The sequence below is a fragment of the Methanoregula boonei 6A8 genome (assembly GCF_000017625.1).
GTDB classification, from domain to species: domain Archaea; phylum Halobacteriota; class Methanomicrobia; order Methanomicrobiales; family Methanospirillaceae; genus Methanoregula; species Methanoregula boonei.
In genome coordinates this window covers 55,387-110,270 of sequence record NC_009712.1, presented here as the reverse complement: position 1 = coordinate 110,270, position 54,884 = coordinate 55,387, and the positions used below count along the sequence as shown (strand labels likewise).

Annotated in this window: 62 protein-coding genes and 1 tRNA gene (2 of these 63 only partly in view); 29 read left to right on the top strand and 34 right to left on the bottom strand. The window is 56.5% G+C overall.

The window, feature by feature from the left end:
- The 3 genes from MBOO_RS00615 to MBOO_RS00605 form a co-directional block, all read right to left on the bottom strand.
- Positions 1-209: the 5' end (the start) of a hypothetical protein gene (locus MBOO_RS00615; RefSeq protein WP_011991132.1), read on the bottom strand. 244 nt of this gene lie to the left of the window's left edge; only the first 209 of its 453 coding nucleotides appear in the window; its start codon is at positions 207-209; the stop codon falls past the left edge of the window.
- 14 nt (positions 210-223) lie between these two features.
- On the bottom strand, positions 224-712 hold the full coding sequence (locus tag MBOO_RS00610; protein ID WP_011991131.1) for a hypothetical protein: 489 nt from the start codon (positions 710-712) through the stop codon (positions 224-226).
- A 72-nt stretch (positions 713-784) separates the two neighbouring features.
- Positions 785-1,990: an HD domain-containing protein gene (locus MBOO_RS00605; protein ID WP_011991130.1), complete on the bottom strand. Its 1,206-nt coding sequence runs from the start codon at positions 1,988-1,990 to the stop codon at positions 785-787.
- A 42-nt stretch (positions 1,991-2,032) separates the two neighbouring features.
- On the opposite strand from MBOO_RS00605, the gene cofD reads away from it, so the two are divergent.
- The 4 genes from cofD to MBOO_RS00585 all read left to right on the top strand — a co-directional run bounded on the left by cofD (position 2,033) and on the right by MBOO_RS00585 (position 6,202).
- A complete protein-coding gene (gene cofD / locus MBOO_RS00600; protein WP_011991129.1) occupies positions 2,033-2,941 on the top strand; it encodes a 2-phospho-L-lactate transferase in 909 nt (302 codons plus the stop codon).
- Between the two features lie 115 nt (positions 2,942-3,056).
- Positions 3,057-3,989 carry a PEGA domain-containing protein gene (locus tag MBOO_RS00595; protein ID WP_011991128.1) on the top strand — a complete coding sequence of 311 codons (933 nt, stop codon included), beginning with the start codon at positions 3,057-3,059 and terminating at the stop codon, positions 3,987-3,989.
- A 148-nt stretch (positions 3,990-4,137) separates the two neighbouring features.
- Complete coding sequence (locus MBOO_RS00590) at positions 4,138-5,325, top strand: HEAT repeat domain-containing protein (protein WP_011991127.1); 1,188 nt, start codon at positions 4,138-4,140, stop codon at positions 5,323-5,325.
- Positions 5,326-5,542: 217 nt separating this feature from the next.
- Entirely contained in the window at positions 5,543-6,202 is a 660-nt protein-coding gene (locus tag MBOO_RS00585) for a TMEM175 family protein (protein ID WP_011991126.1), read from the top strand.
- Positions 6,203-6,262: 60 nt separating this feature from the next.
- On the opposite strand, the gene ruvB is transcribed toward MBOO_RS00585, so the two are convergent.
- From ruvB to ruvC, 3 genes are read right to left on the bottom strand one after another with little or no spacing between them, the layout of a single operon-like run.
- A complete protein-coding gene (gene ruvB / locus MBOO_RS00580) occupies positions 6,263-7,270 on the bottom strand; it encodes a Holliday junction branch migration DNA helicase RuvB (RefSeq protein WP_011991125.1) in 1,008 nt (335 codons plus the stop codon).
- Positions 7,267-7,872, bottom strand: a complete 606-nt coding sequence (ruvA, locus tag MBOO_RS00575; RefSeq protein ID WP_011991124.1) for a Holliday junction branch migration protein RuvA — start codon at positions 7,870-7,872, stop codon at positions 7,267-7,269. Before ruvA ends, ruvB begins: the two co-directional genes overlap by 4 nt.
- A 4-nt stretch (positions 7,873-7,876) precedes the next feature.
- Positions 7,877-8,347, bottom strand: a complete 471-nt coding sequence (gene ruvC / locus MBOO_RS00570) for a crossover junction endodeoxyribonuclease RuvC (protein ID WP_011991123.1) — start codon at positions 8,345-8,347, stop codon at positions 7,877-7,879.
- A 136-nt stretch (positions 8,348-8,483) separates the two neighbouring features.
- Here ruvC and MBOO_RS00565 point away from each other — a divergent pair, with 136 nt between their 5' ends.
- The 3 genes from MBOO_RS00565 (at position 8,484) to MBOO_RS00555 (ending at position 11,238) form a co-directional block, all read left to right on the top strand.
- On the top strand, positions 8,484-9,077 hold the full coding sequence (locus MBOO_RS00565; protein WP_011991122.1) for a hypothetical protein: 594 nt from the start codon (positions 8,484-8,486) through the stop codon (positions 9,075-9,077).
- 48 nt (positions 9,078-9,125) lie between these two features.
- The gene (locus tag MBOO_RS00560) at positions 9,126-10,040 is read left to right on the top strand and encodes a polyphosphate kinase 2 family protein (protein ID WP_011991121.1); all 915 of its coding nucleotides are present in this window, start codon (positions 9,126-9,128) and stop codon (positions 10,038-10,040) included.
- 127 nt (positions 10,041-10,167) lie between these two features.
- Positions 10,168-11,238, top strand: coding sequence for a cobalamin B12-binding domain-containing protein (locus MBOO_RS00555; RefSeq protein WP_011991120.1), 1,071 nt, complete (start codon positions 10,168-10,170; stop codon positions 11,236-11,238).
- Position 11,239: 1 nt separating this feature from the next.
- Here MBOO_RS00555 and ftsA read toward each other — a convergent pair whose 3' ends face one another.
- Together ftsA and MBOO_RS00545 are read right to left on the bottom strand one after the other, a co-directional pair.
- Positions 11,240-12,595: a coenzyme F390 synthetase gene (ftsA, locus tag MBOO_RS00550; protein WP_011991119.1), complete on the bottom strand. Its 1,356-nt coding sequence runs from the start codon at positions 12,593-12,595 to the stop codon at positions 11,240-11,242.
- 109 nt (positions 12,596-12,704) lie between these two features.
- Positions 12,705-13,214, bottom strand: a complete 510-nt coding sequence (locus MBOO_RS00545; RefSeq protein WP_011991118.1) for a hypothetical protein — start codon at positions 13,212-13,214, stop codon at positions 12,705-12,707.
- A 179-nt stretch (positions 13,215-13,393) separates the two neighbouring features.
- Between MBOO_RS00545 and aspS the strand changes: the two genes are divergently transcribed.
- Entirely contained in the window at positions 13,394-14,686 is a 1,293-nt protein-coding gene (aspS, locus tag MBOO_RS00540) for an aspartate--tRNA(Asn) ligase (RefSeq protein ID WP_011991117.1), read from the top strand.
- Positions 14,683-15,585, top strand: coding sequence for a methionine synthase (locus tag MBOO_RS00535; protein WP_011991116.1), 903 nt, complete (start codon positions 14,683-14,685; stop codon positions 15,583-15,585). Before aspS ends, MBOO_RS00535 begins: the two co-directional genes overlap by 4 nt.
- A 143-nt stretch (positions 15,586-15,728) precedes the next feature.
- On the opposite strand, the gene MBOO_RS14030 is transcribed toward MBOO_RS00535, so the two are convergent.
- From MBOO_RS14030 to MBOO_RS00510, 5 genes are all read right to left on the bottom strand, one after another.
- The gene (locus tag MBOO_RS14030) at positions 15,729-15,992 is read right to left on the bottom strand and encodes a hypothetical protein (RefSeq protein WP_048068173.1); all 264 of its coding nucleotides are present in this window, start codon (positions 15,990-15,992) and stop codon (positions 15,729-15,731) included.
- A complete protein-coding gene (locus tag MBOO_RS00525; protein ID WP_011991115.1) occupies positions 15,952-16,236 on the bottom strand; it encodes a hypothetical protein in 285 nt (94 codons plus the stop codon). Before MBOO_RS00525 ends, MBOO_RS14030 begins: the two co-directional genes overlap by 41 nt.
- Before the next feature lie 1,308 nt (positions 16,237-17,544).
- On the bottom strand, positions 17,545-17,829 hold the full coding sequence (locus MBOO_RS13685) for a hypothetical protein (RefSeq protein ID WP_011991114.1): 285 nt from the start codon (positions 17,827-17,829) through the stop codon (positions 17,545-17,547).
- Positions 17,830-18,910: 1,081 nt separating this feature from the next.
- On the bottom strand, positions 18,911-19,531 hold the full coding sequence (locus tag MBOO_RS00515) for an RAD55 family ATPase (RefSeq protein WP_011991113.1): 621 nt from the start codon (positions 19,529-19,531) through the stop codon (positions 18,911-18,913).
- Between the two features lie 97 nt (positions 19,532-19,628).
- A complete protein-coding gene (locus MBOO_RS00510; protein WP_011991112.1) occupies positions 19,629-21,188 on the bottom strand; it encodes a class I adenylate-forming enzyme family protein in 1,560 nt (519 codons plus the stop codon).
- Positions 21,189-21,312: 124 nt separating this feature from the next.
- On the opposite strand from MBOO_RS00510, the gene MBOO_RS00505 reads away from it, so the two are divergent.
- Positions 21,313-21,876: a hypothetical protein gene (locus MBOO_RS00505; RefSeq protein WP_011991111.1), complete on the top strand. Its 564-nt coding sequence runs from the start codon at positions 21,313-21,315 to the stop codon at positions 21,874-21,876.
- 87 nt (positions 21,877-21,963) lie between these two features.
- Entirely contained in the window at positions 21,964-22,263 is a 300-nt protein-coding gene (locus tag MBOO_RS00500; RefSeq protein WP_011991110.1) for a hypothetical protein, read from the top strand.
- A gap of 60 nt (positions 22,264-22,323) precedes the next feature.
- Here the strand turns inward: MBOO_RS00500 and trxA are convergent, their stop codons facing one another.
- Positions 22,324-22,725: a thioredoxin gene (gene trxA, locus MBOO_RS00495; RefSeq protein WP_048068170.1), complete on the bottom strand. Its 402-nt coding sequence runs from the start codon at positions 22,723-22,725 to the stop codon at positions 22,324-22,326.
- Positions 22,726-22,844: 119 nt separating this feature from the next.
- Here trxA and MBOO_RS00490 point away from each other — a divergent pair.
- A tRNA-Met gene (locus tag MBOO_RS00490) sits at positions 22,845-22,919 on the top strand.
- A gap of 239 nt (positions 22,920-23,158) precedes the next feature.
- Here the strand turns inward: MBOO_RS00490 and MBOO_RS00485 are convergent.
- The 4 genes from MBOO_RS00485 to MBOO_RS00470 all read right to left on the bottom strand — a co-directional run bounded on the left by MBOO_RS00485 (position 23,159) and on the right by MBOO_RS00470 (position 25,801).
- A complete protein-coding gene (locus MBOO_RS00485) occupies positions 23,159-23,836 on the bottom strand; it encodes a class I SAM-dependent methyltransferase (RefSeq protein WP_011991108.1) in 678 nt (225 codons plus the stop codon).
- Positions 23,837-23,935: 99 nt separating this feature from the next.
- Positions 23,936-25,366 (bottom strand): amidophosphoribosyltransferase, encoded by a 1,431-nt coding sequence (gene purF, locus MBOO_RS00480; RefSeq protein WP_011991107.1) that lies wholly within the window; start codon positions 25,364-25,366, stop codon positions 23,936-23,938.
- A 10-nt stretch (positions 25,367-25,376) separates the two neighbouring features.
- Positions 25,377-25,559, bottom strand: coding sequence for a 50S ribosomal protein L37e (locus MBOO_RS00475; RefSeq protein ID WP_011991106.1), 183 nt, complete (start codon positions 25,557-25,559; stop codon positions 25,377-25,379).
- An 11-nt stretch (positions 25,560-25,570) separates the two neighbouring features.
- Complete coding sequence (locus MBOO_RS00470) at positions 25,571-25,801, bottom strand: LSM domain-containing protein (RefSeq protein WP_011991105.1); 231 nt, start codon at positions 25,799-25,801, stop codon at positions 25,571-25,573.
- Between the two features lie 170 nt (positions 25,802-25,971).
- On the opposite strand from MBOO_RS00470, the gene MBOO_RS00465 reads away from it, so the two are divergent.
- From MBOO_RS00465 to MBOO_RS00455, 3 genes are all read left to right on the top strand, one after another.
- Positions 25,972-26,469: an RNA-binding protein gene (locus MBOO_RS00465; protein WP_048068500.1), complete on the top strand. Its 498-nt coding sequence runs from the start codon at positions 25,972-25,974 to the stop codon at positions 26,467-26,469.
- Positions 26,470-26,561: 92 nt separating this feature from the next.
- Positions 26,562-26,930, top strand: coding sequence for a cell division protein SepF (locus MBOO_RS00460; RefSeq protein ID WP_011991103.1), 369 nt, complete (start codon positions 26,562-26,564; stop codon positions 26,928-26,930).
- 4 nt (positions 26,931-26,934) lie between these two features.
- Positions 26,935-27,474, top strand: a complete 540-nt coding sequence (locus MBOO_RS00455) for a ZPR1 zinc finger domain-containing protein (protein WP_011991102.1) — start codon at positions 26,935-26,937, stop codon at positions 27,472-27,474.
- Between the two features lie 41 nt (positions 27,475-27,515).
- Here the strand turns inward: MBOO_RS00455 and MBOO_RS00450 are convergent, their stop codons facing one another.
- Genes MBOO_RS00450 through MBOO_RS00440 form a run of 3 tightly spaced genes read right to left on the bottom strand, consistent with a single transcriptional unit; the run spans position 27,516 to position 30,377 of the window.
- A complete protein-coding gene (locus tag MBOO_RS00450; RefSeq protein ID WP_011991101.1) occupies positions 27,516-27,941 on the bottom strand; it encodes a hypothetical protein in 426 nt (141 codons plus the stop codon).
- A gap of 49 nt (positions 27,942-27,990) precedes the next feature.
- Positions 27,991-28,983, bottom strand: coding sequence for a phosphoribosylformylglycinamidine cyclo-ligase (purM, locus tag MBOO_RS00445; protein WP_011991100.1), 993 nt, complete (start codon positions 28,981-28,983; stop codon positions 27,991-27,993).
- Positions 28,980-30,377, bottom strand: coding sequence for an aspartate kinase (locus MBOO_RS00440; protein ID WP_011991099.1), 1,398 nt, complete (start codon positions 30,375-30,377; stop codon positions 28,980-28,982). Before MBOO_RS00440 ends, purM begins: the two co-directional genes overlap by 4 nt.
- 61 nt (positions 30,378-30,438) lie before the next feature.
- On the opposite strand from MBOO_RS00440, the gene tfrA reads away from it, so the two are divergent.
- A complete protein-coding gene (gene tfrA, locus MBOO_RS00435) occupies positions 30,439-32,067 on the top strand; it encodes a fumarate reductase (CoM/CoB) subunit TfrA (RefSeq protein WP_011991098.1) in 1,629 nt (542 codons plus the stop codon).
- Positions 32,064-33,533 (top strand): fumarate reductase (CoM/CoB) subunit TfrB, encoded by a 1,470-nt coding sequence (gene tfrB, locus MBOO_RS00430; protein ID WP_011991097.1) that lies wholly within the window; start codon positions 32,064-32,066, stop codon positions 33,531-33,533. The genes tfrA and tfrB overlap by 4 nt, the downstream gene beginning before the upstream one ends.
- 561 nt (positions 33,534-34,094) lie before the next feature.
- Here the strand turns inward: tfrB and MBOO_RS00425 are convergent.
- A complete protein-coding gene (locus tag MBOO_RS00425; protein WP_011991096.1) occupies positions 34,095-35,249 on the bottom strand; it encodes an FAD-dependent oxidoreductase in 1,155 nt (384 codons plus the stop codon).
- A gap of 114 nt (positions 35,250-35,363) precedes the next feature.
- On the opposite strand from MBOO_RS00425, the gene MBOO_RS00420 reads away from it, so the two are divergent.
- Entirely contained in the window at positions 35,364-36,656 is a 1,293-nt protein-coding gene (locus MBOO_RS00420) for a LamG domain-containing protein (RefSeq protein WP_011991095.1), read from the top strand.
- Between the two features lie 67 nt (positions 36,657-36,723).
- On the opposite strand, the gene MBOO_RS00415 is transcribed toward MBOO_RS00420, so the two are convergent.
- Positions 36,724-37,227: a rubrerythrin family protein gene (locus MBOO_RS00415; RefSeq protein ID WP_011991094.1), complete on the bottom strand. Its 504-nt coding sequence runs from the start codon at positions 37,225-37,227 to the stop codon at positions 36,724-36,726.
- A gap of 184 nt (positions 37,228-37,411) precedes the next feature.
- Here MBOO_RS00415 and radC point away from each other — a divergent pair, with 184 nt between their 5' ends.
- Positions 37,412-38,074, top strand: coding sequence for a RadC family protein (radC, locus tag MBOO_RS00410; protein WP_011991093.1), 663 nt, complete (start codon positions 37,412-37,414; stop codon positions 38,072-38,074).
- Between the two features lie 22 nt (positions 38,075-38,096).
- Here radC and MBOO_RS00405 read toward each other — a convergent pair whose 3' ends face one another.
- A complete protein-coding gene (locus MBOO_RS00405; protein ID WP_011991092.1) occupies positions 38,097-38,702 on the bottom strand; it encodes a flavodoxin family protein in 606 nt (201 codons plus the stop codon).
- Positions 38,703-38,835: 133 nt separating this feature from the next.
- On the opposite strand from MBOO_RS00405, the gene MBOO_RS00400 reads away from it, so the two are divergent.
- The 5 genes from MBOO_RS00400 to MBOO_RS00380 all read left to right on the top strand — a co-directional run bounded on the left by MBOO_RS00400 (position 38,836) and on the right by MBOO_RS00380 (position 41,126).
- The gene (locus MBOO_RS00400) at positions 38,836-39,075 is read left to right on the top strand and encodes a zinc ribbon-containing protein (protein ID WP_048068169.1); all 240 of its coding nucleotides are present in this window, start codon (positions 38,836-38,838) and stop codon (positions 39,073-39,075) included.
- 116 nt (positions 39,076-39,191) lie between these two features.
- Complete coding sequence (locus MBOO_RS00395) at positions 39,192-39,320, top strand: desulfoferrodoxin FeS4 iron-binding domain-containing protein (protein ID WP_011991091.1); 129 nt, start codon at positions 39,192-39,194, stop codon at positions 39,318-39,320.
- On the top strand, positions 39,317-39,724 hold the full coding sequence (locus MBOO_RS00390; protein ID WP_011991090.1) for a carboxymuconolactone decarboxylase family protein: 408 nt from the start codon (positions 39,317-39,319) through the stop codon (positions 39,722-39,724). The genes MBOO_RS00395 and MBOO_RS00390 overlap by 4 nt, the downstream gene beginning before the upstream one ends.
- A gap of 170 nt (positions 39,725-39,894) precedes the next feature.
- Positions 39,895-40,521 carry a flavodoxin family protein gene (locus MBOO_RS00385; RefSeq protein ID WP_011991089.1) on the top strand — a complete coding sequence of 209 codons (627 nt, stop codon included), beginning with the start codon at positions 39,895-39,897 and terminating at the stop codon, positions 40,519-40,521.
- Entirely contained in the window at positions 40,518-41,126 is a 609-nt protein-coding gene (locus MBOO_RS00380; RefSeq protein WP_011991088.1) for a flavodoxin family protein, read from the top strand. The genes MBOO_RS00385 and MBOO_RS00380 overlap by 4 nt, the downstream gene beginning before the upstream one ends.
- 28 nt (positions 41,127-41,154) lie before the next feature.
- Here the strand turns inward: MBOO_RS00380 and MBOO_RS00375 are convergent, their stop codons facing one another.
- Complete coding sequence (locus MBOO_RS00375) at positions 41,155-41,793, bottom strand: zinc metalloprotease (protein ID WP_011991087.1); 639 nt, start codon at positions 41,791-41,793, stop codon at positions 41,155-41,157.
- 112 nt (positions 41,794-41,905) lie between these two features.
- Here MBOO_RS00375 and MBOO_RS13680 point away from each other — a divergent pair, with 112 nt between their 5' ends.
- Entirely contained in the window at positions 41,906-42,205 is a 300-nt protein-coding gene (locus MBOO_RS13680) for a chorismate mutase (protein ID WP_048068167.1), read from the top strand.
- A 73-nt stretch (positions 42,206-42,278) separates the two neighbouring features.
- On the opposite strand, the gene MBOO_RS00365 is transcribed toward MBOO_RS13680, so the two are convergent.
- The 7 genes from MBOO_RS00365 to MBOO_RS00335 form a co-directional block, all read right to left on the bottom strand.
- Entirely contained in the window at positions 42,279-43,178 is a 900-nt protein-coding gene (locus tag MBOO_RS00365) for a cytochrome c biogenesis CcdA family protein (RefSeq protein ID WP_048068166.1), read from the bottom strand.
- 182 nt (positions 43,179-43,360) lie between these two features.
- A complete protein-coding gene (locus MBOO_RS00360; RefSeq protein ID WP_011991084.1) occupies positions 43,361-43,765 on the bottom strand; it encodes a thioredoxin family protein in 405 nt (134 codons plus the stop codon).
- Between the two features lie 74 nt (positions 43,766-43,839).
- The gene (gene argB / locus MBOO_RS00355) at positions 43,840-44,712 is read right to left on the bottom strand and encodes an acetylglutamate kinase (protein WP_048068497.1); all 873 of its coding nucleotides are present in this window, start codon (positions 44,710-44,712) and stop codon (positions 43,840-43,842) included.
- A complete protein-coding gene (gene argJ, locus MBOO_RS00350; protein ID WP_011991082.1) occupies positions 44,712-45,869 on the bottom strand; it encodes a bifunctional ornithine acetyltransferase/N-acetylglutamate synthase in 1,158 nt (385 codons plus the stop codon). Before argJ ends, argB begins: the two co-directional genes overlap by 1 nt.
- Positions 45,870-45,911: 42 nt before the next feature.
- Complete coding sequence (locus MBOO_RS00345) at positions 45,912-46,388, bottom strand: CBS domain-containing protein (RefSeq protein ID WP_011991081.1); 477 nt, start codon at positions 46,386-46,388, stop codon at positions 45,912-45,914.
- A gap of 17 nt (positions 46,389-46,405) precedes the next feature.
- Positions 46,406-47,392, bottom strand: coding sequence for an N-acetyl-gamma-glutamyl-phosphate reductase (gene argC / locus MBOO_RS00340; RefSeq protein WP_011991080.1), 987 nt, complete (start codon positions 47,390-47,392; stop codon positions 46,406-46,408).
- A gap of 108 nt (positions 47,393-47,500) precedes the next feature.
- A complete protein-coding gene (locus MBOO_RS00335) occupies positions 47,501-48,412 on the bottom strand; it encodes an ADP-ribosylglycohydrolase family protein (RefSeq protein ID WP_048068165.1) in 912 nt (303 codons plus the stop codon).
- Between the two features lie 216 nt (positions 48,413-48,628).
- Between MBOO_RS00335 and acs the strand changes: the two genes are divergently transcribed.
- Together acs and MBOO_RS00325 are read left to right on the top strand one after the other, a co-directional pair.
- Positions 48,629-50,527, top strand: coding sequence for an acetate--CoA ligase (gene acs / locus MBOO_RS00330; RefSeq protein WP_011991078.1), 1,899 nt, complete (start codon positions 48,629-48,631; stop codon positions 50,525-50,527).
- Between the two features lie 67 nt (positions 50,528-50,594).
- A complete protein-coding gene (locus MBOO_RS00325; protein ID WP_011991077.1) occupies positions 50,595-51,185 on the top strand; it encodes an acetate uptake transporter in 591 nt (196 codons plus the stop codon).
- A 35-nt stretch (positions 51,186-51,220) separates the two neighbouring features.
- On the opposite strand, the gene MBOO_RS00320 is transcribed toward MBOO_RS00325, so the two are convergent.
- A complete protein-coding gene (locus MBOO_RS00320; RefSeq protein WP_011991076.1) occupies positions 51,221-52,318 on the bottom strand; it encodes an ATP-NAD kinase family protein in 1,098 nt (365 codons plus the stop codon).
- Positions 52,319-52,334: 16 nt separating this feature from the next.
- Positions 52,335-53,693, bottom strand: a complete 1,359-nt coding sequence (locus MBOO_RS00315) for a TrpB-like pyridoxal phosphate-dependent enzyme (RefSeq protein WP_011991075.1) — start codon at positions 53,691-53,693, stop codon at positions 52,335-52,337.
- 268 nt (positions 53,694-53,961) lie between these two features.
- On the opposite strand from MBOO_RS00315, the gene MBOO_RS00310 reads away from it, so the two are divergent.
- Both MBOO_RS00310 and MBOO_RS00305 read left to right on the top strand, forming a co-directional pair.
- Positions 53,962-54,630, top strand: coding sequence for a YIP1 family protein (locus MBOO_RS00310; protein WP_011991074.1), 669 nt, complete (start codon positions 53,962-53,964; stop codon positions 54,628-54,630).
- Positions 54,631-54,884 carry the beginning of a COG1361 family protein gene (locus MBOO_RS00305; protein WP_011991073.1) on the top strand. 907 nt of this gene lie beyond the right edge of the window, so the window shows 254 of its 1,161 coding nt (coding positions 1-254); its start codon is at positions 54,631-54,633; its stop codon lies off the right edge, out of view. It abuts the gene before it with no gap.

Below are 54,884 nucleotides of genomic sequence, written 5' to 3'. Positions count from 1 at the left end.
TTTGCGATATCCAGCTTGTAGCTGTCATTACCGGCAAGGTTGATGTCGGTCACGGCATTGAGCAGGTCGGTATAGGTCCTGAGTTTGTAGCTGCTCTCATGCATCCTCCGCTCCGCAGTGCGGAGCCGCAGGAAGGTAATCGCCACGATAATAATTACGAGAATAAACCCGCCCGTTATAACCAGCGTGTCTCCTGTGATATCTGCCATGGTTCGTGTCCACCCTAGGGAAGCCGTTGTGCCACTGTCAGGTCTACCTTGACCAGGGAGCCGGTCAGGGCAAACTTGTAGAGTCCCGGCGTATACATGGGGTATTGCTGGAATGAGTCATTAAGATATGTCCAGGTGTAGGTCTGGGAGTTCATGCTGTCGAGGTTGGTTACCTTGATCGCGAACTGGCAGTCCTGGGAAGTGTTGGTGAGTTCGGTGACCTTATACGAGATCGCCCACGAAGGATCGGCAATCCTGATCTGCTCGGAGTACGTATTATTCAAACCGGAGAATGCATACGAGCGGGACAGGTACTGATTACCCAGCGAAAGCGTCGGCAGGGTCGTAATGGCTGACGGGGAAACGCTCGGCACCGCCGTGGTGAGAGGCAGTGGTGTTGGTGTTGCAGTTATCCCCGTTCCCTGGGATCCGGTTTCTGTACACCCTGCACAGAAGAGAGCAAAGATCACAAGGATCATGCTGGGGATCAGGTAACGATTCATCTGCGATAGTGTTGGAAAAAACGACTATTTGAGAGTATTCATTTTTCGGCCCGGGCAGTTGGTGCAGAGAAATCAGAAAAGGGTACCCTGACGGGTGGGTTTTTTCACATGCAGGATCTCTGTGGCGGCATCGGCCACTGCCGCCCGGTGCTCCGGAAGGGTATACACCCCCAGCCGCCACTGCTCCCGCCGGGTCTCATTGAGCATCTGCAGGCGGGGAGAGAACTCTGCAAACCCGGTGGTGGTATCCCGGTTCTTTACCTGTACCTCAAGCGTCATCTCCCCCGGAGGCGGCGGGATATCCACCAGCACATCGTTTTCACGGCAACCGGCCGTTTCGGCAATCTCCCTTGCCACATCGCGGGCCCGATCCAGGGTCCAGCCGGTCTGGAATGCAGCCGCGTTCACCTGGTCCTGCCCGGCATACACGGCCCGTTTGTAAAGCCGTCGTTCGTACAGCCTGCCGGCAATCTCCCGGGCAAGGGTGCTTTGCGATCGCCGAAGGTCAAGCATACATTCCCCATCGTCAAGGGCGCAGATACGTTCAAAGCCTCCGGCCGGATCGGTCGCCATATGACTGAGCAAGGCCAGCTGGAACATGCATTCACCGATACGGCTGACATGATGGTAGTATACTGTCGGGCGCATCAGGGTCCGGGCAATGAGCAGGGATTCTGCGGCATTGATACCATTTTCATCAAGTACGACACCGTCAGGTGTCAGGTGCAGGTTCATAATGAGACGGTGGGCATCCACCGTGCCGTACGGTGCACCGGTATAGTACGCATCGCGGAGCAGGTAATCCATCCGGTCTACATCGAGATCCCCGTGGATGATCCCCGAAAGCCGGTGGCGGCCCCTGACCACATCTCCGATCTCGCCCGGGCTGATCCCGAGAGGTTCAAGGAGCGAGCCGAACTGCACTTCCACGATCCCGGCAATATCATCGTGGGTGCGTCCGAGCCATGCTTCCATGAGAGGTTCGCTTGCATGGGAGAAGGGGCCGTGTCCCACATCATGGAGGAGGGCGGCGGCCACCACCAGCCGGCGCTCGTCGTCTGCAAGATCGAATTCCCGGCAGGCAATTCCGGCCAGGTGCATGGTGCCTACCGAATGCTCAAAGCGCGTGTGGGTGGCGCCGGGATACACAAGGTACGAAAAGCCGAGCTGCCGGATATAGCGCAGGCGCTGGATGCCGGGGGCGTCGAGGAGAGGGAGGATATCCTCGTCCACCTCCACATAGCCATGAACCGGGTCCTTGATGATCTTGGGACTCACTCTAAAGAATCTTCATATACATCGCATAAAAGTATTCTAGTAATGATTACGTTCCTTTCCGGGGGCACCGGTACCCCCAAGCTGCTCCGCGGGATGCAGAAAGTGACGGACCGGCACGAGATCTCGGTCGTGGTCAATACCGCAGAGGACATCTGGATCTCCGGCAACCACATATCCCCCGATGTCGACACGGTCATGTACCTGTTTGCCGGGGTTCTCAATACCGATACCTGGTGGGGGATCAGAAACGACACTTTTGTCACCCACGAGGAGATCCTGCACCTGGGCCTGGGGGAGTACATCGCAATTGGCGACAGGGACCGGGCGGTGCATATTGCACGCGGGAACATGCTCCGTGAGGGAATGCGGCTCACGAATGCCACCCGGACCCTCTGCGAGCGGTTCGGTGTCCGGGAGAACGTACTCCCCATGTCGGATACCGAAGTGACTACCCGGGTAAAGACCGAGCTTGGTCTTATCCATTACCAGGAGTACTGGATCCGGTCCCGGGGCCAGATCCGGATCGAGGATGTGGTGCGCTGCTCAAAAGTCCCCCCAGAGAGCTCCGAAGAGGTGATCCAGGCAGTCGAAGCAAGCGATGTGGTGGTTATCGGTCCCTCCAACCCCATCACGAGCATCACCCCCATCCTCGAATGCAAAGGGATCCGGGAGGCCATGGAGGACAAGTACGTCATCGCCGTGAGCCCGTTTATCGGGAATGTCCCGGTCAGCGGCCCGGCTGCGGCCCTGATGCAGGCATCGGGTTTTGAACCGACCTCGGCAGGCACCGCAGCATGTTACAAGGATCTCGTCGATCTTTTTATCCACGACATCCGCGACCCGGTGGAGATGCGAGAGGCGATCCGGCTGGATACGCTGATGACCGGGGAAGAGAAAAGTATCGGGCTCGCAGAGCAGATCCTTGCCCTTGCAAAGAGGGCAAAAGCGTAATTTCTGTAAATCCGCTCTCTTTTTTAGTATACCTCTTTGTCATCCAGCCCGGGTCCGTTTACATAAGTATTTTAATCGATCATCATGATAACCTCTCCAGTGTAAAGGAGAAGAAATGAAGCGGCTTCTCATCGTTTTGGCCCTGATTGCCTGTATTCTTATTGCAGGATGCACCTCGATCCCGGCCCCTGCCCAGGAAAAAGGTACTCTGCAGTTTTCGAGCTCTCCTGCGGGAGCACAGATCTACCTTGATAACCAGTACCAGGGTACAACGCCCAGCACCCTCACCGGGGTTGCCACGGGATCCCATATACTTGAGTTCCGCGACGCCGGCTACCAGAGTTATATCACCAATATTACGGTCGCTTCAGGCACATCGAACTATTATGCAGCCCTTACTCTGCTCGCATCACAGACGGTCCAGCCGACATCGGCTGTGACAGGAGGATCAGTTTCCCAGGGTTCCACAAGCGGGATCCAGCCAACTTTAACGATCCAGGCAGGACAAAAAACAATGACCATTGGCACTGCCCAGGCATTCACCGGTACCTGCACAGGGAGCGATACCGTTCTTCTTTATCTCTCCGGCCCGGGCGCATATACCAACGGAGTACTACTTGCGCAGGTTCCTGTCAGTGTGGTTAATACCTGGAATTACACATGGAACCCGGGATACAGGATAATATCCGGCTCGTACACCCTCGTTGCCCTGGACAAGAATAAGACCGTTTCGGCTACCGCACCGTTCTCTGTTGTCGGGGGAGGCAGTGTCAGTGTCATTGCGACCCCCATCACAACAAGCCCCGGTGGGACCGTGACACTTACGGGCCTGTGTACTACAGGATCAAGCGGGATAACCCTGACGTTATACGGCCCGGGACAGCTGGCAAGCGGCATACAGCTGGCAACCCTGACCCTGAACCCGGACAATACGTATTCCTACAGTTACACGTTTGATATCTCCCGCCCGGCCGGCACGTATACAATGACCGTAAGCGATCTGCAGCACACTGCATCAGCGTCAACAAATATCCAGCTGAACAATTAGCACCGTTTTATCCGGGTCTCCCACATTTTTGAAGCAGTCAGAGAAGGAGGGGATTTTTCCATTTGGCTGGCTTTTTAAGACATTCCATGGACATCCGATACCTATTTGAGGGATTTTATACAAACACTGAACCCGAGGCAGAAGATCCATGGCGATCATTAAAAAAATACTCAACATCTTTAAATCCGGGAACCGTGAGGAAGAGGAGGCCCGGCTGCGTGCCCAGAAGGAGCGCTATGAAAACTTCCTCAGGGCACTGACCAGTGGCGATCTGGACACCCGCTGGAATGCAGTGCGCTCCGTTGGCGATCTCGGGGAACCGTTCATCGAACCGCTCATTGGCGGGCTTAAGGACGAGTTCTGGATCATCCGGCGGGGTTCTGCGGATACCCTGGGCAAGATCGGGGCACCCGCTGTCGTGCCTCTGATCGGGGCGCTTGCCGAGCCGGGCGACGATGTCCGGCAGGAAACGATCCGGGCACTCCAGCTGATCGGAGAACCGGCGGTCACTCCTCTTATCCAGGCTCTTAAGCATAACCACCCGTTCATCCGGCGCGGGGCGGTCCAGGCCCTCGGGGTCATGGGAGAAACCCGTGCGGTGCCCAACATCGTTGAGACCCTCAGGGATGCTGACCCGTGGGTCCGGCATGAAGCCGCAGTGGCCCTGGGGAGGATCGGGGATCCGCGTGCCGTCACCCCCCTGATCGAGGCCTTGAACGACCCGCTTGAGCATGTGCGGATGGCTGCAATGGCAACGCTCTGCTCGCTTGGCCAGGTATCGATCGAGCCCCTGATCCAGGCGCTGGTGGACAAGAACGAGGATGTGTCCCGCCGTGCAGCCCTGGCACTTACCACCATCGGAGAATCCGCGGTCGAGCCGCTGATAGCCGCACTGGCCAGCCAGAATGCGGGGATCCGCAAGGAGGCAGCAGGTATCCTTGGCCAGATCGGGAACACCACGGCCATCCCCGCACTCATCGAGAAACTCTCCGATCCCGAACGCCAGGTAAGAATCGAGGTTGTCAGGGCGCTTGCTGCGCTTGGCGTGCCTGCGATCGCCCCGCTCATGCAGGTCTTCCGGGAAGGGGATGTGCGGATGCGCACGGGTGCAATGGAAGCGCTCTGGATGCTTGGCCAGCCGGCAACCACACCGCTCATTATGGTTCTCAAGGACGACCAGAGCGATGTGCGCAAACGTGCGGCCCTCCTCCTCGGAGAGATCGGCGATGCCAAGGCCGCAGACCACTTAAACGGCCTGCTCTCCGATGAGAATGTCTCTGTCCGGCGCGAGGCGTTCGAAGCGCTGGAAATGATCAAGAAACGAAATAATCCATAACTTTTTTTTTAAGATACCCCGGGGCAGCCCGGCACATCGGGAACCCGGACAACAGAGACCGGGTCGTTCTCTGCATCTTTTCGCTGAAAATAGCCGGCGGATGACGAGGTGCTTGGCAGGAGCAGCGCGCCCCGGCAGCAAGAGAGGACCGGAAACCGGGGAACAAAGGGAAATACCTAAAAAAAGAAAAGATCCATTCCGGAGTGGAAGGAATCACATGGAATCAGAAGAGATCCTGAGCGATACCCTCATCTCGAAGAACCGGCTCGAGGCACTGGTGGACGGGGTTTTTGCCTTTGCCATGACCCTGCTTGTGGTTGGCTTAAGCGTTCCCACCATCCCCAAGGCCGAGGCTGCAACCGAACTGCCCGCGTACGTGGCCTCCATGTTCCCGCAGTTCCTCAGCTTCCTGATCGCCTTTTTTATCCTCGCCAGCCTCTGGATCGTCCACCACGAACACTTCCATTTTCTCCGGTCGGTTGACAAGATCGTGCTCTGGCTCAATATCCTGATCCTGATCTTCGTGGTACTGGTGCCGTTCTCCACCAACCTTTCCGGGGATTATCCGCATGTCCCAATCGCGCCCCTCATCTTCCATGCAAACATGCTGATACTCAGCACCCTTTTCCTTATCCACTGGCAGTATATCATCCGGCAGCCGGCCCTTCTCACCGGACCTATCCATCCCGACCGGATCCTGGATGCGGTCATGGACCGGGTCCCGATCATTGTTGCCGCCCTGGTCGGTATGGCCGTTGTCCTTGCAAACGGACCGATCTCTTCCATGTACATGTACCTGATCTTCCCGCTCCTGATGAGGATCGTGATGTGGTATATCCATTCCCGGCGGGCCGCAAAAAGGGCGTCCCCGGCCTGATACCCGCCATTTTCGCGGGCATGGAAGCCCGTAATTTAAAAAAAAAGCCATAGGTTTTTTTTAAAAAAGGGTCTTCTGCGAGTGATTCAGTTTGAGGTGTGCAAGGGCCGCCGGTGTTGTCTCGCGGCCCTGCGGGGTGCGCTTCACAAACCCTATCTGGATGAGGTAGGGTTCGTACACCTCCTCGATGGTCCGGACCTCTTCACCCACCGAGATCGCGATCGTCTTTGCGCCCACCGGCCCGCCGCCAAAATCCCCGGCAATCACCGAGAGGATGCGCCGGTCTATATCGTCAAGGCCCAGCTCGTCGATCTGGAGCAGGGCAAGGCCGGCCCCTGCAATCTCCGCGGTGATCGTCCCGTCCCCTTCCACCACGGCATAGTCCCGGACCCGGCGGAGAAGGCGGTTTGCGATCCGTGGAGTGCCCCGGCTCCGGGACGCGATCACCGCTGCTCCCTTCGGGGTGATCGGGATCCGGAGGATCTCTGCACTCCGCGTTACGATCTTCTCCAGGTCCTCCGGGGAATACAGGTTTAAGCGTATTAACAGCCCGAACCGGTCCCGGAACGGTGAGGAGAGAAGGCCCTGCCGGGTTGTGGCCCCGATCAGCGTGAAACGTTCAAGGGTAAGCTTGATCGAGCGGGCACTGGGCCCCTCGCCGATCATCACATCGATAAAGAAATCCTCCATGGCCGGGTACAGGATCTCTTCGACCACCGGGTTCATCCGGTGGATCTCGTCGATAAAGAGCACGTCGCCGTTCTGGAGCGCGGTAGCAATGGCAGCCATGTCACCGGTTTTTTCGAGCACCGGGCCGGTCGTGGTCCGGATCGCTGCCCCCATTTCCCGTGCTATGATATGGGCGAGCGTGGTCTTCCCGAGTCCCGGCGGACCGGCAAAGAGGATATGATCAATGGGTTCGCCACGCTTCCGGGCCGCCGCGATCGCGATCCGGAGCGCATTCTTTGCCGGCTCCTGCCCGACAAAAGCCTCGAGCGTGGAGGGGCGGAGCGTGATCTCGTCGGCATCATCCGGGACCGGCTCCGGGGAGATGACCCGTTCGCTCACCGGTGCTCTCCCTCCTTGAGGAGCCGGAGCGCGGCCTTTACGATCTCCTGGACCGTGGGCGCAGCCAGTCCCCGTGCGGCAGAGGCAACCGCATCGTACGAGGCCGCTTCGGCAAACCCGAGTGAGACAAGAGCACTTGCCGCATCGCGAAGGGTTGCATCCTGGCGGCCGGCGGGTGTATGGGTCATTGCGTCCTGCACCTTCTTCATCTTGTCCCGGAGTTCGAGGATCAGCCGCTTTGCACCTTTCGGCCCGATGCCGGAGATTCGGGTAAGGCTCTTCTCATCGCCAGAAAGAATGGCAAGCACGAAATCCTCAAGGGAGATCTGGGAAAGGATGTTGAGCGCGATCTGCGGGCCGATCCCCGAGACGCCGATAATGACCGTAAAGAGTTCGAGTTCGCTCTCGTGCAGGAACCCGTAGAGAGTAATCGCGTCCTCGCGCACTGCCATGTATGTGTGGAGTTTTACCTTTGTGCCCGCACCCGCGATCTCACGGACCTCAGGTTCCGGCACATGGACCCGGTACCCGATACCATTGACATCCAGCACGACCCACCGGTCGCCGGTCGCGGCCGGTGTCCCCTCCAGGTACGCGATCATTGTACTATCTCATGACGTGGATATGACATAAGGCAATCGAAAGGGCGTCCGCCGCATCGTCCGGCTGCGGTACCTCGTGGAGGCGGAGGAGGCGGGTGATCATCTGCTGCACCTGCGCCTTGTCCGCCCGGCCCGATCCGGTCACTGCCTGCTTGACCTGGTTTGGCGTATATTCGGTGACCGGGATCCCCCGTTCCTCAGCGGCGAGGAGGACAATCCCCCGGACCTCGCTTACCCCCATTGCGGAGGTGACGTTCTTTGAAAAAAAGAGTTTCTCCACTGCAAGGGCATCAGGAGGATAGCGTTCGAACAGGGAGGCAAGGCCGCGGGAAATCTCCAGCAGGCGTTCGCCCGGCCGGGCCCCGGCCCGGGTCTCCAGGCAGCCGTAGCAGAGGGGGACGGCAGTGCCCCGCTCCGCCCGGATCACCCCGTAGCCGAGCCGCGCAAGCCCCGGATCAATGCCAATGACCATCATGCCCGAAAAAGTCCCCGGATCCTATCTACTGTTACGATACCTGCCCATAAAATCCTCTGTTTTTTAAAATAATCCACGGGACGCGGGGGATAAGTTCTATGTAGGCGGGATGATAATAAGGGTGTAGTGGTTATCCATGAAGAATGTCAGTCGTCCGACGTACTCGTACCTCATCCTTGTGATCGGGCTCATTGTCATCGACACGCTGCTGGCATGGGTCTCTGCCGGGATATCGCATCTCATCAGCCCCACCCTTCCCGCCGGCGTTGCCGTGATCGCGCTTGCCGCCGCGTTCATGGTGATCTTCACGCTCTGGTTTGGCATGTACGGTGCAATAGCCGCATACGTGGGGGGCCTGTTTGGCGCCAGTATCTTCGGCGGAATGTCCGGTTCGGTTGCGCTCTACCTCTCGCTTGCAAATCTCTGGATGGTGCTGGTTCCGCTTGCCGCATTCCGCATCTTTGAGGCAAACGCGGCCATTGAATCCCGGCGCGATCTCTTCCACCTTGTCCTCTTTGGGGCAATCCTCAACAACATCATCGCGGCCGCATGGGGTTCGATCTCGCTTGCGGTGGGCGGCGTAATTGGCTGGAACGGTATTATGGCCGCGTTCGTACCGTGGTTTGCAGGAAATGCGATCTTTACCATCATCATTGCCCCGCTGGTGCTCAGCCGGTACACACCCCGGGCTGAAAAATCAAAGGTCTTTGTGAGGAACTTCTGGTTCTGACCGGTTCTTCCGGGCTGATCAGAGGTACAGCGACAAAGGGAGGCAGTCATGGACGTCAGCGGACCGAGGGTCAGGAAATATCTCAGGCAGTTTGTTGCAGATCCCACAAAAAAGATCCGGCTTAAGAAGTACGATACTGCAAGGGTGCCAAGAAAGGAACTCAGCGCAGAAAGCGATGATGAGGCAAAGGCGCTGCTCAAGGACCTTCTGGACAAAAACCGCCAGGAACTGGCACGGGCGCAGGATCTCCTGGCCGCATCCGCCCAGTACAGCATCCTGATCGTGCTCCAGGGAATGGACACCTCGGGAAAAGACGGTACGATCCGGCACGTGATGTCAGGGATCAATCCCCAGGGCTGTGCAGTCCACTCGTTCAAGGTGCCCGGTGCTGAAGAGCACGCACACGATTTTCTCTGGCGGTACGAGAAAGTGCTGCCCGAACGCGGGATGATCGGCATCTTCAACCGCTCGTACTACGAGGACGTGCTCGTTGTCCATGTGCATCCCGACCGGATGGAATCGCTCCCCGCGGCAATCGGGCCGGAAAATGCCGGGTTCTGGGAGGGGAGATACAAGGACATCAATGCCTTTGAGAAGCACCTGGTCCGTAACGGCACGGTTGTTTTGAAATTCTTCCTTCACATCTCCAGAGACGAACAGAAGCGCCGGCTGCTGGACCGGCTCAGCCACCAGGAAAAATTCTGGAAGTTCTCCTTTACCGATATTGCAGAACGGCAGTACTGGGACCAGTACCAGGTGGCGTACGAAGAGATGCTCTCGGCAACCTCAACCGAATATGCCCCGTGGTTTATCGTTCCTGCGGACCACAAGTGGGTGGCCCGGACCGTGGTTGCCGAAGTGATCGCCTCGGCGATTGAGGGGCTCCACCTTTGCTACCCGGTCTTTCCCGATGAAAAAATCCGGCAGCTCGAAAAAGCAAAGGCGGCCCTGGAGCGGGAATAACCGGACCTGCTATTTTTTCCTCCCTGCCCTATGCCAAACGCGCGGGGGGCTATTTTGCGGGATCGCTTCCGGGAACGGCAAAGATAATATCGATCCCGTAAGGATTCTTGATCAGGAGCGGGCACGATTGTCACAGGCGCGACCTCTTGCGGTATACCACCCGGTTAAACTGGACCGGGCCGGGCTTTCAAAAGAGGCCTTTGACCGGCTCCGGAAAGATTCCCCGGCGCTGTTTAAGGAGTCAAGCGCGTACCAGCTGGCCCGGGCAGAGGAAGACCTCGCAGATCACCTTGGTGCGCTGCAGGATTCCCTGTCCACCGGCAGGCCGGCCCTTTTCCTGGATTACGTACGGCGGGCCTGCATCTTTTTTTCTATCCGGCACCTCTCGCCGCACTATCTCCCGGACAGCCTCCTCGCACTGCGGGAAGTAATTGATGAGCACCTGACCGGGGATCTCCGGGTCAATGCTGATGCATTCCTGAAAAAAGGAATCGCAGCTGCACGGGAAACACCGATCGTACCTCCTGACTGTTTTGATGACCGCGATCCCCTGTCAGGAACCGCCCGGGAGTATCTCGATGCGCTGGTAAAAGCGGACCGGGCACCGGCCACAACGATCCTTGCCGATGCGGCAGCTTCCGGGGTTTCGGCGGATGATCTCTCCCTCCGCGTTCTTGTCCCGGTCTTAGAAGAGACCGGGCGGCGCTGGCTGGTGCAGGAGACAAGCGTAGCAGAGGAACATTATATCTCGGCTGCCGCTGCCGCCGATCTCTTCCGGCTCAACGAACGCGCCCGTGCAGAACACCCCACGGTTCCCCGGGGAAAATCCGTTATCGTTGCCGCAGCAGAGCAGGATCTCCACGCAATCGGGATGCAGATGGTTGCCGGGTTTTTTGAACGGGATGGCTGGGATACGTATTACATCGGGCCAAATACCCCGGCACAGAGCCTGATCCATGCGGCCCGTGACCGGAAAGCGGATGTAATTGCGCTCTCCTGTTCAATGCCCGCGTACCTTTCGGCACTCAGTTACCTGATCCGCTCGCTCCGGGCCGATCCGGCAACGGCACATGCAAAGATCCTTGTGGGCGGCCGCCCGTTTGCCACAGACCCGCCACTGTGGCACCAGATCGGGGCCGACGGGTACGCAAAAGATGCAGCCGCGGCAGTTGCAGAGGCACACCGGCTCACCGGATAGATCATGCCGTACGGCGATCGGTCAGCCGCCGGGGCCGCCCCTTTGCTACCTGCAGCTCAAGGCCCCCGGGCCGGACAAACGAGAATTCGAGAACAAGGGACTGGTCGGCAAGGAACGGTGCGAGCGTGCGCCGCCGCCGTGTAAGGCAGGCGGTAAAGGTCTCGGCTACCTGCCGCTGATCGATCTTTTCCGGGTCCGGGCATTCCATAGCCGTTTTGATGATGACCTTTCCCGGGGCACTTCCCCCGTACACAAATGCTTCGTACTCCCCGGTGAGTGCCTCCATGTTCCCGTGCTGGAAGACAGAGGCCTCGATGTCCACCCGGTTCACCGGGGTGCCAAAGATCCGGACGATCTCGGCCTCCCGCTGCGGGGGGGTAATCCGCATATGCGTCCGGCCGCAGGCGCACGTGGTGCGGGAGAGGATCGTTGTGGTGTCTTCCGTATCGTAATTGAGAAGGAGCATCCCGGCCTTTGCCCCCTTGGGCAGGAGGGTGGTAAGAACCGCACGCCCGGGACTGCCATCGGAAACAAAGTCCTGCATCTGCGGATCGTACATATCAAGGTGGACAAGGTCCTCGGGCACGTGGAGCCCCGAGACTGCCGTGCACTCCCCGCACATGGTCCCCTCGGTGCTGCCGTACGTGTTGTACACCGGGCAGTCCCACACACCGGCCAGGTATTCCCGGGACTCATCTGCAAAACTCTCTCCCCCGACAATCAGCCGGGTGAGCGAAGTTTCCTTTGGGTCAAGCCCCTCGGCCTCAAGTCTCCGGGCCAGCCGGAGGAGCTTGAATACGCTGCCCACAATCGCGGTGGGGCGGTACGCGGTGATCACCCGGGATGAAAAACTGCATTTCCCAAACGGGATGATGGTCATGCCGATCCGCCGGGCCGCAAGGGTCATGGTGTTTGCGCCCACGTTCATCCCGTACGATGCACAGACAACTACCCGGTCCCCGGCCCCGAGCCCCTGCGAGACAAAACTCCGGGAATATTTTTCCGCATACCGCCTCCAGTCATCCCAGGCCAAAAAGAAACTCTTGGGGGTTCCGCTTGTCCCGCTCGTCTCCTGGATGGTGAATATGTCGCCCCAGCCTGAGGAGAGAAACGAGAAGTCCGGTGTTGCCGGCGGCTGGTGCTCGCGGATGGTCTTTCCCGTGATAACCGGCAGGGTGAGGAGGTCCTCGTGGACCCGGATCCCGGCGGGATCAATGCCGTTTTCCCGGAACCAGTGCCGGTAAAACGGCGAATGCTCGTTTGCATACTGCACCGTATACCGTATCCGCTCATCGATCAGGGCGTCCAGGTCCGCCCTGCCCATTGTCTCGGTTGCGGTGTTGTGGTAGCCGGGCATAGCAGATAAGAGAGATTGGAGAAAAAGAGGCTTTATAGGTTATTGTCCGGCTGCCGGTGCCCCGGGAGCCCGGCGAAAAAAGTAAAACCGGGGGAAATGGTATGTCCCGTTACGCCTGCGTTGCTTTTACCGATGACGGGATCAGCCGGTCGAGCAGGAAGGACGGGATCTTCTGCGAGCTTGCTACGGTGAGGTCGAAGTTGTCCAGCGAGCCGGACGAGCCCAGATACTGTAGCGTGAGCTGGAAGTCGGCGGAAAAGATCGGGATCCCGAATATCGAGATCGTGGCGTGCCGCGGGCTGATGACCCGGGTCTGGCCGACCGCCAGCTGCTCGCGGTTGCCGTCAACGTCGGTTGTCACAGAATCGTTGTATGCCATCACCGCGATCCGGCTGCTGCCGATCGTAACCGCATTCCCGTCCGGCAGGGAGACCGAATAATGGTTCGCAAACGGGAGCGAAACCCCCGTGGTATCGGTGGAGACCGACATTGTAAACGTCAGGAGGCCGACAACCGCAATGACAATCACAAGGCCGGCTATAATGCCCAGCAGGAGTTTGGCATGAGGCGCCGTGCCACCCGGCTTGTGGCCGGGTGCGTGGGGAGACGGGTCGGACATAGTACCCTATTCTCCGGCACGGGCGATAAACATGAAGGGTGGAACGATTTTTCCCGTCACAGAGGGATAATATCCTTCTTCTTCCCGGTTTACCCCATGAGATTCAGCCGGATATACACCCGCAGGATATCCGCCCATAAAATCCATTATCCCTCCCGTACCATTGTACTAGGATTTTGATGCATATACCCATACAATCAGTCACACCCCAAAGCGGCCATGCAGAGATCTGCGGATGGGTCCACGAGGAGAGGGACCTTGGCGGACTCGCGTTCTTTTTGATCCGCGACCGTACCGGGATCATCCAGGTGACCATCCCCAAAAAGAAAGTCTCAGAAGAAGTCCTTCTTGCCGCAAAGAAAGTCTCGCGGGAGTCCGTGGTCCGGATCGCCGGCACGGTAAAGGCAGTGGAGAAAGCGCCGGGCGGCAGGGAGATTGTCCCGGACAAATTCGAGATCATCAACCTCGCAGAAACTCCGCTTCCCCTTGATGTCTCGGAAAAAGTCGGGGTAGAGCTCGATACCCGGCTTGATGCCCGGTTCCTTGATGTGCGGCGCCCCCGGGTGGCCGCGGTCTTCCAGATCCGCAGCGCAGCGCTCTTTGCGGTCAACGAGTTCCTCCACAAAGAGGGCTTTATCAGCATCACCACCCCGAAGATTGTTGCCGCAGCAACCGAGGGCGGGACCGAGCTTTTCCCGATCGCGTACTTCGACAAGGAAGCATTCCTCAACCAGAGCCCGCAGCTCTATAAGCAGATGATGATGGCCGGCGGCTTTGAGAAGGTGTACGAGATCGGGCCAATCTTCCGGGCCGAGGAGCACAACACCACCAAGCACCTCAACGAAGCCACCAGTATCGATATCGAGGTCTCGTTTGCCGACCACCATGACGTAATGAAGACGCTCGAACACCTGATCGTCACTACCTATGAGTACGTGAACAAGACCTGCAGCACCCAGATTGCAAACCTTGAGATCGACAATTTTGCCGTGCCAAAGGCCCCCTTTACCCGGCTGCCGTACGGCGAGGCAATCGGGATTGCCCAGAAGAAATCCGGCGAGCCGATCAAGTACGGCGACGATATTTCTGCCGCGGCAGAGCACGCGATCGGCGACGAGATGGGCGCCCACTACTTCATTGTGGACTGGCCCACCGAGATCCGGCCGTACTACGCGATGCCGTACGAGGACGACCCCTCCATCTGCAAGGCGTTCGACCTCATGCACCCGAGAATGGAACTCTCCAGCGGGGCACAGCGCGTCCACCAGTACGATCTTCTCGTGCAGCAGATCAAGAAAAAGGGCCTCAACCCCGAGAGCTTCGAATTCTACCTGCGCCCGTTCCGGTACGGGATGCCGCCCCATGCAGGATGGGGTCTTGGCGCAGAACGGCTGATTATGACCATGCTCGGACTCTCAAATGTCCGCGAAGCCGTCCTCTTCCCGCGTGACATGCACCGCCTCGTGCCATGAAAGCGTACTTCGTCAACAAGGTCTTAGCGACAACGGTGGTCGGGAGCTACCCCGTGGTGAAAGGCTCGGGCATTTCCTCCTTTTTCGATCCCTTCAAGGCCGCAGTAGAGACCGCGGTTGCCGACCAGGTGAATGCCGGCATCGATATCATCTCCGACGGCCAGGTGCGAAACGATATGATCCCGCTCTTTACTGCACGGCTGCCCGGGATCAAGGGACAGGACGTTGTAGGGAAAGTCCAGCCGGCCTCGGGTGCAATCACCGCCGGCGACGCGAAATACGCACGATCCAAGAGCCCGTATGTCAAGGGCGTCCTCACCGGCCCGTCATCCATTGCCCACGGCCTCCACATCGGCACGCCGATGTACCGGAACAAGGAAGAGCTGGTGCCCGACCTTGCAGCGGCCCTTGCCGTTGAGGCAAAGCACCTGGAAGCGGCCGGCGTCACGCTTCTCCAGATCGATGAGCCGATCTTCTCGACCGGGGTTGCCGATCTTGCTGTGGGAAAGCAGGCCATTGAGGCCATCGCGGGTGCAGTCAAGATCCCGACCTGCATGCATGTCTGCGGCGGGCTCGGAAACGTTATCGACGATATCTTAAAGATCAACGTGCACGTGCTCGACTTCGAGTTCTCGAAAAACCCAGCCAACCTCGCCCTCTTTGGCTCCCGGGATCTCGCGGGCCGGATGATTGGGTACGGCTGTGTGGATTCCACGTCCGAAGCGGTGGAAACGGTTGCGGAGATCAAAAAACGGATCGAGAAAGGCGTCGAAATTTTTGGGGCAAAAGCGATGCTTGTCGATCCCGACTGCGGCCTGCGGATGCGGTCCCGGGAATCCGCGTTCTGGAAACTCAAGAACATGGCAGAAGCGGCCCGGGAAGTACGGCTCGCGCTGTAAATGCCATTAATGATAAAACCCGGTTGCTAAGTTAACCTTTTTTCCGGAAAAATCATTTTCAGTGAAAATATGTTTTTGAGATCTGCCTCGCCACTCGCACCTCCGGTCCCGGGGGACCGGGCGATCGTCGCGACGGGGCCGCATTACCGGAAACGCTTGTACCGCTTGTGCGCTTCCTCAATGGTCATGACCTCCAGAATATGTACGATCCCACCGGGAAGGACATCGAAAAAAGCCGTATAGGAGTGGGAGATGTGCATCCGGCAATGCCCGTTTTCCAGCAATTCGACATCCGGCGCGGTACGCGGGTCCTCAAGCAGGAGCAGATGGGTTTTTACAATCCTGCGATCCTTGGCGGGCAGGTTGTTAATGTACTGCAATGCTTTTTTGTCGATGTTTACCTGCACGTGCTGCCTCTTTTTTGATCGCTGCTATTTCGGGATCGCTGTCAAGAGGTACGAAATCCCCCTCCCGGGCAATACGGTCAAGGTGCTCGATAAACTCGTCCCGCTTCCGGTCCCGGATAAGCCGGTCGACAACATCCCCGAGCCGTTCCCCGGGCTTTTTGTATGAATAGAGTACCTGCTTGATCTCCGCAGACACCATGACCTTCTCGGTCAGCTCGGCACGTTTGTCCATTACATCTGTCATATTTTCCCGGTCACCTTTTTATGGGCCAAATGTACATTTTAGCCTTTTTGGTATATTAAGACATTATGGACAAAAAGGCCGCGGAGTAACTAAGACGTTCCGGAATCCGCAAGCTCTGAACTCACTCTTTCTTTGAAATCCTCATCTGCGTGATCAAACATTTTTGAAAATCCCCGGCAGCTGAATCGCTCTTTTTCCGGAATTCTCAAGCTCGCGATCCGTTCTTTTTGAAAATCCTTAAAGATCGCAATCCGATCTTTTCCTAAAAAAAACAAAGACCGTGGAAAGAGCTGATGCATCGTCAATTAATGTCCCGAAACTTCGGGCTGATCAATAAGACATATGCCGAAATCTCATAACCGTTCTCCCCGGGAAAACCCGAAAAATACGCCCGTAAAACGCTCCTTTTCGGTTCGCATGGAAAATACGCATTTAAATCGATTTATTTGCCAAAATAAGCCCAAATTGGGCCCCATATAATGCCCTTTGGCGGGCAATAGCGGCCAATCCGGCAGCATCTTTTTCCGGGATCGGACAATTGCCTGTTTTGACTGAGATCGGCCCGTAAAACGCGTTTATGAGAACTTTTTATTTCGTCCGATTGGAAAAATACGGCCAATACGGGCTTGTTTTTAAACGGAGCCCGATACGGGCTCCGTTGGGAACCGCTGGAATCCGGAAAAGGGTAATCCGGGCTCAATACGGGCCCGGAATAGTGTATCTCAGATCAGGTCCCTGGGGGGGTGGATACACCCTCGCTCCTGCAGGACGGGCAGGAATTTGCCCGGACTCGCCGAATCGCAACCGGATTTTTTTTGAAACTCTCAGCTCATGCCCGGAACTTTTTTTGAAAATCTTCCGCAACTGAGCCGGACAATTTTTAGGAAAACGGGGCCATCCAGCTGCATGAGCACAGAGCCGGGCCGATCGTTTTTGCGATCAATCGGTCCGACCAATTTTTTTGCGGACCATACAATGGGGGGGAGGGGGCTACCTTTGATCCATGTGTGCGGAGGGTCGCCCCGACCATTTTTGAAAACGGTCGGACCGATCGATTTTGAATTTGATCGGACCGACCAAATCCGCTCGCCTGAACCTCCAGTGGAAGCACACGCAATAACACTGGAACAAATGGGGTGACCCCGACCGATTTTGAAATTGATCGGTCCGATCAATTTTTTTTGCGGAGCGTAAAGTGGGGGAGGGGGGTGACCAAATTTTTTGGAGGTCGGGGTTGCCGATCATGATGGAGGGGAGAGGCGAGCGTTTTCCGGGATAACACATTTTTAACTGTGAGAAATCAAAAAATTAGTTTCTAAAAATTTCTTTGATTTTTGCTAATTTACATTTGTATTGATAATATATTACGCACATTAAAATAATAAATCCTATTGAAATACAAATTGTCCTTATATCTGAAGGACCTAAAATTCCAATAAAACCTACCTCTACAGCTGATGCAACGCTTACCCCAGTTAAAACCATTGATTCTAAATTTAATTCTAAAGTAATTTGCTCAATTTGCTTTTTTCGAGTAATTTCATCAATTTTTTGAGGAACGTTTAAGCCATTTTTAATTCCATTTGATGACATAATTCATATTTGGTTTCCGATAAAATATATCTTTCTTTTTATAATACTTTGTTGGAATCTATTGTAGATGAATTCTGCTATAATTAATTGTATATGGGCCTATCTTTTGCCATTATTATAACAATTTTGCAATTATGAAAAGAAAGTATCAATCTTGATATCGCGATTTTTTCCTTAAAATTTAACAAGAAAGATTATAATTTATATACGTAGGTTAATAATGCATATTTATGACTATAAAATAACGTTCTGGAAAATACACAATGCACGTATATGGTGATGGTGATATAATTGTCGAATCTGTGGATCACCCGAATCAATCTGTAGCTATATTTGATCCGAATGAAGTTATAAAATTACTCAAACTTCATTCTACTGAATCGGATATATTCAAAATACTCAAATCGCGTTTTAATGATACAATTGAAATTAGTAAAATAACCGTTGAATGTACACCTAAAAAATAACTTAATCGTTAACATTTTTTTGCTAATTCTGTGAAATATATATGAGCTCAAAAAGATTATTATTCTTCAAAAACACTCTCAATTATGCCACCAAAAACCACGAAAGGGCAAATACAGAAGGCAATTTCTAATGACGGCAGAAAAGATTCCCAAACGGTAATTCGTGAAATGAGTGGATCTTCTAAAAAAAATAAAAGAAATAATAGAGGTTTATTCTAAAGGGAGTCGGAAAGCCTAGAATAGATGCATCTTACAACAGTTACACTATCGTATGCCTCTCTGCTGCATCACCACCGAGTTCCCTCCCACACTTTAATGTTAATGATGTAGGAGGGCGTCTGAAATACAGCACGGTCGGATCATTCCTCTTTTACCGGATATAACCGTCTCGGTGTGGCAGTATCTTCCCTCTGATTAGGAGGGTCGATAATTTTCGAGAGGGCCCGGGACATCTGATGAAAAACTGGAAATTAGGATCTCCGGTTGTTCCCCCTAGCGAGACGGGTGTGGCCGTGCCACCCGTCGAGCGCGAGGGGGCGAGTGCTCGTTCGTTTGTGGATTGCCTGACCCCCGGTATAGAACAATCTTGAAAAAAGAACCGATCCCTAAGGATCTTACACCACTCTCGATGTAGTGGACGCCTCGATCCCCCGCTCGGTGATGATGAAGGGTAAAAGACGCTGGGGGGCAGCGGCATCGCGGATCTTGTGCACGGCAAGCGTCCGCTCGATCTCGCTCTGGTGGACATCGGTTTTGAGTTCGATAACAATGTCGGCCGCACGCATGATCCTTGTGATCTCCACCGGGGTGTGGACATTGGTATAGACGATAAACATCATGTTTGCGCCGCGTTCCCGCATGCTCTCGCGTGCATGCTTCAGGAACTTAAGGGCGGCATCGATCCCGTACCGGATAACGATCGCGGAATACGAATCGATGACAATCCGGCCGCCAACCATCTGGGGCAGGTACATGTCCGGGTGGAGTTCGGCAACATCCTGCATCCCCACCTCCACATCCCCGTCGTTCATCAGGTAGGTGCCCTCTTCGCCCTCTACCTTCCAGAACTGCATTGCTGCAAGCTCGACTCCCGAGATCGGCGTCCCGTACACCATGACAATTGTACCTGCCGGGAAACCGCCATCTAAAAGAAGGTTGAGACCCACGATACCGGTAGAACGCTTCTTTGGCTTAACGGAGATCGGGATATCAACGATCTGGGATTTTGTGTCCACGCCGAGCTGCTCCGGACTAATATTTTAAACGGCGTATTTAAAAAGGTTTGTGGAAGGGTCCGCCCTGTCGGTCGCAAAATTTCCGTGCAATTTTCAATCAGGCTGGCATTTTCCCAAATTTTTCCCGCAGGGTCCGGCGCAGGAGTTTCCAGCCGTGCACCCGGGGGAGATCATCGACAATGACCAGTGTCCGCGGAACCTTGTACCCGGCAAGGTGCTGCCGGCAGAATGTCTCGAACTCCGGTTCTGCAAGCGCGGCTCCGGCTTTTAAGACCACCGCCGCTACCGGGGATTCCCCCCGGCGCTCGTCCGGGACACCGAAGACTGCCACGTCCGCAACGGCCGGGTGCTGGACAATCACATTCTCCACCTCTGTCGGGTAGATCTTCCAGCCCGACATGATGATCATGTCCTTTTTCCGGTCGGTGATGTAGAGGATACCCTCCTCATCGATGTACCCGATATCCCCGGTCAAAAACCAGCCGTCATGCCGGAACACAGTCGCAGTAGCCTCGGGCAGGTTCCAGTAGCCTTTTGCAACCGAAGGCCCGCGAAGGGCAATCTCCCCGGCCTCCCCGGGCCCCAGCTCCTTTTCCGGGTCGTCCACGTCCACGATCCTGACCTCGGTGTACCCGACCGCAACCCCTACGCTCTGGTAATTCTTCGTGAGGTGCGGGTACTCCGGCAGGGTGGTGGTGCCCGATCCGATCACGATCGTCTCGGAGAGGCCGTAGGAGTTGGCCACCGGGATGTGGAACCGTTTGTCGAACGCCGCCCAGACCGAGGGAAGCAGCTGGCCCCCGCCCGAGATGATCACCCGGACGGTCCGGAGGTGTTCTTCGATTCCCGGCTCTGCATGGACGAGCGTGTGGATCACCGGTGGCATACCGGCGAGCACAGTTACCTTGTACCGCCCGGCAAGCGCGAGGTACTCGGCGGGGTTGAAACGCTCCATCATCACAAACGTTCCCCCGGCCCGGAGCACCGCAAGCCCCCACGAGAGCCCCACGTGCCCCATCGGGTAGATCCCGAGATACACATCGTCCGGCCGGAGCCGGAGGGCCTCGCGTTCCGCATCGAGCGCCGTCATCCAGTTGCCGTGCGAGAGCATTGCGCCCTTGGGCTTCCCGGTGGTCCCGGCGGTGTACTGGATATGGCAGAGATCGTCCATCGCGCAGTTGGCCGCCCGCACCGATGCCGGGACCGCAGGAAAGGACGACCAGGCAACAGCATCCCCGGGCATGGCATCGGTGTTTCCGGGACCGGCCACACAGATAATATGCGCAAGGCCCGGGGCCTTCTCCTGCACTGCCCCTGCCACCGGTGCACCCCGAATATCTGTGATAATTGCACGGGCACCGGCATCCCTGACCACGTGCAGCAGTTCTTCTGCCTGGTACACGCTGTTGGCCGGGACAGCAACCGCACCGATCCGCCAGATCGCAAAATAGCTGATCAGGTATTCGGGAGAACTGTCAAGGTAGATGCAGACACGGTCCCCCTTTTGTATTCCCAGACCGGAAAGGCCGCACCCAATCCGGTTCATCTCGTCCCTGAGTTCCCGGTAACTGTATGTCTCGTTGCGCAACGGGCAGACGAGTGCAGCCTTGGCCTCGGGAACGCTTTTGGCATCAAGAAGGGTGGTAACGTTGGACATGGACTTTTGAATCGGATCTGATGATACGAATGAGACTTTGATGTATATAGGTGTTCATTTTTATCCGACCGCAACTTTTGTTACAGGTATTCACCAACGATACTGGTATAGGGGTGTGCGGAAGATGACGGATATCCGTAACTTTATCGGTTTTGCCCAGAACGAGACCCTGATCAAGGAGTACGACGGCCTGCGGATGTACTTCCCGGTCAGGGCCAAGATCGGGATAGCGGTGACCAACAAGAGGCTTATTGCGTATTCCACGGTCAGGAGTTTTTTTAATCCGCAGTCGGAGTCGATCTACCAGCATGCGGCAATCGCCGATATCAAAGGGGTCGGAGTGGTCCAGTCTGCGCGAAGCCGCCCGGCAGCAGTCGTGCTCGGAGTCTTCCTGCTCCTTGCCGGGGCGCTTGCCACCGTGATTGGCCTTACCGGGGGAAGCCTGCCGGCTCTTGGTGGAGGTGTAGCGTGCGTAATTCTCGGTATCATCCTTGTTATCGCCGGTCTCCTGTGGAAGAAGAACCTGTTCCGCTTCGAGGTCTGGGGAAATGCATGGACGCTGTGCATCGGCGAGTTCGACACGATCAGGCCATCAGTGGTTTCCGGCCCGGAACTGCTCAAGGTTGTTGAAGAGCTTGGAGCCCTTATTGTCGAGATCCAGGAAGGCACCCTGTACACCGGCGAATAAGCGCCGTCTCCTTTGCGCTTCCGGGGACTGCGGGCCGAACATAACAAGGTATTTCTGTATTCCAAACCCGTATGATAGCTGATACCTATGGCTGAGGAGACACACGCGGAACAGCCGCAGCAGCAGCACCATAACCGGCGGCCCTTCCGCCACCACCGGCCGGATCACCGGCCACAGCAGCAGCCCCGCCCCGCACAGGAAGAGCGGCCGCCCCAGCAGGCACCACCCGGGGCCGGCGCTGAGGGTGCTGCTGGTGCAGCCGCTGATGAGGATGAGGAAGACCGCGAAGAATCACGCCAGCGGCAGAACCGGGGCGGGCACCACCGCGGGGGCAAACCGCCCAAAAAAGTGTACGAAGAGTTCATCAACGATCCATACTGCGAATAATTTTTTTTTAAAACAGGTTTTGACGGGCCAACTATCACCGGCCCGTTTTTTGTTCTTTTTTCAAGGGAAGTTTCGGATAACCTTCTCCCGGATCGCTTCCTTGGGATACGCACCGATTACCCGGTCTACCATCTTGCCGTGCGAGAAGAAGACGATATTTGGAATCGCTGAAATATTGAGCTGCATGGCCAGCTGCTGGTTCTCGTCCGTGTTGCATTTCCCAAACGTCACTTTCCCGGCAAACTCCCCGGCAAGCTCCTCGATTGCAGGGGCAATCTTCCGGCACGGCCCGCACCACTCCGCCCAGAAATCGATCACAAGAGCCGGGTGGGTCTTGAGGAGCTCTTCCATATGGAGCTGATCCACCGGGATAACCCTGCCTCCTGCGCCCTGGCGTTCCAGCTTCCCTTTGAGTTCAGCCATCCGCTTCTCCCGGACCCGTTCCAGCTCGTTATCGTCCATACTGGTGAATAAGGCGGCGCTGCTAATTGAATCTAGCGAACGGGACACAAAAGCCGGTCCCGATCCAGTAAAGTATATCTGCGCCAGTCGTCTATATTATAACCCTGATTAAGTCTGGAAGCGAGGTAGGGTAGTCAGGATATCCCGACGGGCTCATAACCCGTAGATCGATGGTTCAAATCCATCCCTCGCTATTTTCTTTTGTCGTTTTCCTGCTGGACACGGCAGTATCTTTTTGTGCGGGCGTTCCTTACGCCACATGGGCCGGGAAGATCAGGCAGAGGCCGAGCAGGGCAATCAAAAAGACAAGGACACATCCGGAAACGTTCATGCGGGGACTCACCGGAGACCCGTGGGACAAGCGGGTATATACGCACCTTTCTTATGGAAAAGGTGAGGGAATTTTTTTCCCGGGACATTGCCGCCGAACCGTTCAGGCCTTCCCTGCCACCGTCACAATAAATGTCCGGTTCCGGTACACTACATCGACATCGGAAAATCCTGCCTCGCGGAGCCATGCGAGCTGGACCGAGAGTTTCTCGTTTTTGTCAAGCGTATTGCGGCGTTTTAAGATCTCGGCATGCTCGTGCGCAGAAAGCGGCCCGTTTGCAAGGAAATCATTCCAGTACGCAAGGTACCGCTCTGAAAAATACGGTGTCTCACCCTCGGCCTGGTCGGCGTTGACAAAGATCCCGCCCGGGGAGAGGGCCCGGTAGATCTTCAAAAAGAGCCGGCGCTTGTCGCCGGGTTCAAGGTGATGGATCGAGAGCGCGGAACAGACAAGGTCGTAGGGCCCGCCGAGATCTGCCTGCGCATAATCCCCGGTCCGGAAGCTGACGTTCTCTTTTTTGGAAAATCGCTCCTCTGCGACAGCGAGCATCTTCTCTGATATATCGAGCAGAGTGATCGCTGCTCCCGGGTATTTTTCCAGGAGAAGAGCGGAGAGCAGCCCGGTCCCCGCCCCCACATCAAGAATTGCGGGGGCTTGAGAGGGGCTCTCTGCTGCCCAGACCGCAGCACCGTAATAGTTCCGCATATCGGGGATGACATGCTCGCGCTGTGCATCGTACTCGGTAGCCACCGCGTCAAAGGCCTTTTTGATATGTTCCATGCATCTTCCTTCGCGTATATACCGCATTTCCCGGGACGGGCAAAAAAGGTGAGCGCCCTGCAGAGTAACAGTACCAAAAAAGGAGCGGATGATCCGGATTTACGTGGTCTCGGCTTCGAACGACTCGAGCCGTGACTGGAATGTCACGTCCACGAAGTTTACCAGGCGGGGGTTTGCAGTTTCTCCGTCAATTAAGAGCGGGTAACAGCCGGTCAGGCAGCCCGTGCAGAGATCCTCGCGGTCAAACCCGATCGCTTTTACCAGCGCATCAAGCGAGATATGGTGCAGGGATGTAGCCGTGATCGAGCGGCGGACCTCTTCTTCTATCTTGTCGCTTGCGATCAGCTCCTTTCGCGTGGGCATATCCACACCGAGATAGCAGGGGGCCTTGATCGCAGGCGACCCAATCCGCATATGGATCTCCTGTGCACCGGCGTCCCGCATCATCTCGATGATCCTCTTTGAGGTTGTCCCCCGTACGATGCTGTCATCGACCAGCACGATCGATTTGTCCTTGAGGTGAGCCGGGATCGGGTTGAGCTTGATCCGGACCGCCCGTTCGCGCTCTTTCTGGGTGGGCATGATGAAGGTCCGGCCCATGTACCGGTTCTTCATGAGGCTCTCCACAAAGGGAATCCGGGATCGTTCAGCGTACCCGATTGCGTATGCGGTACCGGAGTCCGGCACCGAGCAGACCGAGTCTGCAGATACCGGAGCCTCTTCATGGAGTTTCTGGCCAATGGTCCGCCGCACGTCGTATACAAGCACCCCGTCGATAACGGCATCTGCCCGGGCAAAATAGATGTACTCGAAGATGCAGTGGGCACACCGCCCGGCTACTGCGATCTGCGTGCACTTTACCCCGTCGCCATCCATCCGGATCAGCTCGCCTGGCCGGATATCGCGCAGGAATTTTCCACCCAGCGCATCGATCGCCACGCTCTCGGATGCCACGATATACCCGTGCTCGATCTTTCCCAGGCAGAACGGCTTGATTCCCAGCGGATCGCGGAACGCGTAGATGACGCCGTCGATCATGATCACAACCGAGTACGAGCCCTGCATCCGTTTCATGCAAAGCTGGACTGCATCCTCCACCGAACCCGAGGTGCTGATCTCCTGGATGAGGATCTTTGCAATGATCTCCGTGTCAGTGGTGGTGGTAAAGATCTGGCCGGCCTGCTCGTACTCCCGCCGGATATCGCAGGTGTTGACCAGGTTCCCGTTATGGGCAACGGAAATGAAGTGCTCCTGGAACTGGAAATTTAAGGGCTGGATATTTTCCGGCAGGTTTGAACCGGTGGTCGGGTACCGCACATGACCGACACCGGCCGTGCCTTTCAAATCTTTTAAAACAGCAGGAGAAAAAACGTCGGCAACAAGGCCCTGTCCCTTGAACTTGCGGAGACTTGTGCCGTCAAACGTGGATATTCCGGCGCTCTCCTGGCCACGATGCTGGAGTGCATACAGGGCATAGTAGAGCTGGATGGAAACACCGCCAGCATCGACGATGCCAACGATACCACACATGGTACTGCTCTTAATGCGTCGGGGTTTTCGGCCGCTTGGTGTCCCACTTGAAGCTCTGCATCTTGGTGCTTCTTCCAAACCCACAGGAAGAGCAGACTTTTTTCTGGGCGTGGAACGAGATCCTGCCACAGCGCCGGCAGGCGATGTGGGTCATCTTGTTCATCTTGCCCATTGACGGAGTGCCTTTTGACATGCTTTTTCACCTTATGATTCCAGCGATGGAGAGATATAGATCACGTTGTCCCCGCGGACGATAAGCGTGCCTACTTTAACAACCTGCCCGTTCTCTGTCTCTTCAGCCTTGTCAAGGACGAGGTTCATGTGAACGTCATACCCTTGAAGAACTCCCCGGATCTCTCTTCCTCCTTTGAGGGAGACGATAACGGGCTGGCGGTTCAGCACCAGATCCAAAATATCCAACGGTCTCTTGGTCATACTTATCCCCTGTGTTACCATCGCTCTGGAGTAATATATGTGCGTGAGCACTCTACTTAAACATAGCGTAGAGCGGCAAGGGACAAGAAGGTTTCTGGCAGCTAAAAAAAGGCCGGCTTGCGGGCCCGGGAAAATTATTAGCCCTTGCACGGGAGATGGTAGAAAGGACAATGAAAAAGATCATCGCAAAAAAGCGGCATTCTATCAGAAAAAGCCAGGTAGAGGATCTCTTTAGCCGGCTCACACTCCAGATCGGCCCCTCGGCAGCGCTCTTCCGTTCCGACATGATCGAGATCCTGGAAACCTCCTCGGATATCGCCATCTTCCTCGTGAACAAAAAACCGCTCCTGATGGATACGGGCGAATGGGCCTTTCCCACGCTCAAAGGGGCGGTGCAGTGCCCGTTTCCCGAGCGGATGGTGACCGTTGACGCCGGGGCGATCCCGTACGTGGTAAACGGGGCCGATGTGATGCGGCCGGGCATTGTCGCAGTCAGCGATGATGTGGCAGCAGGCGGCCCGGTCCAGATCGTGGACGAGCGGCACAAAAAGCCCCTCGCTATCGGGGTCGCGCTCCTGGACGGGGCGGCAATCCGGGCGAGCGCACAGGGAAAGATGTGCAAGAATTTCCACCATGTCGGCGACGAACTCTGGAATCTTGAACTGTAGCTTTTCTGAAATGAGAAAGGCGGGGGGAAAACAGGGCCATTTCCGCCTTTTACATCGATACTATTAAATAATTTTCTTCGTACAGTTTTTTTATGGTTAAGATCTTTGATACACTTTTAGGGAAAAATTCCACCAGTTCCGACGACGAGTATATGGAACTGGACCTCAGTTCATACGAGGAGCACGGCCGGGACGCCCCCGCACTTCTGGTCAAGATCGCCACAATCGGCGACCTCAAGGACACGCCCCGGGTCAAGGATGAGGTATACAACGGCAACATCGTGATCGTCGATATCTCCCGTCTCAAGATGGACAAGATCTCGTACGAGCGGGTCTTAAAGGATCTAAAAGAAGTTGCAAAGGATGTCAACGGGGATATCATCGGCCTTGGGGACCAGAGATACGTAGTCCTTACCCCGATGTCGGTCAAGATCTCGCGCGACAAGATTGGCGGGGCATAACGCGGTGCGTACCGTTGTCCCGGGGCCGTGTCCCTATTGCAATACCGAAATAGAATACCTCTACCAGACGGAAAATATCCCCTATTTTTCTGATATCCTCATCATCTCTGCTATCTGCCCGGCATGCGGGTACCGGTATGTGGACACGCAGCTCCTCAAAAACGCCGATCCGACCCGGTACGAACTTGCCGTGGAAACCCGTGACGACCTCGACGTGCGCGTGGTACGGAGCATGACCGCACACCTCGAAGTGCCGGAACTGGGCGTCCGGATCGATCCCGGCCCGGCCTGCGAGGGCTTTGTGTCCAATGTCGAAGGGGTGCTCGACCGGATCGCCCAGGCCATACATGCCGGAATACGGGACGGCGACGAGACCGAGAAGGAGAACGGGCGCGTCCTCCTGGAGCGGATCGCGAGCATCAAGGCCGGGAAGCTGCCCATGACGCTTATCCTCCAGGACCCGATGGGAAACAGCATGATCGTCTCGGACAAGGCGGTAAAAAAGCCGGTTGCGGAAGACGAGCCGGAAGAGTGCGAACCGTAAACACCGGCCACCCGGGAGGCCTTGCTGTATTGTCCCCGGGATCAGCGATCCTTTTGGTTTTCTTTTAAAAACGCCCCGACCGTGAACCGGTTCGGGTCATGGGTCTCGCGGACATTGGTTCCTTCATAGGTCCGGTCGTGTTTCTGCAGAAGAGACCGCAGGGCTTTTTTGAGCTTATCCGGGCGCTTTGCGATCTTCGATCGCAGGGCAGGTTTCAGGAGTTTTCCTTTGGTAGCCTCACGGAAATGCTCCGGGCAGAGGACCACCAGGAGATGGGCCGGGTTCTCTTCTGGCCGGTGAAGGGAACTGGAGAGCATCCCCAGCAAAAAAACCTCAAGTTCATCGGACATGCAACCGCAGTACTCACATTTCCCGACAAGGTCCCGGACCTGCATTTTTGTCTTTGAAGAAAGGATGATCCGGCTGCGCCGGGAAGCGTTGTCGCCCGATCCAAAACCCTCAGCCATTTTGTTCCTCACCCCCTGATTTGTGCCGGAAAAACAACCGTCTTTTTTTTTAAGTGACCTGCACGTTCCCAAGCCATGCACCGGGTTTTTCTGTTACTTCCCCGACAGCCTGTGCACCGGGCAAAAGAGCGGTCACCGCATCCACGGACGCCGGCGGCACAACATAGGCGTACCCCATCCCCATGTTGAAGGTGCGGTACATCTCCACATCGGAGATCTTTCCTGTCTCCTGGATCCAGGAAAAGATTGCGGGCGGCTGGAGCAGGGTATCGAACCGAAACCCGTACCGGGAGAGCCGGAGGAAGTTCAAGAGTCCCCCGCCCGTGACATGGCACATACCGTGCACCGTGCAGGTGTCAGCGACATTCAGGCTTTCATGGTAGATCCGGGTCGGGGTCAAAAGTTCGCGCCCAAGCGTCTTTCCTGTGCTGATCTTCTCGTCGTAGTCCGCGTACTTCTCCACCACCATCCGCGCAAGCGAGAGGCCGTTGCTGTGGATACCGGTGGACGGGACGCCCACGATCTTGTCGCCGGGCCGGATCTTATCGCCGGTCACGATCTTCCCTTTATCCTGGATACCAAAACAGGTGCCGGCAAGGTCGAGGCCGTTTACAAGGCCCTTAAGCGAGGCGGTCTCCCCGCCCACGATATCGATGTTTGCCTGCCGTGCTCCCTCGTTGAGGCCAATGCCGATCTGGGCCATCTTCTCCACCGAGAGCTTGTCCGTGGCAATGTAATCGACAAACGCAACCGGCTCCATGTGCATCACGTAGAGGTCGTTGACGTTCATCGCAATGCAGTCGATTCCGACCGTGCTCCAGTCCCCCAGTTTGTCGGCAATGAGCATCTTTGTCCCTACGCCATCGGTAGTGAGGGCAAGCGCCTTTGGCCCAAAGTCGATAAGGCCGGCAAAGTGGCCGACGTTACCAAGCATCGTGTAGTTGCCTTTCCGGCGGTAGGTCAGGTTTTTGATAAGAGCCTTGATCGCGGTTGCTTCGAGATCAATATCGACCCCGGCCTCGCTGTATGCGTTCTGTGTCATGCACATTCCTCCGAGAGCCGGAATTCATCGTGCAGCACCCGGACCGCACGCGGGCCGTCTGCCTGCTTCACAACAAACGAGATGTTGGCCTCGCTTGAGCCCTGGGAGATCATCATCACGTTGATCCCGGCCCGGCCAAGGGCGGTAAAGATCCGCCCGCCCGATCCTGCGGCACCGGCCATGCCGGCACCGACAACGGCAACCGCACAGACGTCCTTGTTGTGCGTTACTTCCCGCACAATGCCGTCTTTTACCAGGAACTCTAATGCAGCCACCGCAATCGGAAGGTGCGATTCGTCCACGATGAGCGAAATATTTGCTTCGCTTGACCCCTGAGTAATCATCATCACGTTGACTTCCTTGTCGGCAAGGGCCGAGAAGATCATCTTTGCCACCCCGGGCCTCCCGATCATCTGGGCGCCGTTGATGTTGATTGAGGCGACCTTGTCAATGTAAGTGAGGGCTTTTACCACCCGGCTGTCCCGGTGACCGTTTCTCACGATCATGGTACCCGGGTGGGTCGGGTTGAACGTATTTTTGACCCGCACAAGGATGTTCTTCCTCATCGCAGGATCAATGGAGCGGGGGTGCATAACCTTCGCGCCGAAATAGGAGAGCTCCATAACCTCGATGTACGACACGCTCTTTAAGACCCGGGCATCGTTGATCACCCGGGGATCGGAAGTCATAATGCCATCGACATCGGTCCAGATCCAGATCTCGTCAGCGTCGATGCCGGCGCCCACGATGGACGCGGAGTAATCCGATCCGCTCCGCCCAAGGGTCGTGATGATCCCGTTCTCGGTGCAGCCCATGAAACCCATGATGACCGGGATCTCGTTTTTGAGCAGCGGGTCGATCTTCTTTTTGATCCTTTCATCACTCTCGCACAACGCGGTCGCCTCGCCGTGCTGGGGGGTGGTGAGGATGCCGGCCTCGCAGCCGTCAAACACGTTCGACGGGATCCCCCGCTGGCGGAGGGCAGCACTGACAATCGGGGCAAGCAGGCGTTCCCCAAACGAGATGATGTAGTCCTTGGAGCGGGGAGTGAGCTCCCGCAGATTGTAGACAGCGACAAGGATGTGCTGGAGGCTCGCAAGGCGCTTTTCAATCACTTTTTCCGTCTCGGCCGAAAAATCCGGGGCCGCTCCTTCAAGGGTCTTTACGTGCCGTTCACGGAGTGCGGCAATCAGCGGGAGGACGGCAGTGCAGTCCTTTGCGTTCGGGAGCTTTTCTGCAATATCGATGAGCTGGTCGGTCACACCCCGCTGTGCTGATACCACGACCGCGATCTCATCCCCTGCCCTGCGGTGGTGCTCAAGGATATCCACGACCCGCCCGATACACTGTGCATCGGCGACGGATGTTCCGCCGAATTTCATGAGATATTTCATTTTGGGTTCACTCTGGCTGTACCATTTATTTATGTAACTATACGGCGCACAGAATTATAATATGCGTGCAGACGGGGTTGTGGACTGCCATGTGCTGGTAATTGGGAGCGGCGGCGCAGGAGTACGGGCTGCAATCGGGGCGGCCCGGTACGGAACAACCCTGCTTCTCTCAAAGACCCTCGCGGGAAAGGGCGGGTGCACCCCGATGGCAGAAGGCGGCTACAATGCAGTGCTGCGCGAGGCCGACTCCTGCGAGATCCATTACGAGGACACCCTGCGGGGCGGGGCGTTCCTCAACGAGCCGGAACTTGTCCGGATCCTGGTGCAGGAATCCCCGGAGAGGGTCAACGAGCTGGTCGGCTGGGGGGCGGTCTTTGATTTCACCAATGAATGCGAGATTGCCCAGCGTCCGTTCGGGGGCCAGCGGTTTCCCCGGACCTGCTATGCAGGTGACCGGACCGGTCACGAAATGATGATGACGCTCATGGAGCGTTTCGATTCCTCGGGTGCGACAAAGATGGAAGAAGTGACCGCGATCGATCTGCTCAAGGAAAGCGGACGGGTGATCGGGGCCTTTGCCCTTGACGAGAACGGGGACGAGGTGATCATCACCGCGGACAGCACCATCCTTGCTACCGGAGGGGGTTCCCGGGTCTATGACATTTCCACGAACTCGTCGAGCGGCACCGGGGACGGCTTTGCTATGGGCTACCGGGCCGGGGCCGAACTCATCGACATGGAGATGGTGCAGTTCCACCCGACCGGCGCAGTGTACCCCTACGATGCCCGGGGCCGGCTCATCACGGAAGCCGTGCGGGGCGAGGGAGGCATTCTCAAAAACTCTCTGGGCGAGCGGTTCATGAAACGCTATGACCCGGTCCGGATGGAGCTCTCCACCCGGGACGTGGTGGCCCGGGCGATCGCTACCGAGATTGCAGCCGGCCGGAGTACGCCGCACGGGGGGGTGTACCTGGATGTCACGCACCTCCCAAAAGAGCAGATCGAGACCCGGCTCCCGCTGATGCTCGAACAGTTCCTGACCTACGGGGTGGACATCCGTACGCAGCCCATGGAAGTAGCTCCCACCGCCCACCACATCATGGGCGGGATCCGGATCACGCCGAAGTGTGCAACCACCGTGCCGGGCCTCTTTGCCTGCGGTGAGACCGCCGGGGGCGTGCAGGGTGCAAACAGGCTTGGAGGAAACGCCCTTGCCGAGACCCAGGTCTTTGGGAAACGCGCCGGGGAGGCGGCCGGGCAGGGTGAGAGGCGGGTAAAGAAGATCGATCCCGCACAGCTGGCGGAGATCCGGGCACGGACAGAGGGCTTCCTCTCGGGAACAAAAAACCCGGCCCATGTCAGAAAGGAACTCCAGAAAACAATGTGGCAGGATGCCGGTATCTTCCGGGACGAGGCCGGGCTTAAGCGTGCGCTTGCCACGGCAGAACATCTGCTCACAGCTCCGATCCGGGCGGCCTCTCCTGCCGGGATTGTGGAGTGCTGCATAGTGCAGAACATGTGCCTGACGGCAGCGCTCATCTGCCGTTCGGCTCTTGCCCGGCCGGAATCCCGTGGTGCAAACATGCGGGTGGACCTCGCACAGGAATGGGATGCGGAGCACTCGCCCTACGGCCACACGTACATCTCGAAGCACCGCCAGGGAATTTCCCGGCACGGGGTGCCGGCATGAGGGAACTTCGCGTCACGATCCTGCGCTTTGACCCAAAAAAAGATCCGGCACCCCACGCGGAAACCTATGCGGTAAACGTCAGCGAAGGGGCCCGGGTCCTGCATGTCCTGCACGCGATCCACGACGAAATCGACCCGACGCTCTCCTACCGGTACTGCTGCGGCTCGGGGCAGTGCGGGAGCTGTGCAGTGCGGGTGAACGGTGAGCCAGTGCTCGCGTGCATGAAGGAAGCAACCGACGGCATCACGATCGCTCCCTTAAACCTGCCGGTCAAAAAGGATCTCGTGGTCGATCTTCTCCCCAAAATTGCCGCCATTGCATCCCTTGTCCCCTCCGGAGAGGCGGACGCCCGGCTGCCCACAAAGGCGCAGATCGATGAGATAAAACCTCTCCGGGACTGCATCGAATGCCTCGCGTGCGTCTCGGTCTGCCCGGCCATGACCGTGACAGAATTTCTCGGGCCCACGGCCATGCGCCAGGAGATGCGCCTTGCCCTTGACCCCCGGGACACCGGCACCCGCGTGCCGGATGCAGTCCGCGACGGGCTGTTTACCTGCACGAGCTGCCAGGCCTGCTACCTTGCCTGCCCCAAGAAGATCAAGATACCGGCAAAGGCAATCGAGAAGCTCCGGGCGCTTGCCAACCGGCAGGGGCTCACCCTCCCCCGGCACCAGGAGGTCGCAGCGCTCATCGAGAAGACCGGGCGCAGCGTTCCACAAACTTCAGAGTCGCTCCTGGAAAAAGTGAGTGAAGTCATCGAGCCCTATGGCCCGGTAAAGGGCACGATCGGATTCTTTGTCGGCTGCATGTACAACCTGCGCCAGCAGCAGTCTGCCCTTGATGCGCTGGAAGTGCTGAAAAGAAACGGCATCAGAGTGATCATCCCCAAAGAGCAGATCTGCTGCGGTTCGCCGCTGATCCGGACCGGCCAGCTCTCCTATGTCGATACCCTCAGGAAACGCAACATCGACACGTTCCAATCCCGGGGTATTGTCACCGTGATGACTATGTGTGCCGGCTGTGGGTCGACCCTGAAGCATGATTACGTAACGCCGTTTAAGGTCATGGACATCAACGAGGTGCTGGTCCAGTACGGGATCGAGCCTCCCGCACGGCTCCCGATCCGGGCAACCTACCACGATCCCTGCCACCTGATGCGGGGACAGGGCGTGAAAGACGAGCCGCGCCAGCTGATCCGGCAGGCAGTTGATTTAATCGAAATGCCGGCTATCTGCTGCGGATCGGGCGGCGGCGTGAAATCCGGTCTGCCCGATGAGGCGGCGGCCCTCGGGGAAAAACGGCGGGAAGAGATCAGAAAGACCGGGGCAGAGATCGTTATCACTTCCTGCCCGTTCTGCGAGTTCCATATCGCGAGCCATTCTGATAAACCGGTGAAAAACATCATGACTGTGCTGCTGGAAGGTTACCGGGAGAAGGACCGGCTGGCAGGAAAGAAGAACGAATAACGGGGGTATCCAGTAACCGTGGTCTGTACCACCCCACCACCCTGCTTTTTTCCATCCAAATCCGGGCCCAATATGGCCCCCGATTTCCTGTTTCAGGATCCCGGATCACATTTCCACAGGAACTGGTGTCCACGCGCATAGAAAATCCTGATTTAATTGCGTATTTTTAAAAAAGCCTCAATTTAAAGACAATTTCGACCTGCAAAATAGCGGCCTTTTTTTGGCATGGTCTTTGGAGATGTCCTGCAGGTCAACTAAATGGGAGATCGGCCTTCCAGAGGCCGCTATGAGCGTTTTTCAATTTTACGTCGAAGAAACCGGTTTGTTGTGGGGTGATCGATGGTGGCTTGGGGGGGGAGGGGGCTACCCTTGATTCTGCTGCACGAACGGTCGCCCCGATCAATTCCGGAATCGATCGGTCCGGCCAATTTTTTCGGCGGAGCGCAACGCGGGGGTGATCGATTTTTTTTTGCGGAAATTGGTATTCCCAAAAGAATTTTTTTTAGAACCACCGGCAGCCGGAAGTCCTGCCCGCACACGGGCACTGGTAAAAAAAAAGATTCAGGCCAGGCTCATCAGGTAATCGTACGCTTCGAGCGCGGCCTTTGCCCCTTCACCGGCAGCTATAATGATCTGCTTGCTCTTTACCGATGTCACATCGCCTGCCGCAAATACCCCGGGCCGGCTCGTGTGGCCGTCCACATCCACCACGATCTCCTTTTTCCCGTTGAGCTCCACCAGGCCATCAAAGATCTCCGTATTCGGCGTCCAGCCAACCTCGATAAAGACGCCATCAACATCAATGCGCTGTTCCCCCTGGCCCTCGGTTGCAATCGTGATATGCTGGAGGAACGGATCGCCGGCAAGCGCGGTGATCTGCGTGTGGAGGTGCACGGTAATGTTCTTTAGCCCTTCAAGCTTTTTTGCGTACACCGGATCCGCCTTGATTGTGCTCCGGACAAGCAGGCTCACGGAGGAGGCGATGCTGCTCATCTCAACGGCGGTCTGGAGCGCCGAGTTTCCGCCGCCCACAACAGCGATCTTCTTATCCTTAAAAAGCGGGCCATCGCAGGTCGAGCAGATGGACAAACCGCGCCCGAGGTACTTCTCCTCGTTTTCAACCCCTAGTTTCCGGGGCTGTTTTCCCGGGGTGAGGATCAGGCTCTTTGCCTTCACGGAAAGGCCGGAAACGGTTGTTACCACAAACAGGTTCTCCTCCATTGTAACGCCGTTTACCCGGTCGAGCTCCAGGCGCACGTCAAGGGTCCGGACCTGCTCCTCGAACTTCTTCATCAAGTCTTCACCGGTGATCATCCGGTAGCCCATGTAATTCTCAATGGCCCACGATTCCAGCGCCTGCCCGCCAATACTCTCGGAAACAACGAGCGTTTTTAAGAGTTTGCGGGCGCAGTAGACCGCGGCAGTAAGTCCTCCCGGGCCGGCACCAACGATGATGACATCGTAGGTCTCTCCCGCTGCATGGGTCCCGAAAAGCTCGTTGAGCCTCTGGGAGTCAAAGCCGACAATCACCTCGTCATCAACGGTAATTACCGGTACGCCGCGCTGGCCTGAAAGCGCGATCATCTTATGAGCCGCAGCGGTATCGGCGCCGACATCAATGGCTGTGTAGGGAACGCCGTACTTCTCCAGGAATGCCTTGGCCATCCGGCAGTACGGGCAATTTTTCGTGGAATAAACGGTGACCGTGCTCATCATGTGCGAAAAGGTTTGCCGCCGATATAAAGATTATGGAGGAGGAATATAGGCTCTAAAGCGCAAATTTCTTTTTATCGCACACCCCACTACCCCATGATACAAGAAGGTACACTCATGCCCGCCGTTACCCGTCGCACCTGTTTTTGGGGAATCTTCTGGTGTGGTATCCTGGTCCTGCTTCTCTGCACTGCCGGTGCCGCGGCTGCTTTGGATACGGCGGCCGGGCCGGTGGTGTACCTTACGTTCAACGAGGGCAGCGGCGCTCTTGCACTCGATGCGTCCGGCCACGGGAATACCGGGACCATTCATGGCAATGCATACCGGATTGATAACAGCGGCTGTGTACGGGCGCTTGTGCTTTCCGGCAATGGCAGTTATGTCTCCGTACCGTATACCCCCGCCAATCATCCCACGGAGGCTATCACGGTCTCGGCGTGGTTCTATGTCAATGATACGTCCCCGCAGACGCTTGTCTCAACCTATGCGGACGGCGGGGGATACCGGCTCGGATTTGATGAGGGAAACGACCTCTGGTGGACGCTCGGGCTTGACAATGTCCGGGGAAGTGCCTCGGTGGTGATCCCGCATGAAGCCATCACGCCCGGGCAGTGGCACCAGGTTACGGGATCGTACGACGGTCAGGTAGCCCGGATCTACCTGGACGGGATTCTCAAGAACCAGATAAATGCCACCGGTACAATCCGGTACTCCGACAGCAACGATATCCTGATCGGTGCAAATGCCGGGCCAAATGACCTGCCCGACCCGGATGCCCCGGAATACCTCAACGGGGCAATCGATGAGGTCAGGATCTACAACCGGTCACTCTCATACGGCGATGAGATGGATGACCGGTATGCCTGCTCTGCTGCCACCGGAACCGGGATCCTTTCCCTGCCTGCACCTCTCCCACCGGTATATCTCACCTCGGGTTCGGTTTCCCTTGCTCCCGGGGAGACAGCGACACGGAGGCTGACGTTTACCAACCAGAGCGAACAGGGCACCTGGCAGGTAACGGTTTCCCCTGGTTCACGACTTTCGGTGGATGCCTCGGATGCCTACCCCGATGTCTATACGGACGAATGGTACGTTGAGCTCAAAGACCAGGATACCCGGCTCTCCCGCATCGTTGCTTTCCCGGTTACCTACAATGCCCCGGCCGCCGGAGTTATCGAATCGGGAAATGCCACCGTACTTGTCCATTACTTTGGTGGCCCGGGACGGTTCCCGGCAAGCGTGATCCTTACCTTCACCAGCTCTGCGGCACCGGAAAGCCCGGTCTCCACGCTGCCAAAGGAGATGCTCGAATATCCCATCATCGTGTTCTACTCGGCATCCTGGGTAACCCTGATCGCCCTTGTGGTGGTCATCGTCTGGGCCCACCGGCGGCACACCAAAAAAGAATAAAGTTATTTTTTCAGGGAGCACGGACTGCTGCCATGCCCCCGGACAGGTAAAAAAGATCACGGGGGGATTAAAGGGTGATTTCGCGGAACTGCTTCCCGAAAACCCCGCAGACCGGGCACTTGTCCGGTGCCTTCCCGATCTCGATGTTGCCGCAAACAGGGCAGAGATAGATTTTTTCCTTGCCCAGGTCATGGCCGGCTTTTATGGCGGCAAGCGCCTTTTTGTACAGGCCGGCGTGGATCTCTTCGGCCTTCATAGCATGGGTAAAGGCAAGTACCGCCTCACTCTTCTTCTCGGCCTCGGCCTCCTTGATAAAGCCGGGGTACATGACGGTGTACTCGTGAGTCTCCCCGGCAATACTGCCTTCCAGGTTCTTCTCGGTCGGGCCTACGGCACCGAGCACCTTGAGGAGTTTCTTTGCATGGACCGTCTCTGCCTCTGATGCCGCTTTGTAGAGTGTGGCAATTGTCGTGAATCCTTCGGCGGCGGCCTTTTCGGAAAACGCCAGGTATTTCCGGCTGGCCTGGGATTCTCCGGCAAACGCTTCCTGTGCATTCTTCTCGGTTGTCATACGGGAACGTATAGTCAGGGAGTTACTTAAACATTCTTCATGAGGCACGGGTAGGCCGGCCTTCCCGGAATTCGGGATAAGATGAATTACATAAGAAAGAGGTTATAGATGCCGGGATACTACCCATATCTATGCACAAACAGGTACCGGCCCGGGGATCGATTCTCCCCATCCGCGGCAGGCCATGAAAAAGATGAAAGATCTCCCCGCCCTGGACCGGCCGCGGGAGAAGATCGCACACAAAGGTGTGCAGGCGCTCAACGATGCGGAGCTCATCGAGGCGATTATCGGAAGGGGGCTGCCCGGCCGTGATGTCCGGGCGATAGCACGCGATATCGTGCTCCTGCTCAGCGATCCCGCCCGGCAGGTCAGGTACGAAGACCTGCTGGAGATCGATGGAGCAGGGCCGGCCAGGGCGGCACAGATCATGGCCTGCCTCGAACTTGGGCGGCGCCGGTACGGGCCGTCCGATGCCGTGAAAATCCGTACACCGGAGGATGTCCTGCCTCTGGTAGGCCAGTACCGGGATAAGCCGCAGGAGCATTTCATCTGTATCTCGCTCTCCGGGGCCGGGGAGGTGATCACAAGCCGCGTGATCACGATCGGGATCCTCAACCACAGCCTGGTCCATCCCCGCGAGGTATTTGCCGGGGCAATAACGGACCGGGCCGCATCGGTTGTCTGCGTGCACAACCACCCCTCAGGATCGCTTGAGGCAAGCCCGCAGGATATTGCAATCACCCGGCAGCTCCAGGAGGCAGGGGCCCTTCTGGGTATCCAGCTCCTGGACCACATTATCGTGACCCGGACCGGTTTTTCCAGCCTTAAAGAGAAAGGACTAATCTGATCGGGAGATGAAAAACGCCCGGTCACTTACCAGCCGGGGCGGCAAGCGACTGGCCAAGGGCAAACCCTTTCCTGTACGCTGCATCCAGGAGATCCGGCCGGGTCGTGATATCCAGGATTCCGTCCATGCCGTTAACCAGCAGCTCGTCCTGGTACCGGCAGTCGATGATGTCAAAGAACGCCCGTGTTGTCAGTTTTGCCCCGACAAACACCTCCGGAATATCCATGCCGGAGATAGAGATGAAAATGCCAGCCCGGGCAGGCTTCCGGTCCCGGGGAATAAACGACTCGTGCCGGTGGTACTTGGCCATAAAAAAGACCTGGAACCGGTCCATGAAGGCCTTGAGCGTCCCGGGGATCCCCATGGTCATGACAGGCGTAGCAAGGATCAGGCCATCCATTCCTTTGAATTTCGGGTACACCTGCTGCATATCGTCGTCGAGAATGCAGGTCTCGTGATCCCTGCAGAAAAACATCTCCTGGCAGCCCTGGAAATCAAGGCTCGTTACCGGGATAAGCTCCACAGTACAGCCGGCATCCCGTGCTCCCTGTACGGCCCGGGCCATAAGCTGCGCCGTATTGCCCTCATGGAGAGGACTGCCCAAAAGGCCGATGATAGTGGGAGCCATACCCGGATTAGGAGAAAAAAACCAATATAGTTTTGGATCCGGTAAAAAGGACGCAAGGGGCGGTGCCGGGAGATGTCGCAGACGTGGGTACGAACACAACTGATATATATCTTTGATATGATAGTGAAGTCTGGTGATATCTCTGACCGAACAAAAGACGTACACGGCAGGCCAGAAGGTCGGACCGGGAAAATATGTGTGTCTCGACTGTGGCAAGGAACTTACGCTGGACCAGAGCGAGCAGGATCTCCGCAAGTGCCCGGCCTGCTCCTGCGAGGAGTACCAGTGTTTCCCGATGACCCACATCCGGCCGGATATTAAGACTCCCGAAGATGCCAAGAATCCGCCCAGACGCGGTAAGAGTTTCCAGTAATCGCTCATTTTTCCGGCAGGGATCCTGTCGGCGGTGTGCTTCGGGATAACCGGGGAAGAGCCGGTTTTTCCGGATCGTGACGGCACAGCAGAACACCAACGCGAAGGGAAGAGACAATGGTAAACGTATCCACAGAAGGGCAGATCTTCAAATGCGAGATCTGCGGGAATGTTGTGATCGTAAAGGAGGCCGGCGGCGGAGAACTGGTCTGCTGCGGCGAACCCATGATATTGGAGAGTGAATGAGTATGGTTGTCAAAAAACCTGTAGCAAAACCTGTAGCAAAGAAACCTGTTGCGAAGAAGACGGTAAAGGAACTCAAAGGGCTTGAAAAGAAGATTGGAAAAGTGCCCAAATTCTTCAAGGAACTGACCACAAACGATCCCGGGATGTACGATCTGGTCATCAAGATGGAAGACCACATCTGGGACGATGGCAAGCTCACCCGGAAAACCAAAAAGCTGATCGCGATCGCCATTGCAGCGTCGCTTCGCGACCAGCACGCGGTCCGGGCCCAGCTGATGGGTGCGGCAAACCTTGGCGTTACCAAGGCCGAGGTTGAGGAGGCCCTGCGGGTCTCGTTCCTTCTGGCCGGCATGCCGGCCTATGTGTACGGCAAGGCACAGCTGGATGAAGTCATGAAGAAGTGAGGCAACGCCTCGCAGGCAGGGACTCCCGGGATTGATTCTCCCGGGAGGACTCCCTTTTTGATTTTTCGCGGGGGATAGCATCTGCTCATTCCCGGTCAATCCCGTGGGAGAAGATTTCCCGCAGGTTTCCTATCCAATGGTTTTTCACTCACCGTATCCAAGCATCATCTATGCCCGTAAAAGTCCTCGCATTTGCCGGCAGCCCGCGCAGGTCCGGCAATTCGGAGACCCTGCTTGACTGGATGCTTGCATCCATGGCACAGGAAAAGGATGTCACAATCGAGAAGATCCCGCTCACCGAGGCTGACATCAATCCCTGCCGGGGATGCAATGCGTGCGAGAAACTCAACCGGTGTATCCAGCGCGATGGCATGGATCGCTGGCACGACAAGATCATCGAGGCGGACTGCATCGTTCTCTCATCCCCGATTTTTTGCATGGGACTTGCCTCGCAGGTCAAGGCCCTTGTGGACAGGGCACAGGTCTTCCGTTCGCGGAAATACGTCCTCAAGCTCCCCGTGGTCCCACCCGAACGCAAAGGAAAGCGCCTGGGGGTCTTTCTTGCAACCGCCGGACAGACCTGGCCGCATGTGTTTGATGGCGCCGTGCCATCGGTCAAGTGCTTTTACCACGTGATCGAGATCCGGGATGCAGATATCAGTTACCTGATGATAAACGGCGTGGATGAGAAGGGGGCGATCACCCATCACCCCACGGCAAAAGCAGATGCGGAAAAACTGGGGATATCCGTGATTGCCGAGCTTAAAAAGCGGTTGTCGGAGGGGATAATCCCATGACCGTAAAAGTGCTCGGGATTTCCGGGAGTCCGCGCCGGCACGGGAATACCGAGACGCTGCTGGACAGTTTCCTTGAAGGGGCTAAGGCCGCAGGTGCCACGGTCGAAAAAGTGGTACTCAGGGAGATCGATTACTCCCCGTGCCGGGGATGCAACGCGTGCCACAAGACCGGCGAATGTATCGTAAAGGACGATGCCCCGGGCCTGTATGACAGGATCCTTGCCACCGATATCCTTGCCGTTGCTTCGCCGATCTACAGCATGGGGATCACTGCCCAGCTCAAAGGCTTCATTGACCGGGCCCAGTACCTCTGGGCACGCAAGTTCATCCTCAAAACGCTCACGTTCTCCGAGGACCACATCCGGCGGCACAAGGGCGTTTTTATCTCGACTGCCGGGCAGAACCTTGACAGGGTGTTCGACAGCGCCTTCCCTGCCATCACCGCGCTGTTCCATGGCACGGGGTTTGACTATACGGAAAACATTGTGGCCAATAACATGGACGCGTATAACGGGATCAAAAACCACCCGACCGCACTCAAAGAAGCCTATGAGAAAGGCCAGCAGATCGTACGGGATTTAGAGAAGACTGCCGGGAGCAGCTGAAAAGCCCCGGGGCTGTTTTAAAAAAAAATCAGAGGATATAGAAAGAGCTCACCAGCACCGCGAAGGATGCGGCGATAAGCAGGACAAAGGCCGGGATATTCCAGGACAGGACCTTGTTCCCGTCAAGTATGCTGATCGGAAGCATGTTGAACGCAGCGATCATGGCGTTAATCTGGACACCGAAAATCCCGATCTGGTACAGGAGGGACTGGGGGGCGGTAGCAAAAATAAGGACCGCAAACGGTATGCAGAGGACGAGGTTGGTGACCGGCCCGGCTGCCGAGATCATTCCGTTCTCCTCGCGGTTGATTGTCCGGCCATCGGGCCTTGTGCTGTAGATCACGGTTGCACCGGGAGCGGCAAAGACAAAGCCCACGAGCGCGGCAAGGGCCACAGCAACAAGCAGCATGAAATTGTTCTTATGGAATTCGGCCCAGAAGCCGAACTTTATTGCGGCAAACTTGTGGGCCAGTTCGTGCAGGACAAGGCCGATTCCCGCGGTCAGGAGGGCAATGACCAGGTAGGTCAGGGCAGTTGCCGGGTTAACGGGCTGGATAGGGCCAAGGACACCGTAGGGCGCCAGCTTGATTATGGCAAACGAGAGCGATACGGCCAGCCATGCGGCAAAGAGATCGTATTCTTCGCGCCGGGTAATATTTCCGAGCATGAAACCACTGGATCAACTAGGGCGCTCCTGCGATATGTGTCTACCGCGTACGGAGATCCAGACAAACTATTGTCAGCACGTTTATCCCTTTTTCCGGCGATTGTACTTTCCTATGACCATTGAGGAGATCCGGGCAGAGATCACCCAGATTGATGAGGAGATCATCCACCTTATCGCGCGACGGCAAAGCCTTGCCGGAAAAATTGCCGCAATCAAAAAGGAGAGCGGGATACCGGTCCATGACAACCAGCGCAAGAACGATGTGCTGGACTACGTGATGAAACTGGCAAAGGCAGAGCACGTCGACCCGGTGCCTATCAGGGGGATTTTTGAGACCCTGATCTCCATGAATGAGAAAGCGCAACGGGCGGCAATGGACCCACCGGCAACGAGAAAAAGTACCCGTAAATAATTCCGCAAAACCAACTCTCTTTTTTGGTCCGGCAGCCGCCGGGAGATTTAAAAAACGGGAGAATATCCCCTTTTTACAGGAGCCGGGGGCCGATAAGGATAAAGGCACCGACAAGGATCATCGCAACCCCTATGGCAAACCGGAGCTTCCGGCGGTTCTCAAGCCTCCAGGTGTTCACCCGCTCAGGGGGAATACCCAGGACAACAGCGAGAAGGATGACGATGAGCGGCAGAACAAAGATTAAATTATAAAGAAGAAGATAAGGAATTCCCTCGGTGAATGTGAGGGTGTTGCTGATCAGGCCAAGGATGGTCAGATAGATCCCCCCGGTGCAGGGCAACTCGAAAATCCCCACAAGGACGCCAAGCACAAATGCGGCAGGCAGTGTGGCGGTTGTAATATACCGCTCAATCACCGGTTTCTTCGATTCGGGGATCGCAAGGAAAAATCCGTCTTTTTTCACCGCCGCTTCAATAATATTTACCACCCCAAGGACGATGGCGATGACAGCGGCAGCAAGCGCTATGAGACTGGAGATCCCCGAAAGGTGCACAAACGAAAGGACCCCAATGCCGGAGATAAAGTAGAACAAAAAAACCGCGGCGATATAGGTGACGCCCACTATCAGCACCTGCCGGCGGCTCTGGAGCGCAATAATGGAGAGCAGGAGGATAATTAAGACCGTAAAGGCGCAGGGATTGAGGCTGTCGATCCCTGCAGCAACGATTACCAGGGGGACGGTCAGGTGGGAGAACGTGCCGGGACTGTTCTCCGCCACGGTGAGATTTCCCTGGGCCGGGCCACCCGAAGTGGCCTGTTCTGCGAGGATCACCTGTTCCAGCTGGTCCCGGATCTGGTCTTCCCCGACCAGTGTATGGTTCCCGATAATAATAGTGGGGACACCCGGGGACGCGATGCCAAGGTTCTGATCCATTGAAAGGAACAAGGCCTGGTTGGTGGCGTTGTGGTACACTTCGAGCTGCTCAAGGTCGAACGCCGGGTACCGTGACTGGATGTCAGCAATGAACGGTTTTATCGCATCGCAATGGCTGCACCCCTCACCATAGAAATAATAGCCGGTGACCGGCCGGTTCGAGGCAGGAGAAAAGGAGGGTTTGGATGCAGGAGATGTGCCTTCCGGCAGGGGTTCAGGGGTTACTTTTTTTTTTCAATGGCCTGGAGGTACCCTTCGAGCTTGGCCGGGATATCAACTTCACCGACAAGCACGGTCTTCCCGATCACGATCTCCGGCACTCCCGGGGGGGAGGTGATACCAGCCTCTGCATTTACCTGATCATCGATCTGCTGGTTGGTCTGGTTATACCACACTTCAAGCATCCGGATATCGACATCGGGATACTTTTTGGTCATATTTTCCATAAAGGGCTCAACAGCCGCGCAGTGCGGGCAGCCATTGCCATAGAAATAGTAGACAATACTATCGTTTACACCTGATGATGAGGATGAGGGGGCCGGAGAGGCAGCAAACACGAGATAGGCCACGCTGGCAGCAGCGATAACCACTAACAGTGCAATAACAAATTTTATGATCCTGTCCATCCGGCGACTCCCGTACTCTCTTTTGAAATTCGGTTTATTTCGTAGGTGAGTGTTGCCGCGGCGTGCAAAAAAACCTACTGGAGGGAGATCATTGTCCCGACCCCCTCATGGGTGAAGAGTTCGAGGATCAGGTTGTGCTCCACATTGCCGTTGATGATGTGGGAGTACTTGACACCGTTCTCGACCGCCTTGATAACCGAGGAGACCTTCGGGATCATCCCCTCCCCGATGGCCCCCGAGGCCAGAAGGGCATTTGCCTCCGTAATGGAGAGCTTGCGGAAGACATGAGTCCTTTTTGCATCCATCACGCCATCCACATCGGTCATATTGATCAGCTTGTAGGCCTTGAGTGCAATGGCGATATCGCCGGCTGCTGTATCTGCGTTGATGTTGAGGCTCCCGCCATACCGGTCAATGGCAATCGGGGAGATAACCGGAATATAGTCCCGATCAAGGAGGGTGGTGAGGAGCGACGGGTCGATCCATTCGATCTCGCCGACATGCCCGAGGTCCACCTCCTGCTCCACTCCCTGGACGTTGACTTTCTGGAGATCCATCTTCTTTGCAAGGATAATATTCCCGTCACTTCCCGAGAGCCCGACACCCTTCGCACCGCATTTTGCAATGAGCGAGATGATGCCCTTGTTAATCTTGCCCACAAGCACCATCTGCGCGATCTCGAGCGTCTCCTGATCGGTGACCCGCAGGCCCCCGACAAAGACCGATTCTTTCCCGAGCGCTTTCATCTTCTCGGTGATCTCCGGCCCGCCACCGTGAACCAGCACGACACGAATCCCAACGTAATGGAGGAGGACGGCATCCTTTATGGCGTTCTCAAGAACCTCGGGATCGACCATCGCATGGCCTCCCAGCTTAATCACGATCGTCTTGCCGTGGAACTGCTGGATGTAGGGGAGAGCTTCCATGAGGACGTCTTCGCGCTTCATCATGTGGTGTACCTTCCGTTGATCTCAACATACTTTTCGGTAAGGTCGCAGCCCCAGGCCGTTGCCTCTTCCTTCCCGGCCCCGAGATCGAGAATGAAAATAACCTTTTTCCCGTGCATCGCGGCCTTGGCCTTGGTGAGATCCGCAATAATCTCCCCGGATTTCACCAGCGGGTACTTTTCGTTTCCGTCGCTGATCCAGAGGGAGACCGCGTTCGGGTCAAATTTTACCCCGGCCCGCCCGGCCGCCGCAATGACCCGGCCCCAGTTGGGGTCTTCGCCGTATACTGCGGTTTTTACAAGGGGGGACTCAATTACGACCCGGGCAACCTTTGCTGCCGCTTCCTCTTTGGGAGCGCCTCGGACCGTAACTTCGAGGAGCTTGCTTGCCCCTTCGCCGTCCGCTGCGATCTGTTGGGCAAGCGAGCGGCAACACGCTTCGAGCGCTGCGGAGAATTCTGTCGTGTTTACCTTCCCGGACTCTCCCGTGGCAGTACAGAGTGCTATGTCGTTTGTACTGGTATCCCCGTCAACCACAACACGGTTGAACGTCCGCCGGGTTGCGGCCCTGAGCGCCTCCCTGAGGGGTTGTGCCGCAATCTCGGCATCGGTATAGATGAACGCGAGCATGGTGCCCATGTTGGGCGCAATCATCCCGCTTCCCTTGGCAATCGCCCCGATCGTGAAGTCTTCCTTTTCCACGAGCGCGTGCTTGGGATACAGATCGGTGGTCATGATCGCCTTTACCGTGAGGTCCTCCGCAGCCGGGGAAGAGGTAAGGTTGAGCGCCACGTCCGCACACTGGCGCCGGATCAGGGGCAGGTCAAGGTACCTGCCGATGACACCGGTACTTGCTACGCCAACAGATGATGTATCTACTCCCAGCGCCGAGCCGGCATACTCCGTCATGGAGACGGCATCGTCGTACCCGCGCCTGCCGGTATAGGCATTTGCGCAGCCGCTGTTTGCAATAACTGCTTCCAGCCTGCCTTTCCGGATCTGTTTTCGCATCAGCTCTATGGGTGCTGCCCGGGCAAGGTTTGCGGTAAACACTCCTGCCGAGGTGCCGCTTGCCCGGATCAGGGCAAGGCCGAACTTTCCTTCCTTAATGCCGTTTGCGGTGACACCTTTGACCGCACAGAGACTTTTGTAGGCCATAATAATCGAATCTCCGAAATTGTCGCACGTGAGGTTTGATACCTATAATGAGCGGGAGGCACCGACCGCCTGGACAATGTCAGCGCGGGTGAGAATCCCGATTAGTTTTTTACCATCAGTTACCGGGAGTCGTGCGATGCGCTCTTTGAGCATAAGTGCTGCTGCGTCTTCGATATCCATATCTCCGGTCGCCGTTATCACCGGATGAGTCATCACTTTTTTTACCGGCAGGTCCCCGATATTTCTGAGGGCATCCTTGGTCTTCTCCCAGTTGATATATTCCCGGATTGGGACCTCGATGATCTCAAGGGGCGACGGGAGCCAGAGGTCATCGGAGAGCTTGTGGGTCGCAAGCTGGGCAAGGATATCCGACTCCGTGATAATGCCGGCGAGAGATTCACCGTCAAGCACCGGGAGTCCCCCGATATGGTGTTCTCGCAGGATTGCAACCGCGTCGCGGAGGGGGGTGTTGACCGTACAGGTCAGGGGGTTTTTAGTCATGGCTTCTGAAACAAGCATTGAAATCACCAGTTCTTTTAGGGCAGCAGCCCGGGTGCATCGAGACCATCAGTCTCTTTAAATCCGCACATGAGGTTCATGTTCTGGATGGCCTGGCCGCTTGCGCCCTTGACAAGGTTATCGATCGCCGAGACCACCACGACCCTTTTGCCCTCGCTCTCGACCATGATATCGCAGAAGTTGCTGCCCCGGACTGCTGAGAGCATAGGCTTCTGGTACCGGACAAAGAATTCGTCCTTGTAATATTCACGGTAGAGTTTTTCCACCTCTTTTGTCTCCAGGGGTTCGTTTAAGAGGATATGGGCGGTGGTGAGGATCCCGCGGTTGACCGGCACGAGATGGGGGGTGAAGTAGCAGGCGGCTTTTGAGCCAAGCTTTGAGAGTTCCTGTTTCATCTCCGCAAGATGGCGGTGGCTGGTCCATTTATAGGGGCTGACATTGTCCCCGACATTGGGATAGTGGGTAGTTGCCGAGGGATTGTCCCCGGCCCCGCTCACCCCGGTCTTTGAATCAAAGATAATGGTATGTGCGCGGGAGGCAATGGGCGCTGCGGCAAGCGTTGCTCCCGTGGGGAAACAACCGGGGTTTGCCACGAACTTTGCGTTGATGCACTCCTTCCGGTGCAACTCGGGGATACCGTACGGGGCGGGGAAATAATCCGTATGGGTTACGCCATATACCTTCTCGAAGGTATCCTTTGGCAACCGGTAGTCGGCGCTGAGGTCCACAACCTTGATCCCCCGCGAGAGCAGCTTTCCTGCGATCGTCATGGCTGCCGTGTGCGGAACCGCAAGGAAAGCCACGTCAGCATCGATGGCATCGGGCGCCGGGTTCTCGAACCTGAGATCAGAAAATCCCGTAAGCTGGGGATGGACCTCAGAAAGCGGTATTCCTGCAAGGCTGCGTGACGTAACGCAGGTTACCTCTGCAGAAGAATGGTGGTACAACAGGCGGACCAGTTCGCCGCCGGCGTACCCGGACGCGCCGACAATCGCAACTTTCATACTAGGATCTTTTCCTTCCTGAAATCTTAACCTTTTGCGGGAGAAGCGGCAAAGGTACCGGCGGCGCAGGAAGGCAAAACGAAGGCAGGGAATTCTAGAAAAAAAGATTTATCGTTCCAGCTTCCGGGTGTAGATGTCAAAAATCCGCTGGCCCAGGATCTCGATACGCTGGCGGTCTTCAAGGCCCTCCAGAAGATCCGCCGGAATGGCACCGGCACCTTTGCTTGCCCCAAGATATGCCCCACAGAGGAACCCGATCGTATCGGTGTTGCCTCCTACGTAGGCAGCAACAGTCAAAAGATCGGCAGGGCGCTGGTACCTCCTGATGAGGAAAAACGAGATCGGAAGTGTCTGGTACAGGGAGACGTCGTTACCTATCTTGAGAATCGCGGTATCCGTCTCAATGCCCTCTTTTTCAAGTTCGATCGCGTTGTGGATCTTGCCTCCCAGGACCTCGTCCTCATTCTGTGCCTGGGCCAGGGCCTTTTCCACCGGGTCTGCGTGCCCATGGATGGCGCTGTATACCAGCGTAACAAAGGTGGAAACCGCGGCATGGGCCGCCGGGTGGGTGTGGGTGATCGAGCAGGCACGCACGGCACGCCCGGTGGCTTCGTGAATATCGGGATACACAAGGGCAAACGGGAGTGAGGCGGGGAGACAGCCGGCTGTTGTTGATTTCACCCCGCAGGATGTTGCCTGCCCGCTGATCATATGATCGCAGGCAGCCGAGATCGAGCCATCCGGGAACCGGAGAACCTCCCGTGCGTAGAGTTCTTTTAATGCGAGGCCGTACCGCTCGTCATTGTATTTCCCGTCGGCAAGGAGCGTGGCCACAAGGATCATGATCTGAGTATCATCAGTATACTGGCCGGGGGAGAGGCCATCGTTGGGATGTCCCTTGTACGCCTTGCGGAAGCCGTACCGCATCTTGGTGAGGCCGGGCATGGTACTCTCATTTGGCATGCCCAAGGCATCACCCACTGCGGCCCCAAGCATACAGCCCTTGATTCTCTCCAGCATTGATACAGTATTGAAAGACACCGCTAGATAAAGAATTCTTATACTATTCTTTTCGCGAAAGTCGCGGCAGAACCTTTACGGGAGCTCAAGTTCGCATCGCAAACCCGCAGGGAATTGTATCCGGATACATGAATTTTTCGCCGGAGTTTTTGCCTGAGCGCCAAAATTTATATAGGAATTTAACATGATTAATTATGTAAAATATTGGGGGGAGACATGAAAGAGAACTTCGATGTCAAACTCGTGGAGAACGCGAAGTACTACACACCAGATGCGGAGTACAAGCGTTCATCGTGGATAGGAGACTACCAGGAAGCATACCGGCGGTTTCTTGCCGATCCGGATGCATTCTGGGAGACAATCGCACGGGAGCTCGAATGGATCCGGCCCTGGGACCGGGTCTGCGAGTGGACATATCCCTATGCCCGGTGGTTTGTGAATGCACAGCTCAACATTACCGCAAACTGCCTTGATCGCCATGTGGCTGGTGACCGGAGAAACAAGGTTGCCCTTATCTGGCGGGGCGAAGACGGCAAGGAGCGGGTGTATTCCTACCAGCGGCTGCTCGGGGAAGTTTCGCGATTTGCAAACGGCCTCAAAAAACTCGGTGTGAAAAAAGGCGACCGGGTCTGTATCTACATGCCCATGGTACCCGAACAGCTGATAGCCATGCTCGCCTGCGCCCGGATCGGTGCCGTGCACAGCGTTGTCTTTGCCGGTTTCGGGACAAGTGCCCTGAACCTGCGGATCAATGATGCCGAGGCCAAAGTCGTGATCACCGCAGATATCTCGATCCGGCGCGGCAAGGCAATCCCCCTGATCACCATTGTCCAGGAGGCGATCGTCCATGCACCGTCAGTGGAACACGTAGTCATCTACCGGAGGCGCAAGGAACCTCCGGTCGAGCTCCACCCGGGACGGGAGCATGACTTCTACGGGATCATGGAGGATGTACCAGCAGAATGTCCCTGTGAGACCATGGACGCGGAAGACCCGCTCTTTGTCCTCTACACGAGTGGATCGACCGGCACACCCAAAGGAGTGGTTCACACCTGCGGTGGCTACATGGTCGGGGCGTACTACTCCACCAAAACGGTCTTTGATCTCAAGGAGCGGGACATCTACTGGTGCACGGCGGATCCCGGCTGGATCACCGGCCACACCTATATCGTGTACGGCCCGCTCGCAGTCGGCGCCACGGTGTTTATCACCGAGATCACCCCGGATTATCCGGATCCCGGCAGCTGGTGGAAGCTCATCCAGGAGCAGCAGATCTCGGTCTTCTACACAGCCCCGACGGCAATCCGGACGTTCATGAAAGTGGGGGAGGACTGGCCCAACCGGTACAACCTCAGCTCGCTGCGCATCATCGGATCGGTGGGAGAACCGCTCAACCCCGAGGCATTCGAATGGTATTACCGGGTGATAGGAAAAAGCCGCTGCCCAATCGTGGACACTTGGTGGCAGACTGAGACCGGAATGCAGATGATCACCACCATGGTCGGAGAACCGATGCGACCGGGCTTTGTGGGAAAACCCATCCCGGGCGTTGAGGTGGATGTTACCGACAAGAACGGAAACCCGGTACCCCCGGGGACCGGTGGTTTCCTCGTAATCAAAAGACCATGGCCGTCCATGCTCCGCACCGTATACAAGAATGATGCCCGGTACCGGCAGTACTGGGAGACCATCAGCGGCGTGTACGCAGCTGGCGATCTGGCGGTCAAGGGATCTGACGGGTACATCATGGTGATCGGCAGGGCTGATGATATCATCATCGTCTCAGGCCACAACATCGGGACGGCAGAAGTCGAGAGCGCGCTTGTCTCCCATCACGCGGTGGCCGAGGCTGCGGTGATCGGGAAACCCGATGCCATCAAGGGGAACGCCATCAAGGCCTTTGTCATCCTCCGGGTGGGAAACACACCGAGCGAGAAGCTGACACAGGACCTGATCTACCATGTACGCATGACTCTGGGGCCCGTCGCTGTACCCCATGAGATCGAATTTGTCGACAAACTGCCCAAGACCCGCAGCGGCAAGATCATGCGCCGGGTCTTAAAAGCAAAGGAGCTCGGGATGGATCCCGGGGATATCTCGACTCTCGAGGAATAAAAACCGGAAAAATCGGGTAATACAGAAGGATCACAGAAACGAGTTAAAAAAAAAGGATGAATGAATTATGCAGACGGAAACGACACAAACGGCAACAGCCGTGAAAAACCTGGATATGACCGCGAACCCGGCGCCCCTCGGCCTACTGGGCTTTGGTATGACCACGGTGCTTTTAAACCTGCACAATGCAGGTTTCTTCGCACTCGGCTCCATGATCCTCGCGATGGGGATCTTCTATGGCGGCCTCGCGCAGGTGATCGCGGGTATCGAAGAGTGGAAGAAGAACAACACGTTTGGGGCAACTGCGTTCACCTCATACGGGTTCTTCTGGCTGACGCTCGTTGCCCTGCTTGTGCTCCCGAAACTGGGGCTGGCCGCAGCACCTGATGGAGCCTCAATGGCTGCCTACCTCGCCATGTGGGGGATCTTCACGCTGGTCATGTTCGTGGGGAGCCTAAAGGCAAACCGGGCGCTCCAGCTGGTCTTTGGAACCCTGACAGTCCTGTTCTTCCTGCTTGCCATAGGAGAGGCTACAGGGAGCAGCACAATCACGGTGGTCGCGGGGTACGAGGGGATCCTCTGTGGGTTCCTTGCGATCTACGCGGGCCTCGCACAGGTCTTAAACGAGATGTACAAAAAGACCGTCGCGCCACTGTAAAAAATACTTCGCTTTTTTTTAGCCGGCTGCCCTGGTTACAGTGCCCGGTGGATCTTCTTTCTCTGGGCGATCCGGTACCCGGAGATAACCTGGACAGATGCATCAAAACCGGTATCGATTTTTGGGTCCCCCGAATCAACGTAAAGTTCCGGGGTTTCCCGCAGTTTGTGCGGCGTTGCGATCACGATTACCTGGGACACCCCGACATTTTGCACAACCGCAGGGCTGATCTGCTGGCTGCCCCGGCCGAGAATAAACCCTTGTGCTCCTATGGGACTCACGATGATCCGGGCACCGGGGTATTTTCCTGTGAGGGAAAGGAGTGTTTTCTCATCCGCATCCGCGGCAACAATTTTGCCGTCCAGTACTGCATCCACACCCAGGAGCGTCTTTTTTATCCCGAGCCGGCGGGCAATTGCCTCCGTGGTCGTCCCCGCGCCAAGGATATAAATTGTATCCGGCAGCATCACTTCTACTATGAACCGGGCGATCTCCTCTTTTGCCCGCTCCTCGTCTGCCTCTTCAAAAACCTGCTTTGCCGGCTGGGTCATACCGGCCCGGGCCGGGACCCGGGCAATACCGTACAGCCGGGTCGCGAGCGTGCCGGCCCGGTACGCTGTCTCGTCCACGTCAACTACTTCTCCGTCCGTAATCCCGTACGGCCCCGCGAGAACCCCCGCCGCCGCAGCCGGGTCTACTGCAAAGACCGCGGAGTACATCTTCACCCCCGCCGGGATCCCGAGGATCGGAACCTCCCGGCCGGCAGCAGCAAAAACATCCCGTGCCGTCCCGTCTCCCCCGCAGAAGAGGATCAGGTCCGCCCCTTGTGCGATAAATGCACGGACGGCTTCCTGCGTATCCTCTGCTGTGCTCTCGCTCCGGGCGGCATAAACAACACGGTAGCGGGAGATCCCGCACTGTTCGAGTACGGCTTTGCCCATCTCCCCTCCACTGGAAAGAAACGTGAGATCCGGGATATTTTTGAGGAGTGCAAGAGTAATCCCTGCCCGGTTCTTTGCGCGAGGCACTGCACCAAGAAGCCGCGCCTCATTGGCCTTCCCATCCGTGCCCTTGAGGCCTACGGACCCGCCCATACCGGCGACGGGGTTTACGAGAAAACCGATGACGGGCATAGGAAAAAAGATGTATTTATGCGATCTTCGGGATCCGCCCGAGGGCCTCTTTGATCAGTCTGTCCGGGTATTCGTAGTCCACAAGATTCCCGCTGTAGAATGCATCGTAGGCGCTCATATCGAAGTTGCCGTGGCCGGTGCAGTTGAAGAGGATTGTCTTTTCCTCACCGGTCTTTTTGCAGGCAAGCGCTTCATCGATCGCGCCCTTTACTGCATGAGAGGTCTCCGGGGCAACGATGATGCCCTCGGCCCGGGCAAAGGTCTGGGCTGCTTCGAATACTTCGCTCTGGTGATAGGCGACAGCCCGCATCACGCCGTCATGGACGAGCCTCGACACAATGGGCGAATCCCCGTGGTAGCGCAGGCCCCCGGCGTGCATTGATGGCGGGACAAAGTCGTGGCCGAGCGTGAACATCTTCATGAGCGGGGTGTAGCCCGCCTCGTCGCCGAAGTCGTAGGTGTACAGCCCCTTGGTGAGGCTGGGGCACGATGCCGGCTCAACACCGAGGATGTCAACGTCCTTGTGCTTCCCGACAAGCTTGTCCCCGGCAAACGGGAACGAGATGCCGGCAAAGTTCGAGCCGCCACCCACGCACCCGATCACCACGTCAGGGTAGGCATCGACACTTGCCAGCTGCTCACGGCACTCAAGGCCGATCACGGTCTGGTGGAGGCAGACGTGGTTTAAGACCGAGCCGAGCGCATAGTTCGTGTTGCTGTGGCTTGCCGCATCCTCGACCGCTTCCGAGATCGCAATCCCAAGCGCACCGGGAGTGTCGGGATCTTTTGCAAGAACTGCCTGCCCGGACTTTGTCTTTGTGCTCGGGCTCGGGATGCACTCCGCACCCCAGACCTGCATCATGGATTTCCGGTACGGCTTCTGTGTGTAACTCGACCGGACCATGTACACGGTGCACTCGAGATCGTAGAGCATTGTGGCAAAGGACATGGCAGAACCCCACTGTCCGGCACCGGTCTCTGTCGCGATCCGTTCGATGCCAGCCTTCATGTTGTAGTAGGCCTGCGGGATCGATGTGTTGGTCTTGTGGCTCCCGGCCGGACTCACGCCCTCCCACTTGTAGTAGATCTTTGCCGGGGTTTTCAGGGCCTTCTCAAGCCGGTGAGCACGATAGAGCGGGCTTGGCCGGTAGAGCCGGAACACTTCCCGCACCTCTTCAGGAATATCCACGTACCGATCGGTCGTCACTTCCTGCCGGATCAGTTCCATGGGAAAGATCGCGGAGAGGTCCGCTGGCCCAACCGGTTTATGGGTCTGTGGGTGGAGCGGGGGATCGAGCGGCGAGGGCAGGTCGGCCTGGACATTATACCACTTTTTGGGGATCTGCTCCTCGTCAAGGAGGATCTTGGTCTGCATGCCGGGTTGTTCTGTTTTGTATAAATATATACATTGTGGAATGTTTTTGTTGTACGATGTTTTAAAATATACTTTTTATCAGTCAAAACGGGAGTCCAGAATAAAGCTGGTTTCCTGAGACAGAAAGGATCAATAGCCCAAATAACGAATATCCGATCTGTGAGTTACCGGACTATCCGGAGAAGGCTATTAAATTTCGCCGATAGATCTGTACTGATCAAAGAGCGGACGGGTTCCTGATTTTATACTTCGTTTATGGATGTGAAAGATGGGGATTAACATAAAAGATCTGATGATAAATCCTGAACGGTTTTTCCGGCAGGCGCTTGGTGAAAAAGAGGAACTCAGGCTCCCGGGCCTTATTATTTTCCTGGGAGCCGCGATAGCGGCGGTATCCGGTTACCTGGCAGGCAGTCTTTCGGCCCGCATGATGGAGCCGGTCCTGCAGGGAATGACTCCTTTCATCATGGCAGTCGCAGTTATTGCAGCATTTTTCGGCACATTTGTTGCCTGGGTGATATGGGCAGGAGTTCTTTACCTCCTTTCCCGGGCATTTAAAGGATCGGGCAGTTTCTCCCGGTGCCTCGAAGTAGTCGGATATGGGTTTGTCCCCCAGATTATCGGGATGCTGGTAACGGTTATTGCAGCACTGGTCTACCTCCCTAAAGTGATCGTCCCCCCCCTCACTTCTGCCGCCATGCAGGACCCGCAGGTAATCAAGGAGGCCACATCAGCACTCATGCACGATCCCGCGATGATGGCATTTACCGAAATCACTGCAGTGGTCTCGATTATTTTCCTGCTCTGGAGCGCATCCATCTGGATCTTCGGCCTGAAACAGGCCCGGAACCTGTCACTGAAGAATGCGGCGATCTGCGTGATGATTCCGGTAATCCTGTTCATCGTTTTCCAAGCCTACTCCCTGGCAGGTGCCTGAATGAAAATTCTGATCAGACTTATCCTTCTCACCCTTGCCCTGCTTGCTCTGACGGGGGAGGCCACAGCGCTGGCTACTTCCGCAGAGATTAACGCCGCCAACAATGTCTACGTCTCCAACGTGACCTATGATCCCGGTTCCTTTTTTACCGGGGATGCCGGGACCGTAACAGTTGCAGTCACCAACGGGAACGCCAATCAGAGCATCGTAGCCAACCATGCTACATTCGGTTTCGATAATAATTTCCAGCTCAC

Excerpts from the sequence above, each read along its gene's own strand:
- MBOO_RS00610 (WP_011991131.1), bottom strand. The coding sequence starts at position 712 with ATGAATCGTTACCTGATCCCCAGCATGATCCTTGTGATCTTTGCTCTC.
- cofD (WP_011991129.1), top strand. The coding sequence starts at position 2,033 with ATGATTACGTTCCTTTCCGGGGGCACCGGTACCCCCAAGCTGCTCCGC.
- MBOO_RS00595 (WP_011991128.1), top strand. The coding sequence starts at position 3,057 with ATGAAGCGGCTTCTCATCGTTTTGGCCCTGATTGCCTGTATTCTTATT.
- MBOO_RS00590 (WP_011991127.1), top strand. The coding sequence starts at position 4,138 with ATGGCGATCATTAAAAAAATACTCAACATCTTTAAATCCGGGAACCGT.
- MBOO_RS00585 (WP_011991126.1), top strand. The coding sequence starts at position 5,543 with ATGGAATCAGAAGAGATCCTGAGCGATACCCTCATCTCGAAGAACCGG.
- ruvA (WP_011991124.1), bottom strand. The coding sequence starts at position 7,872 with ATGATCGCGTACCTGGAGGGGACACCGGCCGCGACCGGCGACCGGTGG.
- ruvC (WP_011991123.1), bottom strand. The coding sequence starts at position 8,347 with ATGATGGTCATTGGCATTGATCCGGGGCTTGCGCGGCTCGGCTACGGG.
- MBOO_RS00565 (WP_011991122.1), top strand. The coding sequence starts at position 8,484 with ATGAAGAATGTCAGTCGTCCGACGTACTCGTACCTCATCCTTGTGATC.
- MBOO_RS00560 (WP_011991121.1), top strand. The coding sequence starts at position 9,126 with ATGGACGTCAGCGGACCGAGGGTCAGGAAATATCTCAGGCAGTTTGTT.
- ftsA (WP_011991119.1), bottom strand. The coding sequence starts at position 12,595 with ATGCCCGGCTACCACAACACCGCAACCGAGACAATGGGCAGGGCGGAC.
- MBOO_RS00545 (WP_011991118.1), bottom strand. The coding sequence starts at position 13,214 with ATGTCCGACCCGTCTCCCCACGCACCCGGCCACAAGCCGGGTGGCACG.
- aspS (WP_011991117.1), top strand. The coding sequence starts at position 13,394 with ATGCATATACCCATACAATCAGTCACACCCCAAAGCGGCCATGCAGAG.
- MBOO_RS00535 (WP_011991116.1), top strand. The coding sequence starts at position 14,683 with ATGAAAGCGTACTTCGTCAACAAGGTCTTAGCGACAACGGTGGTCGGG.
- MBOO_RS00525 (WP_011991115.1), bottom strand. The coding sequence starts at position 16,236 with ATGACAGATGTAATGGACAAACGTGCCGAGCTGACCGAGAAGGTCATG.
- MBOO_RS13685 (WP_011991114.1), bottom strand. The coding sequence starts at position 17,829 with ATGTCATCAAATGGAATTAAAAATGGCTTAAACGTTCCTCAAAAAATT.
- MBOO_RS00510 (WP_011991112.1), bottom strand. The coding sequence starts at position 21,188 with ATGTCCAACGTTACCACCCTTCTTGATGCCAAAAGCGTTCCCGAGGCC.
- MBOO_RS00505 (WP_011991111.1), top strand. The coding sequence starts at position 21,313 with ATGACGGATATCCGTAACTTTATCGGTTTTGCCCAGAACGAGACCCTG.
- MBOO_RS00500 (WP_011991110.1), top strand. The coding sequence starts at position 21,964 with ATGGCTGAGGAGACACACGCGGAACAGCCGCAGCAGCAGCACCATAAC.
- trxA (WP_048068170.1), bottom strand. The coding sequence starts at position 22,725 with ATGGACGATAACGAGCTGGAACGGGTCCGGGAGAAGCGGATGGCTGAA.
- MBOO_RS00485 (WP_011991108.1), bottom strand. The coding sequence starts at position 23,836 with ATGGAACATATCAAAAAGGCCTTTGACGCGGTGGCTACCGAGTACGAT.
- purF (WP_011991107.1), bottom strand. The coding sequence starts at position 25,366 with ATGTGTGGTATCGTTGGCATCGTCGATGCTGGCGGTGTTTCCATCCAG.
- MBOO_RS00475 (WP_011991106.1), bottom strand. The coding sequence starts at position 25,559 with ATGTCAAAAGGCACTCCGTCAATGGGCAAGATGAACAAGATGACCCAC.
- MBOO_RS00470 (WP_011991105.1), bottom strand. The coding sequence starts at position 25,801 with ATGACCAAGAGACCGTTGGATATTTTGGATCTGGTGCTGAACCGCCAG.
- MBOO_RS00465 (WP_048068500.1), top strand. The coding sequence starts at position 25,972 with ATGAAAAAGATCATCGCAAAAAAGCGGCATTCTATCAGAAAAAGCCAG.
- MBOO_RS00460 (WP_011991103.1), top strand. The coding sequence starts at position 26,562 with ATGGTTAAGATCTTTGATACACTTTTAGGGAAAAATTCCACCAGTTCC.
- MBOO_RS00450 (WP_011991101.1), bottom strand. The coding sequence starts at position 27,941 with ATGGCTGAGGGTTTTGGATCGGGCGACAACGCTTCCCGGCGCAGCCGG.
- purM (WP_011991100.1), bottom strand. The coding sequence starts at position 28,983 with ATGACACAGAACGCATACAGCGAGGCCGGGGTCGATATTGATCTCGAA.
- MBOO_RS00440 (WP_011991099.1), bottom strand. The coding sequence starts at position 30,377 with ATGAAATATCTCATGAAATTCGGCGGAACATCCGTCGCCGATGCACAG.
- tfrA (WP_011991098.1), top strand. The coding sequence starts at position 30,439 with ATGCGTGCAGACGGGGTTGTGGACTGCCATGTGCTGGTAATTGGGAGC.
- tfrB (WP_011991097.1), top strand. The coding sequence starts at position 32,064 with ATGAGGGAACTTCGCGTCACGATCCTGCGCTTTGACCCAAAAAAAGAT.
- MBOO_RS00425 (WP_011991096.1), bottom strand. The coding sequence starts at position 35,249 with ATGATGAGCACGGTCACCGTTTATTCCACGAAAAATTGCCCGTACTGC.
- MBOO_RS00420 (WP_011991095.1), top strand. The coding sequence starts at position 35,364 with ATGCCCGCCGTTACCCGTCGCACCTGTTTTTGGGGAATCTTCTGGTGT.
- MBOO_RS00415 (WP_011991094.1), bottom strand. The coding sequence starts at position 37,227 with ATGACAACCGAGAAGAATGCACAGGAAGCGTTTGCCGGAGAATCCCAG.
- radC (WP_011991093.1), top strand. The coding sequence starts at position 37,412 with ATGAAAAAGATGAAAGATCTCCCCGCCCTGGACCGGCCGCGGGAGAAG.
- MBOO_RS00405 (WP_011991092.1), bottom strand. The coding sequence starts at position 38,702 with ATGGCTCCCACTATCATCGGCCTTTTGGGCAGTCCTCTCCATGAGGGC.
- MBOO_RS00395 (WP_011991091.1), top strand. The coding sequence starts at position 39,192 with ATGGTAAACGTATCCACAGAAGGGCAGATCTTCAAATGCGAGATCTGC.
- MBOO_RS00390 (WP_011991090.1), top strand. The coding sequence starts at position 39,317 with ATGAGTATGGTTGTCAAAAAACCTGTAGCAAAACCTGTAGCAAAGAAA.
- MBOO_RS00385 (WP_011991089.1), top strand. The coding sequence starts at position 39,895 with ATGCCCGTAAAAGTCCTCGCATTTGCCGGCAGCCCGCGCAGGTCCGGC.
- MBOO_RS00380 (WP_011991088.1), top strand. The coding sequence starts at position 40,518 with ATGACCGTAAAAGTGCTCGGGATTTCCGGGAGTCCGCGCCGGCACGGG.
- MBOO_RS00375 (WP_011991087.1), bottom strand. The coding sequence starts at position 41,793 with ATGCTCGGAAATATTACCCGGCGCGAAGAATACGATCTCTTTGCCGCA.
- MBOO_RS13680 (WP_048068167.1), top strand. The coding sequence starts at position 41,906 with ATGACCATTGAGGAGATCCGGGCAGAGATCACCCAGATTGATGAGGAG.
- MBOO_RS00360 (WP_011991084.1), bottom strand. The coding sequence starts at position 43,765 with ATGGACAGGATCATAAAATTTGTTATTGCACTGTTAGTGGTTATCGCT.
- argB (WP_048068497.1), bottom strand. The coding sequence starts at position 44,712 with ATGAAGCGCGAAGACGTCCTCATGGAAGCTCTCCCCTACATCCAGCAG.
- argJ (WP_011991082.1), bottom strand. The coding sequence starts at position 45,869 with ATGGCCTACAAAAGTCTCTGTGCGGTCAAAGGTGTCACCGCAAACGGC.
- MBOO_RS00345 (WP_011991081.1), bottom strand. The coding sequence starts at position 46,388 with ATGCTTGTTTCAGAAGCCATGACTAAAAACCCCCTGACCTGTACGGTC.
- argC (WP_011991080.1), bottom strand. The coding sequence starts at position 47,392 with ATGAAAGTTGCGATTGTCGGCGCGTCCGGGTACGCCGGCGGCGAACTG.
- MBOO_RS00335 (WP_048068165.1), bottom strand. The coding sequence starts at position 48,412 with ATGCTGGAGAGAATCAAGGGCTGTATGCTTGGGGCCGCAGTGGGTGAT.
- acs (WP_011991078.1), top strand. The coding sequence starts at position 48,629 with ATGAAAGAGAACTTCGATGTCAAACTCGTGGAGAACGCGAAGTACTAC.
- MBOO_RS00325 (WP_011991077.1), top strand. The coding sequence starts at position 50,595 with ATGCAGACGGAAACGACACAAACGGCAACAGCCGTGAAAAACCTGGAT.
- MBOO_RS00320 (WP_011991076.1), bottom strand. The coding sequence starts at position 52,318 with ATGCCCGTCATCGGTTTTCTCGTAAACCCCGTCGCCGGTATGGGCGGG.
- MBOO_RS00315 (WP_011991075.1), bottom strand. The coding sequence starts at position 53,693 with ATGCAGACCAAGATCCTCCTTGACGAGGAGCAGATCCCCAAAAAGTGG.
- MBOO_RS00310 (WP_011991074.1), top strand. The coding sequence starts at position 53,962 with ATGGGGATTAACATAAAAGATCTGATGATAAATCCTGAACGGTTTTTC.